57 protein-coding genes and 2 riboswitches (2 of these 59 running past the window's edge) are annotated in these 55,819 nt (G+C 61.6%); of the genes, 20 read left to right on the top strand and 37 right to left on the bottom strand.

All coding sequences use genetic code 11. The features are described 5' to 3' along the window. The 4 genes from cobI to ASE36_RS18455 form a co-directional block, all read right to left on the bottom strand. Window positions 1-438 carry the 5' portion of a precorrin-2 C(20)-methyltransferase gene (gene cobI, locus ASE36_RS18470; RefSeq protein ID WP_062283365.1) on the bottom strand. Its footprint begins 300 nt before the window's first position, so only the first 438 of its 738 coding nucleotides appear in the window; it begins with the start codon at window positions 436-438; the stop codon falls past the left edge of the window. 157 nt (window positions 439-595) lie between these two features. After that, window positions 596-1,837, bottom strand: a complete 1,242-nt coding sequence (locus tag ASE36_RS18465; protein ID WP_062283361.1) for a bifunctional cobalt-precorrin-7 (C(5))-methyltransferase/cobalt-precorrin-6B (C(15))-methyltransferase — start codon at window positions 1,835-1,837, stop codon at window positions 596-598. Then, window positions 1,830-2,474 carry a precorrin-8X methylmutase gene (locus tag ASE36_RS22885; RefSeq protein ID WP_062283870.1) on the bottom strand — a complete coding sequence of 215 codons (645 nt, stop codon included), beginning with the start codon at window positions 2,472-2,474 and terminating at the stop codon, window positions 1,830-1,832. The genes ASE36_RS18465 and ASE36_RS22885 overlap by 8 nt, the downstream gene beginning before the upstream one ends. 980 nt (window positions 2,475-3,454) lie before the next feature. Next, the gene (locus ASE36_RS18455) at window positions 3,455-4,813 is read right to left on the bottom strand and encodes a sirohydrochlorin chelatase (protein WP_062283358.1); all 1,359 of its coding nucleotides are present in this window, start codon (window positions 4,811-4,813) and stop codon (window positions 3,455-3,457) included. 345 nt (window positions 4,814-5,158) lie between these two features. On the opposite strand from ASE36_RS18455, the gene ASE36_RS18450 reads away from it, so the two are divergent. After that, window positions 5,159-5,944: a TSUP family transporter gene (locus ASE36_RS18450; protein WP_062283355.1), complete on the top strand. Its 786-nt coding sequence runs from the start codon at window positions 5,159-5,161 to the stop codon at window positions 5,942-5,944. A gap of 3 nt (window positions 5,945-5,947) precedes the next feature. Here ASE36_RS18450 and cobO read toward each other — a convergent pair whose 3' ends face one another. From cobO to ASE36_RS18395, 11 genes are all read right to left on the bottom strand, one after another. Then, on the bottom strand, window positions 5,948-6,580 hold the full coding sequence (cobO, locus tag ASE36_RS18445; RefSeq protein ID WP_062283351.1) for a cob(I)yrinic acid a,c-diamide adenosyltransferase: 633 nt from the start codon (window positions 6,578-6,580) through the stop codon (window positions 5,948-5,950). After that, window positions 6,577-7,023 carry a GNAT family N-acetyltransferase gene (locus ASE36_RS18440; protein WP_062283348.1) on the bottom strand — a complete coding sequence of 149 codons (447 nt, stop codon included), beginning with the start codon at window positions 7,021-7,023 and terminating at the stop codon, window positions 6,577-6,579. Before ASE36_RS18440 ends, cobO begins: the two co-directional genes overlap by 4 nt. Continuing rightward, window positions 7,020-7,439, bottom strand: coding sequence for a GFA family protein (locus tag ASE36_RS18435; RefSeq protein WP_082511211.1), 420 nt, complete (start codon window positions 7,437-7,439; stop codon window positions 7,020-7,022). Before ASE36_RS18435 ends, ASE36_RS18440 begins: the two co-directional genes overlap by 4 nt. After that, window positions 7,432-11,445, bottom strand: coding sequence for a cobaltochelatase subunit CobN (cobN, locus tag ASE36_RS18430; protein ID WP_062283341.1), 4,014 nt, complete (start codon window positions 11,443-11,445; stop codon window positions 7,432-7,434). Before cobN ends, ASE36_RS18435 begins: the two co-directional genes overlap by 8 nt. Window positions 11,446-11,448: 3 nt before the next feature. Beyond that, window positions 11,449-12,525 carry a cobalamin biosynthesis protein CobW gene (gene cobW, locus ASE36_RS18425; RefSeq protein ID WP_062283338.1) on the bottom strand — a complete coding sequence of 359 codons (1,077 nt, stop codon included), beginning with the start codon at window positions 12,523-12,525 and terminating at the stop codon, window positions 11,449-11,451. A gap of 3 nt (window positions 12,526-12,528) precedes the next feature. Beyond that, a complete protein-coding gene (cobU, locus tag ASE36_RS18420; protein ID WP_062283334.1) occupies window positions 12,529-13,059 on the bottom strand; it encodes a bifunctional adenosylcobinamide kinase/adenosylcobinamide-phosphate guanylyltransferase in 531 nt (176 codons plus the stop codon). Window positions 13,060-13,260: 201 nt separating this feature from the next. After that, window positions 13,261-13,629, bottom strand: a riboswitch (cobalamin riboswitch). A gap of 78 nt (window positions 13,630-13,707) precedes the next feature. After that, a complete protein-coding gene (locus ASE36_RS18415) occupies window positions 13,708-14,535 on the bottom strand; it encodes a hypothetical protein (protein ID WP_062283865.1) in 828 nt (275 codons plus the stop codon). A gap of 59 nt (window positions 14,536-14,594) precedes the next feature. Further along, a complete protein-coding gene (locus ASE36_RS18410) occupies window positions 14,595-15,401 on the bottom strand; it encodes an ATP12 family chaperone protein (RefSeq protein ID WP_062283330.1) in 807 nt (268 codons plus the stop codon). 112 nt (window positions 15,402-15,513) lie between these two features. Next, window positions 15,514-16,167 (bottom strand): HAD-IA family hydrolase, encoded by a 654-nt coding sequence (locus tag ASE36_RS18405; RefSeq protein WP_062283328.1) that lies wholly within the window; start codon window positions 16,165-16,167, stop codon window positions 15,514-15,516. Then, complete coding sequence (locus tag ASE36_RS18400) at window positions 16,164-17,153, bottom strand: RluA family pseudouridine synthase (protein WP_062283325.1); 990 nt, start codon at window positions 17,151-17,153, stop codon at window positions 16,164-16,166. Before ASE36_RS18400 ends, ASE36_RS18405 begins: the two co-directional genes overlap by 4 nt. Window positions 17,154-17,292: 139 nt before the next feature. Next, on the bottom strand, window positions 17,293-17,829 hold the full coding sequence (locus ASE36_RS18395) for a flavodoxin domain-containing protein (RefSeq protein WP_062283322.1): 537 nt from the start codon (window positions 17,827-17,829) through the stop codon (window positions 17,293-17,295). Window positions 17,830-18,034: 205 nt separating this feature from the next. Here ASE36_RS18395 and ASE36_RS18390 point away from each other — a divergent pair, with 205 nt between their 5' ends. After that, window positions 18,035-18,310 carry a hypothetical protein gene (locus ASE36_RS18390; RefSeq protein ID WP_062283319.1) on the top strand — a complete coding sequence of 92 codons (276 nt, stop codon included), beginning with the start codon at window positions 18,035-18,037 and terminating at the stop codon, window positions 18,308-18,310. Window positions 18,311-18,388: 78 nt separating this feature from the next. Here the strand turns inward: ASE36_RS18390 and ASE36_RS18385 are convergent, their stop codons facing one another. Together ASE36_RS18385 and ASE36_RS18380 are read right to left on the bottom strand one after the other, a co-directional pair. Next, complete coding sequence (locus ASE36_RS18385; protein WP_062283317.1) at window positions 18,389-19,423, bottom strand: copper chaperone PCu(A)C; 1,035 nt, start codon at window positions 19,421-19,423, stop codon at window positions 18,389-18,391. A 68-nt stretch (window positions 19,424-19,491) separates the two neighbouring features. After that, window positions 19,492-19,863 carry a hypothetical protein gene (locus ASE36_RS18380; RefSeq protein WP_156378712.1) on the bottom strand — a complete coding sequence of 124 codons (372 nt, stop codon included), beginning with the start codon at window positions 19,861-19,863 and terminating at the stop codon, window positions 19,492-19,494. Between the two features lie 184 nt (window positions 19,864-20,047). Beyond that, window positions 20,048-20,135: riboswitch (glycine riboswitch) on the top strand. Window positions 20,136-20,283: 148 nt separating this feature from the next. Between ASE36_RS18380 and gcvT the strand changes: the two genes are divergently transcribed. From gcvT to ASE36_RS18355, 5 genes are all read left to right on the top strand, one after another. Next, window positions 20,284-21,423, top strand: coding sequence for a glycine cleavage system aminomethyltransferase GcvT (gcvT, locus tag ASE36_RS18375; RefSeq protein ID WP_062283311.1), 1,140 nt, complete (start codon window positions 20,284-20,286; stop codon window positions 21,421-21,423). 19 nt (window positions 21,424-21,442) lie between these two features. Then, window positions 21,443-21,805 carry a glycine cleavage system protein GcvH gene (gene gcvH, locus ASE36_RS18370; protein WP_062283307.1) on the top strand — a complete coding sequence of 121 codons (363 nt, stop codon included), beginning with the start codon at window positions 21,443-21,445 and terminating at the stop codon, window positions 21,803-21,805. Beyond that, complete coding sequence (gene gcvP, locus ASE36_RS18365; RefSeq protein WP_062283303.1) at window positions 21,805-24,663, top strand: aminomethyl-transferring glycine dehydrogenase; 2,859 nt, start codon at window positions 21,805-21,807, stop codon at window positions 24,661-24,663. Before gcvH ends, gcvP begins: the two co-directional genes overlap by 1 nt. Window positions 24,664-24,797: 134 nt before the next feature. Then, complete coding sequence (locus ASE36_RS18360) at window positions 24,798-25,124, top strand: DUF1236 domain-containing protein (RefSeq protein ID WP_062283300.1); 327 nt, start codon at window positions 24,798-24,800, stop codon at window positions 25,122-25,124. 205 nt (window positions 25,125-25,329) lie between these two features. Further along, window positions 25,330-25,656 carry a flagellar basal body protein gene (locus ASE36_RS18355; protein WP_062283297.1) on the top strand — a complete coding sequence of 109 codons (327 nt, stop codon included), beginning with the start codon at window positions 25,330-25,332 and terminating at the stop codon, window positions 25,654-25,656. Between the two features lie 173 nt (window positions 25,657-25,829). Here ASE36_RS18355 and ASE36_RS18350 read toward each other — a convergent pair whose 3' ends face one another. Together ASE36_RS18350 and sufA are read right to left on the bottom strand one after the other, a co-directional pair. Then, on the bottom strand, window positions 25,830-26,516 hold the full coding sequence (locus ASE36_RS18350) for a hypothetical protein (RefSeq protein ID WP_062283295.1): 687 nt from the start codon (window positions 26,514-26,516) through the stop codon (window positions 25,830-25,832). A gap of 208 nt (window positions 26,517-26,724) precedes the next feature. Beyond that, complete coding sequence (sufA, locus tag ASE36_RS18345) at window positions 26,725-27,111, bottom strand: Fe-S cluster assembly scaffold SufA (RefSeq protein WP_062283292.1); 387 nt, start codon at window positions 27,109-27,111, stop codon at window positions 26,725-26,727. Window positions 27,112-27,556: 445 nt separating this feature from the next. On the opposite strand from sufA, the gene rutA reads away from it, so the two are divergent. The 5 genes from rutA (at window position 27,557) to ASE36_RS18320 (ending at window position 31,375) form a co-directional block, all read left to right on the top strand. After that, the gene (rutA, locus tag ASE36_RS18340; protein ID WP_062283289.1) at window positions 27,557-28,648 is read left to right on the top strand and encodes a pyrimidine utilization protein A; all 1,092 of its coding nucleotides are present in this window, start codon (window positions 27,557-27,559) and stop codon (window positions 28,646-28,648) included. Continuing rightward, window positions 28,645-29,391 carry a pyrimidine utilization protein B gene (rutB, locus tag ASE36_RS18335; protein ID WP_062283285.1) on the top strand — a complete coding sequence of 249 codons (747 nt, stop codon included), beginning with the start codon at window positions 28,645-28,647 and terminating at the stop codon, window positions 29,389-29,391. Before rutA ends, rutB begins: the two co-directional genes overlap by 4 nt. A gap of 31 nt (window positions 29,392-29,422) precedes the next feature. Next, a complete protein-coding gene (gene rutC / locus ASE36_RS18330; protein WP_062283282.1) occupies window positions 29,423-29,812 on the top strand; it encodes a pyrimidine utilization protein C in 390 nt (129 codons plus the stop codon). A gap of 238 nt (window positions 29,813-30,050) precedes the next feature. Beyond that, a complete protein-coding gene (rutD, locus tag ASE36_RS18325) occupies window positions 30,051-30,836 on the top strand; it encodes a pyrimidine utilization protein D (RefSeq protein ID WP_062283279.1) in 786 nt (261 codons plus the stop codon). A 14-nt stretch (window positions 30,837-30,850) separates the two neighbouring features. Further along, entirely contained in the window at window positions 30,851-31,375 is a 525-nt protein-coding gene (locus ASE36_RS18320; RefSeq protein ID WP_413813669.1) for a flavin reductase, read from the top strand. A 65-nt stretch (window positions 31,376-31,440) separates the two neighbouring features. Here ASE36_RS18320 and ASE36_RS18315 read toward each other — a convergent pair whose 3' ends face one another. The 7 genes from ASE36_RS18315 to ASE36_RS18285 all read right to left on the bottom strand — a co-directional run bounded on the left by ASE36_RS18315 (window position 31,441) and on the right by ASE36_RS18285 (window position 38,239). Then, the gene (locus ASE36_RS18315) at window positions 31,441-31,815 is read right to left on the bottom strand and encodes an SUF system Fe-S cluster assembly protein (RefSeq protein WP_054160022.1); all 375 of its coding nucleotides are present in this window, start codon (window positions 31,813-31,815) and stop codon (window positions 31,441-31,443) included. A gap of 12 nt (window positions 31,816-31,827) precedes the next feature. Continuing rightward, window positions 31,828-33,072, bottom strand: a complete 1,245-nt coding sequence (locus ASE36_RS18310) for a cysteine desulfurase (protein WP_062283273.1) — start codon at window positions 33,070-33,072, stop codon at window positions 31,828-31,830. Then, window positions 33,065-34,342, bottom strand: a complete 1,278-nt coding sequence (gene sufD / locus ASE36_RS18305; RefSeq protein ID WP_062283269.1) for a Fe-S cluster assembly protein SufD — start codon at window positions 34,340-34,342, stop codon at window positions 33,065-33,067. The genes ASE36_RS18310 and sufD overlap by 8 nt, the downstream gene beginning before the upstream one ends. Window positions 34,343-34,371: 29 nt before the next feature. Next, window positions 34,372-35,127: a Fe-S cluster assembly ATPase SufC gene (gene sufC / locus ASE36_RS18300; protein WP_062283266.1), complete on the bottom strand. Its 756-nt coding sequence runs from the start codon at window positions 35,125-35,127 to the stop codon at window positions 34,372-34,374. A gap of 53 nt (window positions 35,128-35,180) precedes the next feature. Beyond that, window positions 35,181-35,447 (bottom strand): hypothetical protein, encoded by a 267-nt coding sequence (locus ASE36_RS18295; protein WP_062283262.1) that lies wholly within the window; start codon window positions 35,445-35,447, stop codon window positions 35,181-35,183. A 15-nt stretch (window positions 35,448-35,462) separates the two neighbouring features. Beyond that, the gene (gene sufB, locus ASE36_RS18290; RefSeq protein ID WP_062283259.1) at window positions 35,463-36,932 is read right to left on the bottom strand and encodes a Fe-S cluster assembly protein SufB; all 1,470 of its coding nucleotides are present in this window, start codon (window positions 36,930-36,932) and stop codon (window positions 35,463-35,465) included. Between the two features lie 140 nt (window positions 36,933-37,072). Further along, window positions 37,073-38,239, bottom strand: coding sequence for a cysteine desulfurase family protein (locus ASE36_RS18285; RefSeq protein WP_062283256.1), 1,167 nt, complete (start codon window positions 38,237-38,239; stop codon window positions 37,073-37,075). Window positions 38,240-38,443: 204 nt separating this feature from the next. Between ASE36_RS18285 and ASE36_RS18280 the strand changes: the two genes are divergently transcribed. The 4 genes from ASE36_RS18280 to ASE36_RS18265 are packed head-to-tail and all read left to right on the top strand — an operon-like array spanning window position 38,444 to window position 40,655. Further along, complete coding sequence (locus ASE36_RS18280; protein ID WP_062283253.1) at window positions 38,444-39,121, top strand: alpha/beta hydrolase; 678 nt, start codon at window positions 38,444-38,446, stop codon at window positions 39,119-39,121. A gap of 1 nt (window position 39,122) precedes the next feature. Next, on the top strand, window positions 39,123-39,548 hold the full coding sequence (locus ASE36_RS18275) for a putative toxin-antitoxin system toxin component, PIN family (protein WP_062283249.1): 426 nt from the start codon (window positions 39,123-39,125) through the stop codon (window positions 39,546-39,548). After that, complete coding sequence (locus ASE36_RS18270) at window positions 39,545-39,754, top strand: hypothetical protein (protein WP_062283246.1); 210 nt, start codon at window positions 39,545-39,547, stop codon at window positions 39,752-39,754. The genes ASE36_RS18275 and ASE36_RS18270 overlap by 4 nt, the downstream gene beginning before the upstream one ends. 31 nt (window positions 39,755-39,785) lie before the next feature. After that, window positions 39,786-40,655, top strand: a complete 870-nt coding sequence (locus ASE36_RS18265) for a patatin-like phospholipase family protein (protein ID WP_062283243.1) — start codon at window positions 39,786-39,788, stop codon at window positions 40,653-40,655. Between the two features lie 3 nt (window positions 40,656-40,658). Here ASE36_RS18265 and ASE36_RS18260 read toward each other — a convergent pair whose 3' ends face one another. Next, complete coding sequence (locus tag ASE36_RS18260) at window positions 40,659-41,795, bottom strand: anhydro-N-acetylmuramic acid kinase (RefSeq protein WP_062283240.1); 1,137 nt, start codon at window positions 41,793-41,795, stop codon at window positions 40,659-40,661. A gap of 138 nt (window positions 41,796-41,933) precedes the next feature. On the opposite strand from ASE36_RS18260, the gene tyrS reads away from it, so the two are divergent. From tyrS to trmFO, 3 genes are all read left to right on the top strand, one after another. Next, window positions 41,934-43,190: a tyrosine--tRNA ligase gene (gene tyrS, locus ASE36_RS18255; RefSeq protein ID WP_062283238.1), complete on the top strand. Its 1,257-nt coding sequence runs from the start codon at window positions 41,934-41,936 to the stop codon at window positions 43,188-43,190. 261 nt (window positions 43,191-43,451) lie between these two features. Continuing rightward, window positions 43,452-43,595, top strand: a complete 144-nt coding sequence (locus ASE36_RS22295) for a DUF1127 domain-containing protein (protein WP_082511209.1) — start codon at window positions 43,452-43,454, stop codon at window positions 43,593-43,595. Between the two features lie 142 nt (window positions 43,596-43,737). Further along, a complete protein-coding gene (gene trmFO / locus ASE36_RS18250; protein WP_062283236.1) occupies window positions 43,738-45,147 on the top strand; it encodes a methylenetetrahydrofolate--tRNA-(uracil(54)-C(5))-methyltransferase (FADH(2)-oxidizing) TrmFO in 1,410 nt (469 codons plus the stop codon). Between the two features lie 21 nt (window positions 45,148-45,168). Here the strand turns inward: trmFO and ASE36_RS18245 are convergent, their stop codons facing one another. The 5 genes from ASE36_RS18245 to yajC form a co-directional block, all read right to left on the bottom strand. Beyond that, window positions 45,169-45,615, bottom strand: coding sequence for a hypothetical protein (locus ASE36_RS18245; RefSeq protein ID WP_062283234.1), 447 nt, complete (start codon window positions 45,613-45,615; stop codon window positions 45,169-45,171). A 105-nt stretch (window positions 45,616-45,720) separates the two neighbouring features. Further along, window positions 45,721-46,575, bottom strand: coding sequence for a phytoene/squalene synthase family protein (locus tag ASE36_RS18240; protein ID WP_062283231.1), 855 nt, complete (start codon window positions 46,573-46,575; stop codon window positions 45,721-45,723). Between the two features lie 23 nt (window positions 46,576-46,598). Next, window positions 46,599-46,997, bottom strand: coding sequence for an Mth938-like domain-containing protein (locus ASE36_RS18235; protein WP_062283227.1), 399 nt, complete (start codon window positions 46,995-46,997; stop codon window positions 46,599-46,601). 4 nt (window positions 46,998-47,001) lie between these two features. Next, window positions 47,002-49,557 (bottom strand): protein translocase subunit SecDF, encoded by a 2,556-nt coding sequence (gene secDF, locus ASE36_RS18230; protein WP_062283224.1) that lies wholly within the window; start codon window positions 49,555-49,557, stop codon window positions 47,002-47,004. A 68-nt stretch (window positions 49,558-49,625) separates the two neighbouring features. Next, a complete protein-coding gene (yajC, locus tag ASE36_RS18225; protein ID WP_062283219.1) occupies window positions 49,626-49,973 on the bottom strand; it encodes a preprotein translocase subunit YajC in 348 nt (115 codons plus the stop codon). A 207-nt stretch (window positions 49,974-50,180) separates the two neighbouring features. Here yajC and ASE36_RS18220 point away from each other — a divergent pair, with 207 nt between their 5' ends. Continuing rightward, window positions 50,181-51,053 carry an ATP-binding protein gene (locus tag ASE36_RS18220; protein WP_062283215.1) on the top strand — a complete coding sequence of 291 codons (873 nt, stop codon included), beginning with the start codon at window positions 50,181-50,183 and terminating at the stop codon, window positions 51,051-51,053. 59 nt (window positions 51,054-51,112) lie between these two features. Here the strand turns inward: ASE36_RS18220 and ASE36_RS18215 are convergent, their stop codons facing one another. The 5 genes from ASE36_RS18215 to tatC form a co-directional block, all read right to left on the bottom strand. Beyond that, window positions 51,113-52,657, bottom strand: a complete 1,545-nt coding sequence (locus tag ASE36_RS18215; protein ID WP_062283212.1) for a peptidoglycan DD-metalloendopeptidase family protein — start codon at window positions 52,655-52,657, stop codon at window positions 51,113-51,115. 184 nt (window positions 52,658-52,841) lie between these two features. Then, window positions 52,842-53,495 carry a protein-L-isoaspartate(D-aspartate) O-methyltransferase gene (locus ASE36_RS18210; RefSeq protein WP_062283209.1) on the bottom strand — a complete coding sequence of 218 codons (654 nt, stop codon included), beginning with the start codon at window positions 53,493-53,495 and terminating at the stop codon, window positions 52,842-52,844. Further along, complete coding sequence (surE, locus tag ASE36_RS18205; protein ID WP_062283206.1) at window positions 53,492-54,262, bottom strand: 5'/3'-nucleotidase SurE; 771 nt, start codon at window positions 54,260-54,262, stop codon at window positions 53,492-53,494. Before surE ends, ASE36_RS18210 begins: the two co-directional genes overlap by 4 nt. A 25-nt stretch (window positions 54,263-54,287) precedes the next feature. Further along, entirely contained in the window at window positions 54,288-55,571 is a 1,284-nt protein-coding gene (serS, locus tag ASE36_RS18200) for a serine--tRNA ligase (RefSeq protein ID WP_062283203.1), read from the bottom strand. Between the two features lie 109 nt (window positions 55,572-55,680). Continuing rightward, a protein-coding gene (gene tatC, locus ASE36_RS18195; RefSeq protein ID WP_062283199.1) for a twin-arginine translocase subunit TatC crosses the window boundary here: on the bottom strand, window positions 55,681-55,819 show its final stretch. The gene runs 671 nt beyond the window's last position; 139 of the gene's 810 nt are visible here — the last part of the coding sequence; its start codon lies beyond the right edge, outside the window; the stop codon is at window positions 55,681-55,683.

Genomic DNA, 55,819 nt, shown 5'->3' with positions numbered 1-55,819 from the left:
CACATCATTGCGGGCGGCAAGCGGGCGACCGAGACCGGCAGCGGCGGCCATCATCGAGGAAACGCCCGGCACGACCTCGGTCGGATACCGGTCGGCAAGCCGCTCGAAAAGATACATGAAGGAGCCATAGAAGAAGGGATCGCCCTCGCAGAGCACGGCCACATCGGAACCGGCGTCGAGATGGTGCGACAGCGTCTCGGCGGCCTGCGTATAGATATCCTGAGCCGGGAAGCGCTCGACGCGCATCGGCACGATGATCGGCACTTCGAGCTGGGCGGCGGTCAGATAGGGGGCCGCAATCTGCCGGGCGAAGCTCGGACCCGTATCGGGCGCCGGATAGGCGATGACGGGGCATTGCGTCAGAATGCGATGCGCTTTCAGGGTCAACAGTTCCGGATCGCCGGGGCCAAGGCCGAGGCCGTAGAGTTTACCGGTCATGTGTGGTGCTCCCTGCTTGGCACTTTGCCCCTCATCCCCCTACCGGGACCTTCTCCCCGTAAACGGGGAGAAGAGGGCAAGACGCCGACCACACCGGCCTTCTCCCCGCCTGCGGGGAGAAGGTGGCGGCAGCCGGACGAGGGGTAGCGGTTCAACCTCATGCGCCCTCTCCCTTTACCACCGTCCACATGGTCACCGTCATCAGCGACTTCCAGCCGCAGAAACGCCCGACCGGGGCCGCGCGCGATACCTGGATGCGCACGAGTTCGCCCCCATGCAGTCCGCGCAGTTGAGCCAGACGCGCCTCGCCCTCGATTGTTACGGCATTGGCAACCAGCAGGCCGCCGGTTCCAAGGGCATCCCAGCAGGCTTCAAAAAGCCCCTCGCCTGTGATTCCGCCGCCGATGAAGATCACATCGGGACGCTTGAGGCCGGCCAGAGCCGCCGGCGCGTCGCCCTCGACGATTTCAAGATCGGGTACACCCAGCGTTTCGGCATTCTCTCTGATCATTGCCACCCGCTCGGGCTTCGGCTCGATGGCAATCGCCCTCGTGCCCATGCCGGCGCGCATCCATTCGATCGCGATCGAGCCGCAGCCGGCACCAACATCCCAAAGCAGGGCGTTGGGGAACGGTGCCAATTGAGACAACGTTGCGGCCCGGATCTCGCGCTTGGTCAGTTGTCCATCGTGACGAAAGGCGTCGTCCGGCAGGCCGGGCACCGGCGCCAGCAGCGGTCCGTCGCGGGCACAGTCGATGGCGAGCGTGTTGAAGTCCGACATGGCGGGGCAGGTTTCCGCCATCTCCAGCGCCGTCAAACGCAGAATGCGTTCCTTGTGGCTCCCCATATGTTCGAGCACATGAAGAACCGAATCGCCATAGCCGCGCTCAGAGAGAATTACGGATGCGGCCTGGACTGTCTGCGCGTCCGACGTCAGCGCGAGAATGCGGGCGCGCGGCATGACGTGACGGTTGAGGAAGGCAAGCGGGCGACCATGCAGCGAGATCTGCGTCACTGATTGCAGCGGCCAGCCTAGACGGGCAGCGGCCAGAGAAAAGGCCGATGGGCTCGGCAGGACAAACATTTCGTTCGCCGCCACATAGCGCCTCAGGGTCGCCCCGATGCCGAAATGCATGGGGTCGCCAGTGGCAAGAACCGTCACCGGAGTGCCGCGAAGCTTCAGGATCTCGCTCAGCGTCTCGCGAAAGCCAGCACCCCAGGTGAGGATGCGCTTCAGGTCCGGCAGGCTTGAGCCATCGATGACGGCATCCAGCCGTTCACCAATGACAAGCGTTTCCGCCTGCCAGACGACCGCCTGCGCCTCGGGGGTGAGGCTTTCCAGCCCGTTGTCGCCAATGCCGATGATGGTGAGCCATGGGGTGAGCTGCGGATCAGACATTGGTGCCGAGCCCTCCTGCCAAGGCATTGACGGCAGCGGACGCCATGGCCGAGCCACCGCGGCGCCCGCGCACAGCGATATAAGGGATGCCGCGTGAATGCGCGATCAGTTCATCTTTGCTTTCGGCTGCGCCGACGAAGCCCACCGGAAAGCCGAGAATGATCGCCGGCTTCGGCGCGCCGGCATCGATGCGCTCCAGGAGGCGGAAGAGCGCTGTCGGCGCGTTGCCGACTGCGACAACGGCGCCGGCAAGATGTTCATCCCAGAGATCGACCTGGGCGGCGGAGCGTGTGTTGCCAATCTCTTCCGCCTTCGGGCGCACGCGTTCGTCGTTCAGCAGGCAGAGGACCTGGTTGTCGGTCGGCAGCAGGCGGCGGATGATGCCGTGGCGGACCATTTCGACGTCAACAAGAACGGGCGCGCCCTTTTCCAGTGCCGCGGCTCCTGCTTCGAAGGCGCCGTCGGACCAGCTAACATCATCGGCGAGATCGACCATGCCACAGGCATGGATGAGGCGGATTACGAGCGGCTGCAGAACGACCGGGAAGCGGTCCAGTGCAGCTTCCTCGCGGATGGTGGCGAAGGACTGGCGGTAGATTTCAGCGGGGTCGCGGATGTAGTCGAGGGGTGCGCTTATGACAGAGTCTGTCTCGACGCTAGCCGCAGTCCGCTCTCCCCCCTTGTGGGGGAGATGGCCGGCAGGCCAGAGGGGGGGGGCTTGGCCCGCGAACTCCAGCTCCCGATGCCCAATCCCGAGCACCCAGCCCTCTTCCGCAATCGAAACGGCAACCTCGTCATCCGTGAGCATCGCCGGACGATCCAGCAGTGTCACCAGCCGCCCATCCGCATCGAAGCGGGCGAAAGCCTCAACGACACTACGGACCTGCGCCTGGTCCTTCACCTCGTCTTGAGAAGTCACCGTGAAGAGCGAGGGGTAGATCTCGGCAAAGACGACTGGCTTTTCGAAGGTTGTCGAAAAGCCAGTCTCGTACGGCCAAAGGGCGATGTGCTCACCGTGGCCGCTTTCGTCGAGAAAACGCGAAAGCCTGCGAATGCCGAGCAAGGTCTGACTGCCGACGGAACCGTTGTAGGTCAGCTGCCAGACGGATTTCGCCCCCTTGGCGAAGTGCTCCGACCTGCGGAATGCAAGTGGTGCTTTGGTCGGCGCGGGGGGCTTCTTGTCGGAGAGATCGGCATACACATGCTGATGCGGCCGTCCCCAGAAGCGCGGTTCGCCGGCAAAATGCGTGGCATTCCAACGCGAGGCGAGGTCGAAGCGGTTGTTGCTGTTGTCGGCTCCATCCTCGATCTCCTCGGCGATCTTCCGCCAGAGTGCGCGCCAGTCTGCGCTGCCCGTCATTCGCTCGGCAGTCCCCGCCGGATAGCCGAAAGCGAAATCATATCCGCAAAGCAGGCGTTTGCCTTCCGCGATCGCAGCACCGACCACCGCGTCGAGCCGCTGCATGAAATCATGACGCGTCGGGAAATTCTCGATCCAGTCGATCTCACACCGATCGCCCTCACGCTGGGCGAGGCACGCCCAGAGCGAGTTCTTGCCCATTACCGGTTGCCCGGCCCCGGACCAGTCGACGATCAGATAGCGATCGAACAGCGGCATTATTTCTTCTTCTGCATCGACTTTGGCCCCAGCGGATGGTCGGCATGGGGATAAGGCGCGTGGTGATGGTGGTCGTGGCCATGCGAATGGCTGTGATCGTGGTCGTGGTTATGGCCGTGGTGACTGTGATCGTGATGGTGGCCATGATCATGGTGATGATTATGACCTACGTGATCGTGGTGGCCGCAGCCACAGTTCGATCCGTGCTCGTGATGGGCCGTCTTGCCGGAGGACGGCGCGTCCATGACGGCCTGTAGACCAGCATCCGGCGCCTTGTCCTTCAGACCTGCATATTTGCCGCCCAGCGTGAAGGACGGCGCATAGTCGAAGGCCGGATCGACGGGCACGGGCTTCAGCGGTGCCGGCTCGGCATGGCTGTGGACCGGTGTCCAGGGCAGACCATGCTCGCGACAGAAATCGGGATCGCGGCATGAGGCATCGCAATCGCCCTTGCACGGACAGTTCTCCAAACCGCCGCCAATGCCTTCGACATGGTGGTGGTGGCTCTCCTGACGCTGGCCGACATCCGCCTCGAAGCCCAGCACCTGTTCGCGGTATTTGCACATCTGGCAGTTCATCACCGCAGCACCCTCAAGGATTTCCTTCACCCGATCCTGGAAGGCTTCGAGCACCAGCGGATGATCATTGAGATAGCTTGCTTTGACGAACTGGATCTCCGGGAAACGCGCTGCAACTTCGTCGGTATAGCTGTAGATGCGCTTCACCAGAACGCCGGTGAAGAGGAAGTACGGAAAGACGACAATGCGCTTGTAGCCGAGCTTGGCGGCGTGGGTCAGGCCCGGCTCAACGAGTGGAAAGGTCACGCCCGAATAGCAGGTTTCGCCCCAGCCAAAGCCCATGCCCTCCCAGAGCATACGCATGACCTTGGTGGCGTTGGAATTGGCGTCGGGGTCGGAGGAGCCACGACCGACCACCATCAGCAGCGTGTCATGCTTCTCGACAAAACCCTGGGTTTTGTTTGCCTCGTCGACAGCTGCCTGGATGCGGTCGCCTGCGGCGCGGATCATCTTCAGGTCGATGCCAAGTTCACGACCGTAGTTGATCACCATGCGCGGATTCTGCGCCTGGTAGGTGTTCAGGACCGAGGGAATGTCGTTCTTGGCATGTCCTGCCGCAAACAGCATGCCCGGCACGGCCAGCACGCGGGTCACCCCCTGCTCGCGCAGGCTGTCGAGACCGGCGGAAATCACCGGGTTGCAGAATTCGAGATAGCCATATTCGACCGGCATGTCGGGGTTGCGAGCGCGCAGCGCCTCCGCGATAACGGCAAATTCCTTCGCCGCATTCTGATTGCGGCTGCCGTGGCCACAGACCATGATCCCGAGTTTTTCCGCCATAACAAAAGGCCTCCCTGCTTCGTTTTGTCTGCCTGTACGAAGCGCCGAACCGTTTCGCCTGCTCTGGCGTGGTTCATGGCCTTTGGGACAGCTCCGGAATTGGCCCCCTGTTTGGGTCGGCCGCACCGGACTATTTCCAGCCTGTCGAACAGGCGCCGTCGCACATTGCCATGAGCTTTATCGAAGCGTTACCCCACGGTCAAACCGGATTGCGGCGCTTTGTGTGACGGAAGCGGCAGTTCACAGAATGTCCCCTTTGCGACCTAGCGCCAAGCGCCGTGCTTGCGCGCCCGTGGTGATTGGTTCACAAGGTCGCACCCTTATCACCGTCACACGAGTCTCCCAGTGGTCGATCTCGCTTTCCAAGCCCTGCTGCTCCTGTTCGTCGCCGCCTTTGTCGCCGGCTTCATCGATTCGATTGCGGGCGGCGGCGGGCTGATCACCATCCCGGCCATGCTGATCGCCGGCATACCGCCCCTCGAAACGCTCGGCACCAATAAGCTGCAGTCGATGTTCGGGGCGGGATCGGCAACGCTTGCCTATGCGCGTCGCGGCCATGTCGATCTGAAGAAGCAGTTGCCCATGGCTGCGATGGCGGTGCTTGGCGGCGCGATCGGCGCACTTATCGCCACGGTGGTTCCAGGCGACGTGCTGCGAGTGCTCATGCCTTTCCTGCTGGTTGCGATCGCGCTCTATTTCGCGCTCAAACCCAATATCTCGGATGAAGACCGCCACCAGCGGATAACGCCCTTCATCTTCGGTATAACTCTCGTGCCGCTGATCGGGCTGTATGACGGTGTGTTTGGCCCCGGCACCGGCTCCTTCTATATGCTCGCCTTCGTCTCACTCGCCGGTTTCGGCATGCTGAAGGCGACCGCCCATACCAAGCTGCTCAATCTTGGCTCTAATGTCGGTGCTTTCCTGGTTTTCCTGGCAAGCGGCGTCGTCTTATGGAAGGTCGGTCTGCTGATGGGTGTCGGCCAATTCCTCGGCGCGCAGACCGGTTCCCGCTTTGCCATGCGACAGGGCGCCCGGATCATCAAGCCGCTGCTGGTGGTCACCTGCGTTGCCCTTGCCATCAAGCTTCTAGCTGACCCAACAAACCCGATCCGGGTGTGGATCGGGTTCTAAGGATCAATACTCCACGCCAATCTGGGCCTTGATGCCCGAGCGGAAGGGGTGCTTTACCAGCTCCATCTCTGTGACAAGATCGGCAAGTTCGATCAGTTCGTCCTTGGCGTTGCGGCCGGTCAGGACGACATGGGTCATCGGGGGCTTTTCGGTCGCCAGAAACTCCAGCACCTCGGCGAGATCGATATAGTCGTATCGGATGGCGATATTGACCTCATCGAGCAGCACCATGGAATTCGAGGGATCGCGGATAAGCTCCTTGGCCTTCTCCCAGGCGGCCTTGGCCATGGCGATATCGCGGGCCTTGTCCTGGGTCTCCCAGGTAAAACCTTCCCCCATGGTGTGGAACTCGCAGAGATCAGAGAAATGCTTGAGGATCAGGTCGCGCTCTCCTGTCGACATGGCGCCTTTGATGAACTGCACGACAGCGCATTTCTTGCCATGGGCGATATGGCGGAAGATCATGCCGAAGGCGGCCGAGGACTTGCCCTTGCCCTTGCCGGTATGGACGATGATCAGGCCTTTTTCACCGGTCTTGGTCGCCATGATCTTGTCGCGTGCGGCTTTTTTCTTCGCCATCTTTTCGGCATGCCTGGCAAGATCTGCCTCGGCGGTCTTCGTAGTTTCCTCGGTCATGTCGTACTCCCGGAATTATTGAATTCTTTTGCAAACCATATGCGCTGCTGCGCATTGCCGAGCTTCGGCAAGCGGCCAATCTCCCGGTAGCCTTGCCGCTGGTAAAAGCGTGGCGCCTGGAATTCGAAGGTGTCGAGATAAATCCCGACCAGCCCCTCCTCTCGCGCCATGTGTTCTGCTCGGGCGAGCAGGTTTGCGCCGATGCCTCCACCCCTCGCCTCGGGCGACACGGCGAGCAGCTTGACGAAGAACCAGCGCTGCAGATGGGCACCGATCAGTCCGCCGACGAGATTTCCTTCCGCATCGCGGGCGCTGAGCTGCACCTTCTTTCCCTCGAACGGATGGCCCAGCACGGCTGCCGCCTCATCGAGCATGGCATCGACTGCCTGAGCCACAGTCTCGTCGTCGCCATCAACGAGTAAGATCTCGATGGTGTCGCTCACGCCCCGCCCTCGCTTTTCGGCAGGTCGTCTTGGACATGAAGCCAGTCGACACGCTCATCCCAGTGCCAGTGCTCGCGGACGGGGACAGACAAGCCAGCATCGAGGCTTGCGACATAGAGATCGATTTCTTCCGGCCGCCGCTCGGTCTCGAAGGACATGGGCGAACCGCAGGTGCCGCAGAACCCACGCCGGACGTCGGGGGACGACGCAAAGAAGCGCAGGCTTTCGCCGCTCAATTCCGTGCCGTCCCGAGGCACGGTGAAGAAGGTGGTGATCGGCGACGAAGTCGCTCGGCGGCAGCTTTCGCAATGGCAATGGCCAGCGCTCCGCATCAGGCCTCGCGTGCTGAACCGCACCGCGCCGCACAGGCAGTGACCACTCAGCGCCATCGGTCTTCCATTTTGCGCATCAGACATGCTGCTCTCCTTCAGCCAGTTCAACGAGCGTGAACTTGGCGGAATTGCTCTTCGGCGTCCACAAGCCGCGCTCGATCGCTTCGATCAAACGTTCGGCAAGCTCCTTCTGTGCAGGGGCGTTTTTCTCCGCCATGAAATCGCGCACGCGTTCATCGAGGATAAAGGCCTGATACACCGCCTCGAAATGGTGATCGCGAACGGCTCCGGTGGTGGCGGCAAAGGCGAACATGTAGTCGACCGTCGCGGTGATCTCGAAAGCGCCCTTGTAGCCGTGGCGCATGACGCCTTCGATCCACTTGGGATTGACCACGCGGGCGCGCACAACACGGCCGATCTCTTCCTCCAGGCTGCGGATGACGGGCTTTTCCGGCCGCGAATGGTCGTTGTGATAGACCTTTGGCCTGATGCCCGCGACATGCTCGACCGCTGCCGTCATGCCGCCTTCGAACTGGTAGTAATCGTCACTGTCGAGCAGGTCGTGTTCGCGGTTGTCCTGGTTCTGCACCACCGCCTGAACCGAGCGCAGCCGCTCTTCGAACAGACCGCGCTCAGCCTTGCCCTCTTCGCCCGCACCATAGGCATAGCCGCCCCAGACGAGATAGCTTTCGGCCAGATCGGCCCGATCGCTCCAGCCCTTTTCGTCAATCAGTGCCTGCAGACCAGCCCCATAGGCACCAGGTTTCGAACCGAAAACGCGGTAACCGGCGCGGCGTGCGGCCTGCTTGTCGTCCAGCCCCTCGCCTTTCAGTTTTGCAGTCTCCATCCGCACGCGCGCCGCAATCGGGTTATCGCCTTCGTCTTCATCGAGCGCTGCAACAGTGCGAACGGCCTTGTCGAAGAGGCCAATCTGCTCGGGGAAGGCATCGCGAAAGAAGCCGGAGATGCGCAGTGTCACGTCGACACGCGGCCGGCCGAGGAGCGCCATCGGGATCACCTCGAAACCGGTGACGCGGCGCGAGGCCATGTCCCAGATCGGCTTGACGCCGATCAAGGCCAGCGCCTGAGCGATGTCATCGCCGCCAGTGCGCATGTTCGACGTTCCCCAAGCCGTCAGGCCAAAGGATGTCGGCCATTCGCCATGATCCTGAACATATCGCTGGATCAGCAACTCGGCCGATTTCTTGCCGAGCTCGTAGGCGGCTGGCGTGGGTACCGCGCGGCTGTCGACCGAGTAGAAGTTCCGCCCCGTCGGCAATACGTCGGGACGACCGCGTGTCGGTGCGCCGGAGGGGCCGGGGGGCACGAACTGGCCGGACAGGCCTTTCAGCAGGCCTTCGAGCTCGGCCGGGCCGGATGAGATGACAGCGGGCTTCAGCCGGGTGTCGATTTCGGCAAGCACGGCGCGGGTTTGCGGCCAGTCTTTGGGGCACGTGAGGTCACCTGCGACGAGTTTTGCTGCAAGGAGTTCGATGCGCTCAACCGTATCGCCCGCCGTGCGCCAAGGTGCGTCGGTGAGATCGGCGAGGATTTCGGGTTGCGGACCCGCCCAGGGGGCGGACATCACGCAGTCGAGGGGATCGAAGATCTGCCCCTCATTGGCCCTCCGGGCACCTTCTCCCCGCAAGCGGGGAGAAGCGGGCACGCCGCTGGCAGTGGGGTCGCTCTCCCCCGCAAGGGGAGAAAGCAAGTCGAGATCCCCAGCAATCGCCCGCTGCAGGCTCGCATCACCACCCTCGCCCTGACCACGAGGCACCCGCGCCAGCGCGACGACGAGATCGGTCAGCAATCTTCCCTCTGGTGCCTTCCCGAAGATATGCAGCCCATCGCGGATCTGCATTTCCTTCAAGTCGCAGAGATAAGCGTCGAGCTTCTCCAGCGCCTGATCTTCCGCCTCGCCCTTGGCGATGCCCGCATCCTGATCGAGGCCGATATCGGCGATCAGCTCGAGGATCTGCTTCTTGAGCAACACAAGCCGGCGTGGATCGCCGCCAGAGGCCTCGTAATATTCGTCGACCAGTGCCTCCAGGTCCTTGAGGGGGCCGTAGCTTTCGGCCCGTGTCAGGGGTGGCGTGAGGTGATCGATGATGACGGCGGAAGCCCGGCGCTTGGCCTGGGTGCCCTCGCCGGGATCGTTGATGATGAAGGGATAGAGATGCGGAAGCGGCCCAAAGACGGCTTCGGGGAAACAGGTTTCCGACAGCGCCAGTGCCTTGCCCGGCAGCCATTCGAGATTGCCATGCTTGCCCATGTGGATGATGGCCTGGGCGCCGAATTCCTGCCTCAGAAACGCGTAGAAGGCGAGATAGCCGTGCGGCGGCACGAGATCCGGTGAGTGGTAGGTTTCCTTGGGATCGATATTGTAGCCACGGGCCGGCTGGATGCCAATCATGAGCTTGCCGAAGCGCATCAGCGGCAGGGCAAAGGCACCATCGAGATGGAAGGGGTCGGCCTCCGGCGCGCCCCAGCGCGCAGTGACGCGCTGTTGAACGTCTTTGGGAAGACTTTGAAAGAAGCTTCTGTAACCGATCAGAGAAAATCGTTCCCGAATTACGCGTCCGTCACGGGCTGCATTCGTCGGACCCGCCATCAATGCCTGCATGAGCGCATCGCCATCCGCAGGCAGATCGCTCACGTCATATCCTGCGCCACACATCGCCCGCATCACTTCAATGGTGCCGGCCGGCGTATCCAAGCCAACGCCGTTGCCCAGACGTCCGTCCCGATTGGGATAGTTGGCCATGACCAGTGCGACAAGGCGATCAGCGGGCTCGGTCGCGCGGAGCTTTGCCCAGTTCGCCGCGAGTTCAGCCACAAAGCGCATGCGGCCGGGATCGGGCTCGTGGCTGACGAGGTTGGCTTCTACCCGTTCATCGAAGCGCGGTATTGATTTGAACGACACGGCGCGGCTCAGCACCCGGCCATCCACCTCCGGCAATGCGACGCTCATTGCGAGATCGCGGGCGCTGAGGCCCTGGCTGGAGGTTTCCCATGTGTCGCGCGGCGAAGATGAAAAGATCGCCTGCAGCACGACGGCACCCGTTTCATCGAGCACCGTCGAGGGTTTCTCGGCCCCCGGCGTCGAGACGGCAAAACCGGTCGTGTTGATGACCACTGCTGGCGGTGCAACCGCGAAGATGGCGCGCAGTGTATCGACCGAAACTTGGTCCTTGAGGCTCGAAACAAAGACCGGCAGAGGGATCAGACCCTGAGCTTTGAGGGCTTCGACCATCGCCTCGACGGGCGCCGTTTCGCCGCTTTGGACAAGGGCGCGGTAGAAGCAGATGGGGGTAACATTCCCTCTCCCCGCAGCCAAGGAGAGGGTCAGGCTGAGCGGCTGGTCTTGCTCGGAGCCTTGCCCCTCATCCGCCCTTCGGGCACCTTCTCTCCCTGAACGGGGAGAAGGAGGCACGCCGCCAGCCGCGATGCCGCTCTCCCCCCTCGTGGGGGAGATGGCCGGCAGGCCAGAGGGGGGTGCCAGGAACGCTAGCCTCTCCCACTCCTCGACCCCGACAACGCCCCTGCCCGGCCACCAGATGCCGGCCTTCAGCAGCGGGCGCGCCGGTTCCGGCTTCTCGTATCCTGCCAGAATGGCCTCGGCATAAGAGACGAAGGCCTCGGCATTGTCAGCTCCGCCTTCGGTCAGATAGGACCACAGCGCTTGGCGGTCACCGTCCGAACAGTCCTGGAAAGGAAGCAGTCCCTCGTCCGGCTTGTCGTCACCGGGCAGCACGACGATGGCCGCGCCGTTGCGGCGGGCTGAGGCATGCAGGGCCTCCAGCGCATAGTGAAAGTAGCTCGCCCCACCCAACGCCCTGACCACGATCAGCCGCGCGTGGCGTGCCGTGCGCTCGATATAGGTATCGACCGACATCGGATGTTTCAGCGTCATCAGGCTGGCGAGCCGCCAGTTTAGCCTATGCTCGCGCCTCGCCTCTACGGCTGCGGCAATTGCCGCAAGCTCCGTGTCGGCCGCCGAGAGGAACAGCACGTCCCCCGGCGTCTGGCCGAGATCAATCGCCTCGTCGCCGTCACTGATCGATCCCTTCTGGGCAAGAAGCAGATGCATGGATCAGCCAGCCGCCGCCTGCACGTCCTCGACGACAGCGCCGAAATTCCATTCATGCAAGCCGATGACGACGATGCGCGTCTCGCGCGTTTCGCCCGATGTCCAGGGACGGTCGAAATAGGTGTCGATGCGGGTGCCGACCGCTTGGATGACGAGGCGCATCGGCTTGCCGGGCACGTCGATGAACCCCTTGAGGCGCAGGATGTCGTGCTTCGTGATGACCGGCTTCAGCTGGTCAATGAAATGAGAGGGATCCTTGATGGCGCCGAGCTTCAGGACAAAGCTTTCGAATTCGTCGTGATCGTGATGGTGCTCGTGGTCTTCGCCTGAGGCATGCAGCGCCTCGTGCTCCAGTTCGTGATGAGACTTGCGGTTGTCGATATCATCTTCGGTGCTAGCGCCAATGCCGAGCAGGACGAGCGAGGGCACCTCGCCGTTCTTTGCCTCGATCATCGAGGGCTTGCGGCTGGTGCGTCCGGTGACTTCCGCACGCACGGCGGCGATGCCGGCAGCATCGAGCAGGTCAGTCTTGTTGAGAACAATGAGGTCGGCGCAGGTCAGCTGGTCCTCGAACAGCTCCTCGATCGGGCTCTCGTGGTCGACGCTGTCGTCCTCGGCGCGCTGGGCAGCGACCGCGTCATGGTCATCGGCGAAGCGACCTGCGGCAACAGCTGCGCTGTCGACCACGGTGACGACACCGTCGACCGTCACGCGGGTCCGGATGTCGGGCCAGTTGAAGGCCGCGACCAGAGGCTGCGGCAAAGCGAGCCCGGAAGTTTCGATGACGATGTGGTCCGGCTTCACGTCGCGGTCGAGCAGCTTCTGCATGGTCGGCACGAAGTCGTCAGCGACGGTGCAGCAAATGCAGCCGTTGGTGAGTTCGATGATGTCGTCCTCGGTGCAATTGTCGGCGCCGCAACCTTTCAGCACGTCGCCATCAACGCCAAGATCGCCGAATTCGTTGATGATCAGCGCGATCTTTTTGCCCCCCGCGTTCATCAGCATGTTGCGGATGATGGTGGTCTTGCCGGCACCAAGGAATCCGGTGATGACGGTGGCGGGGATCTTCTGCTGCAACATGGTTCAACCCTTCATTTTCAGCGGCAGTCCGGCCGCAACGAAATAGACTTCAGCCGCATGGGCGGCAATCAATTGGTGGAGGCGGCCGGCATGGTCGCGGAAGGCGCGGGCCATCTTATTTTCGGGCACGATGCCGAGGCCAACCTCATTGGAAACGAAGATGACGGCTGTCTGAAGGCGAGAGAGTGCCGCTGCGAGCGCTACGCCCTCAGCGTCGACGTCACGGCCCTCTTCCATCATCAGATTGGTGACCCAGAGCGTCAGGCAATCGACAAGAATGACCCGCCCTGGCTGGTCGAGCGTCTTCAGCGCACCGATCAGGTCCAGCGGCTCTTCATGGGTTAACCAGCCGTCCTCGGCGCGGTCCGCCTTATGCGTGGCGATGCGGGTCCGCATCTCGTCGTCCCAGGCGCGGCCGGTGGCGAGATAGAAACGCTGAAGACCGGTCTCGCGTGCCATGGCTTCGGCAAATCGCGATTTGCCCGAGCGTGCGCCACCGAGAACAAGAATGGATCTGGAATGGGGTGCCGTCATGGGTGACTGCCGCCAACAGCAAACGGCGTGACTACTCTGGACTGCGCAAGGCATGCACCACCCGCTGTCGCAAAAGGCGCGGTCATCCAGGCCACCGGCACAAACGGCCAAGCCCCTTTGCGGGACCTCAAAGGCCCGCATTTTTCAAACGTCGCCAAGACAACCTCCGTGTTGGCAACGGGGATTTCTCCCCAGGTGGGCACGATGCCCGTCACGGACGGCAGGTCTCCTGGCTCGCAGGTCGTGGCACGGATGCCAGCGGGTCTTCCTCGCCTTCCCGGGGTGTGGCGCGATACGAGAGGCGGACGATTCGTAGACGAAGAGGCGTCCTGCCCCGGCTATTCGTATCGCCACTCCAGTGGCTTTTTCCACCCTTAGCACTCCCCGGCCGACCGCACCACGCGATCCGTCGCCATCGATTACCTCGGGCGGAATGGAAGACCCTCTCTGCAATACAGTCGCGGGGTCGGCTGCGTTCGGCCTGCCCTGATTGGGTCCAGGCCTTCGCATTCCCTTTTGCTCTTCGGGCAGCCTGTCTGCTGACCGAAAACCATCCGCGAAAAGGATTAGGCGTCGCCATGCGCCAAGTCAATCGCGCTGACGACACCGATCGGTCGAGCAGCGTCGACCGATCGCATGGCCCGCCACTTACGGCTTTGGCGTGAGGCAATCGGTCGCCACGGTCGGATCGCAGCCGCCACCGAGGCGAACGGTGCCGCTGGCTCCCTGCTCAACCGTCGTGCCGGGTTTCGGCTCCGACACTGGAAGGGCGGGTTGGTCCGGATAAGCGGGCTTTTCCACCGTGGTAACCGGCAGAACCGGTGGCGCTGCCATCTCAACGGGCGCCGGTTTCGGGGCTGCGGGTGGCGTCGGCACGGCTGGGGCGGCGGCGACTGCCGGTTTGGCGGGAGCGGATCGCCCACTCACCAAGGGCGTGGCGCGAGGCGTCGGCGTGGAGGGCATTTCCGGATCCGTCTTCAACCGCGTGGAAAGCGTCTTCGGTGCGGGCACGCTGCGGACCAAGGGATGGGCGAGCGAAAAGTCGAACCGGATGCGGGCGGCGATTTCCTCGGCCAGTGCGCCAAGGGCAAAGCGGGGATCGTCGGTCGGGGCGTTGACGACATATTTCCCCTCGGCGACGGGCTCACCCGTATCGACGGAAGTGGCTGTCACGGTGAAATGGGCGCGCTCCATCCGGCGCCTTGCGCCTTCGCCATGGTCGAGACGGTCGATCTTGACCATCAGCACGACCCGTTCTGCCCCTTGCGGCGGCCTCGTCGCGGCGATGGCGGCAGAGACCCGTGCATCCACACCGGCAATCAAGTCCAGCGGCAGACGCGCATCGGCGATGACCATGACGTTGCGGACGTAATAGACCAGAGGTCTCGGAAACATGCGGGCCTGGATGCTCGCACAGGACGCCAGGCACAGGACGAGCCCAAACGCGATTGCGGTGCGCAGACTGCGAGCTGACATGACGACTCCGGCGGTGATTCTGTCCGCCAGAGCATCGGTCATTTATGGTTAGTGCCGAGTTAACTTGCCGGATCCAGCGCGGCGAACAGGGCAGCTGCGGCGGCGACTTCGGCGTAGCGAGACTCGCGGCGCGCCTCGGCCTCCTCGTCGCTGCCCCAATGCTCGCTGGTCCAGTCCTCGTCGACATGGGCAAGCGTCCAGACGGTATCGAGATCGAACGCGCCCTCTGCAAAGGCGAGCGCGAGCACGGCCGAACCGGTCAGCGTGGTGACGACGTTGAGACAAGAGATCCGAAACGCGTCACGATAGGCTTCGAGTGCTTTCGCATAGGCTGCAATCGCGGCCGCCGGCTGTTCCTGGTGCATCACGCCTTCAACGAGGATGAAGCGTGCCTGATGCGCCGTCGCTGCCCAGGCGAGCACCGGATCCCAGTTTTTCGCCTGGCGCTCGATCAGTTCTTTCGGGGCATCGGCCCGGTAGCAGAGGAGGTCACTGCCCGCAAAACGCACGATCTCGTCGAACACTTCGTCGAGGCTGTTGGCCACAGCGTCGATTGCCGTGTTGGCAAGCTTGGTGATCGGCATTGTGGCGGGGTTGATGTGCTCGCCCTGGGCTGCCCATTCGGCCACCACCAGTTCTGCTGCCTCGCGAGTCGGCAAGGTCAAGGTGTTCTTTGCCGGCGTTTTCACGGCCTTGCCATCGAGCAGGATTGAGAAACCCTCCTGCCCTTCCGCAATTGCGGCCTCCTGATAGAAGCGCTTCGGCAGCGGACGTTTCATCTGGATCTGGGCGCGGCGCACCGGATCCTCGTGGCTGTGCTCCGGGATAAAGGTGCCGAAAATGTCCTTGTCGAGCTCGTCGCGCATGAGGTGCTCCTAGAGCAATTCCAGCAAAAGCGCGAAGCCGTTTTGTGGCCGGAATTGCGTAAAAACAAAGAGGTAGAGCATTGATAGCGATTATGTTTTCGCCGAAAATGCTCTAGTGAATATAGGCCAGAAGATCGGCCGGCCGCTCAACCACAGCATCGGCCCCTGCCCTCCAGAGATCGTCGATGGCCGCATAACCCCAGGCGACACCGATGGCGGTCGCACCTGCGGCTTTCGCCATCTGCATGTCATAGACAGCGTCGCCGATAACGATGGTTTCGCTGGTTGCGATACCGGCTTCGTCGCAGCATTCGCTGACCATCGCCGGATGCGGCTTTGACGGGCAGTCGTCCGCTGTGCGGCAGAAGAGGAAATGGGGTTTTAGTCCATGCCCTTCAAGAATCATTTCCAGACCCCGGCGTGATTTGCCTGTGACGGCGCCAAGCCACACATCGTCGCGGGCGATCAGGGCGTCCAGCACTCCGCGAATGCCCTCGAACATGGTTTCACCGAAACCGGAGGTGCGGCGCACCTCTGCAAAGATCGCCTTATAATGTGCGGCCATGGCGACCGCCTCGTCATCGGCATGCGGCTTGCCGTCCATGCGGGCAATCGCGATGTCGAGGGTCAGGCCGATGATCGACTTGGTGGTGGCGAAGGCCGGTTCGGGCTTCTTGAAGTCGCGGAAGGTATGGCGCATGACCTCGTGGATCAGCCCCGCACTATCGACCAGCGTGCCGTCGCAATCGAAGAGGACAAGCTTCATTCGGCGTCCCTGTCACCATCCCGCTGATCGAAGCCGAGCAGGTTCCAGCTCTGCACCATGTGGGGCGAGAGAGGAGCAGTCACCTTCAGGCGACCACCATTGGGATGCGGCAGGTCGATGAAGCGCGCATGCAGATGCAGGCGCTTCTGGATGCCGCCGGGAAAATCCCAATTGTGGTCGTCGATGAAATATTTGGGGTCACCGATGATCGGATGGCCGATATGGAGTGCATGGACGCGCAACTGATGGGTGCGGCCCGTATAGGGCTCCATCTCAAGCCAGGCGAGGTTCTGGGCGGCGGTGTCGACGACACGGTAATAGGTCACCGCGTGGTCGGCGCCCTCCTCGCCATGCTTGCAGACCCGCATGCGGTCGCCCTCGTCGGTCTGGTCCTTGGTCAGCCAGGTTGAGATCTTGTCCTCGTGTTTGCGCGGGACGCCCTTCACCAGAGACCAGTAGATCTTCTTGGTGTCGCGCTCGCGGAAGGCGGCCGTCAGCTTCTGGGCGGCACCACGCGTGCGGGCAACGACGAGCACGCCCGATGTGTCACGGTCGAGGCGGTGGACCAGACGCGGCTTCTCGCCCTTCTTGCTGGTCCAGGCTTCGAGCATCTGATCGATATGGCGGTTGAGGCCGGAGCCCCCTTGGACGGCAAGGCCGGCCGGCTTGTTCAGAACGAAGACCTTTTCGTCCTCGTGCAGCAGCATGCGCGACAGAAGTTCATGGTCATCACCATGCTTCAGGTCGTGGCTGGACATCGGTCCGGTCTTCTTGGCGTCGACTTCCATCGGCGGAATACGCACGACCTGGCCGGGCTGCACGCGCGCGTCCGTCTTGACGCGGCCACCATCGACGCGAACCTGGCCGGAGCGCAGCAGTTTCTGCAGGGCGCCGAAGCCGAGACCCGGATAATGGATCTTGAACCAGCGGTCGAGGCGCATGCCGGCCTCGTCTGCCTCCACGGTAATATGTTCGATGCCAGCCATCTGGGTTCTTTCATTCTGCAAGCGGGCAGAGCCCTTTGTCCGGAGCCTTTAGTTGATTTCGGCGCGGAAGGGAAAGCAGAAATGAAACTGGCGCCTGAGAACCGGCTCCAGCCCGGTGGTAGCCGTGCAAAAGAAAGCCTCAGGTCTTTGCCGCTACACGGAAGTCCTCGACGAAAGCGGCGAGTGCTTCCCAGTCGGTGAATTCGTGGTCACGGCTGACGTCGGTCGGGGCGTTCTCCTGCCCGGCCAGTCGTTTCATCATCCAGCGCTTGAAGAAATCATATTCGCTGTAGCGCAGCGCGCCGGCTGCGTGGTGCACCAGACCGGGTGCCCAGCCGGTCTCGGACAGCAGGCCGCCTGGGAAGTGCCGTGCCTCTTCACGTTCCTCCTCCAGTTCACTGCGGATCAGCAACGTGACCGAGACGAAGGCAGACGGCACGCTGTTCAGCCACGATGCCTCCTGACGAACGAAAGCGACGAAGGAGGCTGGATATCGTGCCGCATGGATCGGCGCGCAGAGGATCGCGGCTTCGGGATGGCCGACGGCATATTCGCCGCCAAGGCCGATGTCGAACAGCAGAGCCCGGTCTCCGGCCGCCTCAATGTCCGCCGCTATCGTTTCGGCGATCCTGCGCGACTGGCCTTCCACGGTGGCATATCCGACAAGAATGATCATGGCTTGCTCCTTTGAGAGGGGACTAACCGGACATTACCAGCCCCTCCCGAGGACGCCTTGATCTGCCGCAAAGGTACCTGACTGGCACCTCTACCCATCAGAATCCCCTTCCCTAAAGCTTTATTCAAATTTTCTTATTCGACTTAAAGATGCATAGATACCCGTGGTTTATTCTAATGTCATTATGTAACTGCGGAACACGCCCATGACACAGGTTGTCACAGTCTCTGCCAATACAGCCGCTTATGCGATGGAGCCGATCAAGCCGCCGCAGCGGGTGTCGCGCTCGTCCTATGTCGAGGACCATACCCGGGTTCTGGCCGAAAAGGCGGCGCGAGGCGACGACCTGCGTCTGCGGGCCCTGGTGAGCGTCGTGCAACCCCCGGCTCTCGCGCTCTATTTCCTGACGTCAAGCCAACAGCGTCTGGAGCAGGCGACGCTCAAGGATACGATCGAGGCTTACAAGAACTCGGTCGCCTGACCCCATAACATCCTGAATGCAAAAAACCGCGACCGTTGCCGGCCGCGGTTTTTGTTATTTCAGACTGTATTCTTTGGATCACTTGGCCTTGGCCGGACCGACGGGCAGCACCACGTCAACCTTGCCGGCCTTCTCGAAGGTCAGCGTGACCTTCACCGTCTGGCCTTCTTGGAAGGGGCGCGCCACCTTGAAGAACATCATGTGCAGGCCGCCGGGCGTGAGTTCAACGGTTTGACCGGCCGGAACGGGAACGCCGTCCGGCAACTGGCGCATCTTCATGACGTCGCCCTGCATGACCATCTCATGCAGCTGCACCTCGCCGGCGCGGTCCGATGTCGCGGAAACGAGCCTGTCGTCTGCGCTGCCCTTGTTCGTGATGGTGACGAAGCCGCCACCGACAGGCTGTCCCGGCAGCATGGCCTTGGTGAAGCCCGCCGTCAATTCGAGATCGCCGACGGTTACAGCTTCGAAACCGCCCGGATCCATGGCTGCCATATGATCCCCATGCCCGGCATGGGCGTCGTGACCAGCATGGCCTGCATGCCCGGCAGCCACCTGATCTCCATGGGCTGAGTGCCCGGAATGGGCATCTGCTGCTGCTTCCACCAATTGCAGCACCGGCGCAGGCTCTTTCAGGTCATGGGGGTTCTGGCCAGCAGCCGGAATCTCTTCCCACGAGACCTTGCCGTCAGTACCGCAGAGCTGCACGGTCGGGAATGCAAGGCCTGTGGCCGGATCACCGGCGGCAATCTTTCCGTAGACGGTGAAGGTGTCGTAAAACTCGTCCGGCAGGTCGCCATTCTTGAAGCGGATTTCAACCGGGCCGGACTTCACGTCCTTGCCGTGATTGTCATAGCTCTTCTGGTAATCCCCCTGGATCACCTCGATCTCCCAGCCGGGCTTAACCATGGGCTTGGCGGCGATGAAGCCTTCGGGCAGCTTGATGCGGACTTCGTTGGTCGCCTTGCCATCGCAGCCATGCGGGACCTGCAAGGTGGCGGCAACATAGGAGCCGATCGCCACCGGTCCGTTGGCAAAGGTGGCATGGGCAAAGGCCGAGCCGGTCGAGGCAAGGGCGACGAGGCTGGTGGCAACAATCAATCGGGTGTTCATGGTCATTCTCCGTACCGCGGCGTTCACGACCTGCGGCGATGTCGATTCGTTTAAACTCGTTCGAACAATCAGGCGGAGAGTGGTGGCCCGCGCAGGCGCGGACGGTCGAGCGGGTAGGCGGAGCGGACGAGCGGTTCCGGCGGCGTGATCTTGCCGAGGCTGGCAAAGGTGCTAAGGAGCCCGGCCTGATCTGCCGGGGGCGGTAGAACAACAGCTCCCGCAAGGCGGCAGGCTTCACAGTCGCCGGAGGCGTTTGCGTGTTTCTGTCCCTGGTCGGCGATGCAGAGATCGGCGAATGTGCCGTCGGGCAGGCTGTAAGCGACCGAGAGCACATCCGTCGCAATGGCTGCCGGAGTGCGATGGGCAAAGCCGACCGACAGGAAGACCATGGCGCAGAAAATGCGCAGGATCATCATCCGTGTCGTGAGCGTCTGTCTCATCGTCTTCCCCGTTCGATCCCTGCTTTATCTCGATGCATGGTCCAAGCCAAGCGGCGAGATGACGCGGGAAACGATCTTCGCCTTGGGATTTGCGCCAGCGCAAACAGCTAGGCCATGCGACAAATATTTGCTCGCAAGCGACGCGGCCTCTTGCCAAGCCCCCATGTCGGCGGATAATGCCGACATGACCTTGTTGGGAGAAACCGGTTCAATCCGGAGCCGAAGGAGCAACCGCCCCGGAAACTCTCAGGCAAAAGGACCACAAGGCGTCGACTGCACTCTGGAGAGAGGCCCGTTTCCAAAGCGGACCAAGCCGAAGGGATAACAATCTCAGGCACAAGGACAGAGGGGGCTCATGAACCGGCACAACCGTGCCCAGACTTGAGCAAGCGCGCTAGCGCGAAACCCGGAGGCGACGTCTTGGACGATCAGACCCAACTGAAACGCACCCCCCTTTACGATTTTCATGTGTCGCTCGGCGCCAAGATGGTGCCCTTTGCCGGTTACGACATGCCGGTACAGTATCCGGCCGGCGTGTTGAAGGAGCATCTGCATACCCGTGCCGCCGCCGGCCTGTTCGACGTTTCCCACATGGGCCAAGTCGAGCTGGTTGCCACCTCCGGCGCGTATGAGGACGCCGCCAAGGCGCTGGAAACGCTGGTTCCCGTCGATATCCTCGGCCTGAAGGATGGGCGCCAGCGCTACGGTTTCTTCACCGACGACAATGGCGGCATCCTCGATGACCTGATGATTTCGCGGCTCGGCGAACGCCTGCTGGTCGTGGTCAATGCCGGCTGCAAGGATGCCGATATTGCGCATCTGCGGGCGAATCTTCCCGATGGTGTTGAGGTTCTCGTGCATGACGACCGGGCGCTTCTCGCGCTGCAGGGACCGAAAGCGGAAGCGGTCTTGTCGGCACTCAATGGTGACGTCGCATCGATGAAGTTCATGGATGTGCGCGAGTTTACCCTCAGCGACATCCATGCCCTCGTCTCCCGTACAGGTTATTCCGGCGAAGACGGCTATGAGATCTCGGTCCCCGCAGACCGTGCCACCGAACTCGCCAAGGCGCTGCTCGACCAACCCGACTGTCAACCGATCGGACTTGGCGCCCGCGATTCGCTGCGTCTTGAGGCGGGCCTTTGCCTCTACGGCAACGACATCGACACGACCACGTCTCCCGTCGAAGCCTCGATCGAATGGGGAATCCAGAAGGTCCGCCGCTCGGGCGGCGCTCGCGAAGGCGGATTTCCGGGTGCGGCTCGCATCCTCCGCGAACTTGACAATGGCACCTCCCGCCGCCGCGTCGGTTTGAAGCCCGAGGGTAAGGCCCCTGTGCGTCCGCCAGCCAAGCTGTTTGCCGATGCAGAAGGCAAGACCGAGATCGGTCACGTCTCCTCCGGCGGCTTTGGCCCGAGCGCCGAGGGCCCAATTGCCATGGGTTATGTGCCGACGGCCTTGGCCGAGCCCGGCACCCAAGTCTTTGCGGAGGTACGTGGCAAATATCTCCCCCTCACCGTCACCGCGCTTCCTTTCGTTACCCCCACCTACAAACGCTGAAAAATCTCCGGAGAGAACCATGCTGAAATTCACCGCTGAACACGAATGGCTGAAGATCGAAGGCGATGTCGCAACCGTCGGCATCACCACGCATGCCGCCGGCCAGCTCGGCGATCTCGTCTTCGTCGAACTGCCGGACGAAGGTTCAAGCTTCAAGAAGGATGGCACCGCCGCGACCGTCGAGAGCGTCAAGGCAGCCTCCGACGTCTACTGCCCGCTCGATGGTGAAGTGGTCGAGATCAACCAGGCGATCGTCGACGATCCGTCGCTGGTCAATTCCGATCCGGAAGGCGCTGCCTGGTTCTTCAAGCTGAAGCTCGCCAATCCCGCTGACGCCGACGCGCTGCTCGACGAGGCTGCCTACAAGGAGCTGATTGCGTAATGACAACGGAATTCCAGTTCACGGATTACGATCCTTACGACTTCGCCAATCGGCGTCATATCGGCCCCTCGCCGGCCGAAATGACCGAGATGCTGAAGGTGATCGGTTATCACTCGCTGGACGAGCTGATTGACGCCACCGTCCCCGGTTCGATCCGCCAGAAGGTGCCGCTCACATGGGGGGCCGCCATGACCGAGCGCGAGGCGCTCGACAAGCTGCGCGAGACGGCGAACAAGAACAAGGTGCTGACCTCGCTGATCGGCCAGGGCTATTACGGCACCATCACGCCGCCGGTCATCCAGCGCAACATCCTGGAAAACCCGGCCTGGTACACGGCCTACACACCCTACCAGCCGGAAATCAGCCAGGGCCGTCTCGAGGCGCTCCTCAACTTCCAGACCATGGTGACGGATCTCACCGGTCTCGACGTGGCGAATGCTTCGCTGCTCGATGAAGCCACTGCTGCCGCCGAAGCCATGGCGCTGTGCCAGCGCAGCGCCAAGACTAAGGCCACCGGCTTTTTCGTCGACAAGGACTGCCACCCACAGACCATCGCCGTCATCCAGACACGCGCGGAACCGCTCGGCTGGACCGTTACTGTCGGTGACCCCTTCACCGATCTCGATCCGACCGAAGTCTTCGGCGCCATCTTCCAGTATCCGGGCACACATGGGCATGTGCGCGATTTCTCCGGCCTGATTGCCCGGCTGCACCAGACCGGTGCGCTCGCCGCCGTCGCCGCCGACATCCTTGCTCTGCTACTGCTCAAATCACCCGGCGAAATGGGTGCAGATATCGCTATCGGCTCCACCCAGCGCTTTGGCGTGCCGATGGGGTATGGCGGCCCGCATGCGGCCTATATGGCGGTCAAGGACGCGATCAAGCGCTCCATGCCTGGCCGTCTGGTCGGCGTCTCCGTCGATGCCCGCGGCAACCGCGCCTATCGCCTCTCGCTGCAGACCCGCGAACAGCATATCCGCCGCGAAAAGGCGACGTCGAACATCTGCACCGCGCAGGTGCTGCTCGCCGTCATGGCCTCGATGTATGCCGTCTTCCATGGTCCTCAAGGGTTGAAGGCGATTGCCCAGCAGGTGCACCGCAAGACGGTGCTGCTGGCTAAAGGGCTGGAAAAGCTCGGCTATACGATCGAACCGGAAACCTTCTTCGACACGATCACTGTCGAGGTCGGCCACATGCAGGGCCTCGTCCTGCGGGCGGCTGTCGCGGAAGGTGTGAACCTGCGGAAGGTGGGCGAAACCAAGGTCGGCATCGCGCTGGACGAGCGCACCCGTCCGGCGACCCTTGAAGCCGTCTGGCGCGCTTTCGGCGGCAAGTTCACAGTTTCGGAGTTCGAGGCCGATTACCGTCTGCCCAAGGATCTCTTGCGCAGTAGTGATTACCTGACGCATCCGATCTTCCACATGAACCGCGCGGAAAGCGAGATGACCCGCTACATCCGCCGGCTTTCCGACCGCGACCTCGCGCTCGACCGGGCGATGATCCCGCTCGGCTCCTGCACGATGAAGCTGAACGCGACAGCGGAAATGCTGCCGATCACCTGGCCGGAATTCTCCGACATCCATCCCTTCGTGCCAGCCGATCAGGCGCTCGGCTACAAGGAGATGATCGACGATCTCTCGGAAAAGCTCTGCGCCGTCACCGGCTACGACGCGATCTCGATGCAGCCGAATTCGGGCGCTCAAGGGGAATATGCGGGGCTTCTGACGATCCGCGCCTATCACCTTGCACGGGGTGATGCCCATCGCACCGTCTGCCTGATCCCGACATCTGCGCATGGCACCAATCCGGCGTCTGCCCAGATGGTCGGCATGACGGTCGTGCCGGTCAGGTCGAAGGAAAACGGCGACGTCGACCTCGAGGACTTCCGCGCCAAGGCGGAACAGCATGCAGACAATCTCTCCTGCTGCATGATCACCTATCCTTCCACGCACGGCGTGTTCGAGGAGACGGTGCGCGAGATCTGCGAGATCACCCATCAGTTCAGTGGCCAGGTCTATCTCGACGGGGCCAACATGAACGCCATGGTCGGCGTCTCCCGTCCCGGCGACATCGGCTCTGACGTCTCCCACCTCAATCTGCACAAGACCTTCTGCATCCCGCATGGCGGCGGTGGTCCGGGCATGGGACCGATCGGCGTCAAGGCGCATCTCGCGCCCTACCTGCCGGGTCATGTCGTCACCGACGGTCGCCCGGGTGCAGTCTCGGCCGGTCCCTACGGTTCGCCGTCGATCCTGCCGATCAGCTGGTCCTATTGCCTGATGATGGGTGGCGAAGGTCTGACGCAGGCTACGAAGGTCGCGATCCTCAACGCCAACTACATCGCGGCGCGTCTAAAGGGCGCCTATGACGTCCTCTATACCTCAGCCTCGGGTCGCGTCGCGCATGAATGCATCATCGACACCCGGCCGCTGCAGGCGTCTGCCGGCGTGACCGTCGATGACGTCGCCAAGCGCCTGATCGACTGCGGTTTCCATGCGCCAACCATGAGCTGGCCGGTTGCTGGCACGCTGATGATCGAGCCGACGGAATCGGAAACCAAGGCGGAAATCGACCGCTTCTGCGAGGCCATGCTGGCGATCCGCGAGGAAGCCCGTGACATCGAGGAAGGTCGGATGGACAAGGCCGACAATCCGCTGAAGAACGCACCGCACACGGTGGAAGACCTCGTTGGAGAATGGACACGTCCCTATAGCCGCGAACAGGCCTGCTATCCGCCCGGCGCCTTCCGAGTGGACAAGTACTGGTCGTCGGTCAACCGTGTCGACAATGTCTATGGCGACCGGAATCTCGTCTGCACCTGCCCTCCGATGGAGGCTTATGCCGAGGCGGCAGAGTAAAAGCCTCAGTATTGCCACAGGAACGCCGCCCTTGAGGCGGCGTTCTTCATTTGTCGTGACAGATCGACAAGCGACGTGATGGAACGGAATGACCCGCCGACCGTTCTTCTGCTGCTCAACACAGGAGAACAGACATGCGCAATACTCTCATCCTCGCTGGTGCAGCGGCCCTGATGACGCTCGCGGCGTCGGCCAATGCGCAGGACACTGTCATCATTCAGCAGGCCCCGGTCGCAACGCAGTCGACCATCGTCGTTCCGGCACCGGTCGAAACCTATGTCATGCAGCGCGAAGTGCGCTCGGTGCCGTATGAAGGCGACGTCCTCATCGGTCGCGTGATCGACGATCCGGTCGAACTCTATCCGGTCGATGGTTACGAGAACTATTCCTATACGGTCGTCAATGATCGTCGCGTGATCGTCGACCCGCAGACGCGCCAGATCATCCAGATCATCGACTGATCTCGATCACCCCACTTATTTCAGAACCCGGCGCAATGCGCCGGGTTTTTTCGTGCCTTGGCAAAACCGGATCCAACACCTGTGTCGAAACAGGTCATTTGCGAATTTAACGACAAGACTTCGTGAACCAGGGCTCTTCAGGTTTTCCTAATGGGCACAGCGTACAGTCCGGCTCCTAGCTTGAGAAACGCAGGATATCCGGGCCATGAGTCTTTCCGCCGCCATGAACATATCGCTGTCAGGCATGCAGGCCCAGCAGACGCGGATGGCTGCCACAGCCAACAATGTCGCCAATGCCATGACACCGCGATACGACCGGCTTGAAACGCGGTTCTCTAGCGAAGAGAGCGGCGGCGTTTCGGCATCAGTCTCGCCTTCTGGCGCGGACACCTCAGACGAGGGATCGAATGTCGACCTTGCGCAGGAATCCTTGTCGCTGATCGAAAGCGAGATCGGTTTCAAAGCCAATGCCAGCGCGTGGGAAACCGGCGCCGACATGTGGGACGTTCTGATGAGCATCAAGCGCGACTGATCACACGATCCGTGCAAGCGGCGCGGCGATCGCCATCAACGCAACGCCTGCCGCCGCCAGCGGAAGCGGGAGGTTGGCAAGCCTATACTCGGAGCGGCCCGGCTGCTAAGTCGGTCAAAATGGCAGAAGCTGGTCGGAACGGACAGAAGCCGGACCCTGCCCTTACCCGTGTGTCAGCCTTCGTCGTCACCACCGTCATCAGAGCCGCCGTCATCGGCTCCACCATCGTCCGCTCCGCCGTCGTCCGCGCCATCGTCGCCTGCATCATCGGCGCCATCATCAGCGCCGTCATCGCCCTCGTCGACCTCATCGTTGTTGGAGTCGGCCATCTCGTCGCCTTCGGCGTCTTCAGCCGTTCCCTCATCGAGATCGGATTCAGCGGTATCCTCGACCTCTTCGTAGGTCACTTCCTCTGTCTCCTCATAGGAGACTTCAGAGTATTCCTCGGTGACGGACAGCTCTTCCGTGGTGATCTCGGTATAGCTCTCATAGACGCTCATCGCGATGACATAGCCATAGACATAGGTGAGATCGACGAAGTGTTTGCCCTTGGTGCCGGCGGCCGTGGCGGTCACGCCCGGCGCGAGCTTCACGATGGTGAGACCAATAATTTCGGCGCTGTAACCATCGACGGCCAGGATCGCCTCGTTGCCGGGCTCGTCCGAAACGTGGAGGAAATAGACCTGCGCCTTGCGCCGGCTGTCGAGGACCTTCAGGCCCTTCTTCTCCAGCGCGGTCACGATGAAATGTGCCGAGCGCATCTTGTGGGAGTGACCGGCCGCGTGGCCGTAGGTCGGAATTGCGAGATAGGCAAATGTCAACTGTGCGGCGATCATCGACGCCGAAAGTATCTTGCGCATGCGTGTGGTGGTCCCCAGGGGTCTTTCGACAGGCCAGCCGATCCCCTTCATCCGCTGGCCACGAGACCATGACCAAGGCACTAGGGCAAAGTCAAAGCCGGAGCTCTTGGTTCGTCGATACCACCAATTAAGGTTCAGTATCTCAAGCCCTTAGAGCGCTTCAGCACACGCACGGGCTGACCCTTGAACGCAGCCACAAGCACAGATATCAGGCGGAGGCTGTTTCGCGCTGACGGGCAAGCTCCGCCAGATCAGCCGCCTTCAGTTCCACCGATTCGCCGCAGCCGCAGGCCGAGGTCTGGTTCGGATTGTGGAAGGTGAAGCCAGAACGCAGGGTGGTCGTCTCGAAGCCCATTTCGGTACCGAGCAGATAGAGAACCGCCGCCGGATCGATCCAGACACTGGCGCCGTCGCGCTGGATGTGATCGTCTTTGGGATTGGGCTCGGTCACCAGATCGATGGTGTACTCCATCCCGGCACAGCCGCCCTTCTTGATGCCGACGCGGACGCCCTTGGCATCCGGGCCGGAATTTTCCACGATCGCCTTGACGCGCGCGGCAGCCGCATCACTCAGCGTCATCACCTGAAAGCCCATCGGCACTGTCTCCACAACGACCGGGTTCAAGGTCCGGCGTTTCTCGATGCAATGTAAGGGACGCGCCCCTTTGGTTCAATAGCTTAGGCGTGGCAGGACACGTGACGGATGGTCGAAACCGGCTTGATGACGCCTGACGATGATCAATCCGTGGGCAGCGTCACCCGCTCCTAAAACTTGATGTTTGTCAGACGGTTGAGAGGGATCTTCATCGCCTCTGCCGATTGAACAGGATCAAAAATGACGCAGGCTCGCTGCTGATCGGATGCAAACTGCGGCAGATCTCACAGATTTCGTTCCATTTTTTGACCATTCGGTAAATTAATTTTGGAGGCCTGGCACAACCCACTGTCTTCTCATCCTTTTTTCGATTGGCACGCCATTTGCTTCATATCCTGTGACACAAGAACGGTGCGTTCAGCACCTCCAGAAGCGGAGAACAGATATGGAAATCGGCGTCTTTATCCCGATCGGCAACAATGGCTGGCTGTTGTCGGAGAATGCCCCGCAATACAAACCGACCTTCGAGCTGAACAAGGCGATCGCGCTCAAGGCCGAAGAATACGGCTTCGATTTTGCGCTTTCGATGATCAAGCTGCGCGGTTTCGGCGGCAAGACGGAGTTCTGGGACTATAACCTGGAAAGCTTCACGCTAATGGCCGGCCTTGCCGCCGTCACCTCGAAGATCAAGCTCTTCGGCACGGCCGCTACCCTCATCATGCCGCCAGCCATCGTGGCGCGCATGGCCACCACGATCGATTCGATCTCCGGCGGGCGCTTCGGCGTCAACCTGGTCACCGGCTGGCAGCGCCCGGAATACAGCCAGATGGGTCTCTGGCCCGGTGACGACTATTTCTCCGACCGCTACGAATATCTCAGCGAATACACGACCGTCCTGAAAGACCTGCTGACGACGGGCCAGTCGGATCTCAAGGGCAAACATTTCCAGATGGATGATTGCCGGATGAAGCCGATCCCCGAGGGTGACGTCAAGCTGATCTGCGCAGGCTCGTCCAATGCCGGCATGGATTTCTCCGCGAAGTTCGCCGATTACAGCTTCTGCTTCGGCGTCGGCGTCAATACGCCCAAGGCATTCGCGCCGACCAATGAACGCCTGCTTGCGGCCACCGAGAAGACCGGCCGCGACGTCCGCTCCTTTGTACTGACCATGGTGATCGCCGAAGAAACCACCGAAGAAGCCTTTGCCAAGTGGGAGCACTACAAGGCAGGTGCTGACGAGGAAGCCATCAAGTGGCTCGGCCTGCAGAGTGCCGTTGATACGAAATCCGGCTCCGACACCAATGTGCGGCACATGGCGAACCCGGTCTCGGCCGTCAACATCAACATGGGCACGCTGATCGGCTCCTATGCGGAGGTCGCCGCCATGCTGGACGAGATGAGCGAAGTACCCGGCACCGGCGGCGTGATGCTGACCTTCGACGACTTCCTCGAAGGCATCGAGAAGTTCGGCAAGTTCGTCCAGCCGCTGATGAAGAGCCGCTCCCATGTCAACCAGATGCTGGAGGCCGCCGAATGAGCGAGGCCGTTGTTGCAGGCTATCAGCCACGCCCGGAACTGACGAAGAGTGTCACGCTGCCGGCCCGTCCCGAGCCGATCACGCTGAAGCCGTCGGAAACAGCCGTCGTCGTGGTCGACATGCAGAATGCCTATTCGACGGAAGGCGGTTACGTCGATCTCGCTGGCTTCGACATCTCGGGCGCCAAGGGTACGATATCGAACATCAAGAAGACGCTAGATGCGGCGCGCGAAGCGGGAGTTCTGGTCGTCTATTTCCAGAACGGCTGGGATCCTGACTATGTCGAGGCCGGCGGCCCCGGTTCGCCCAACTGGCACAAGTCGAATGCGCTGAAAACCATGCGCAAACGGCCCGAGCTTCAGGGCAAGCTGCTCGCCAAGGGCACCTGGGACTATGCGATCGTCGACGAATTGCAGCCGAAGCCCGGCGATATCCTGGTACCGAAGAGCCGCTATTCCGGCTTCTTCAACACCAATATGGACTCGGTGCTACGCGCCCGCGGCATCCGCAACCTCGTCTTCGTCGGCATTGCCACCAATGTCTGCGTCGAAAGCTCGCTGCGCGATGCCTTCCACCTCGAATATTTCGGCGTCATGCTCGAGGACGCGACCCATCACCTCGGCCCCGACTTCATCCAGCAGGCGACCGTCTACAATGTCGAAAAATTCTTCGGCTGGGTGGCGACCGTCAACGACTTCTGCGGTGCGATCGGACGGGCAGCGCCTGCCGACGCGGCCGAATGATCATCACCATCCAATCCAGGAGAGAGTAAGAATGCCAAAGACCATTGTCGTTCCGGAAGGCACCCAGAAGCCGATCGCCCCCTATTCGCCCGGCGCCCTTGCCGATGGCGTGCTCTATGTCTCAGGGACCCTTCCCTTCGACAAGAACAACGACGTCGTGCATGTCGGCGACGCAGTCGCCCAGACGCGCCATGTACTCGAAACCATCAAGTCGGTGATCGAGACCGCCGGCGGCACGATGGACGACGTCACCATGAACCACATCTTCGTCACCGACTGGGCCAACTATCAGGCCGTCAACAAGGTCTATGCCGAATATTTCCCCGGCGACAAGCCGGCACGCTACTGCGTGCAGTGCGGGCTGGTGAAGCCGGACGCGCTGGTCGAGATCGCGACGGTTGCACATATCGGGAAGAAGTGATGCTCAAGGGCCAGATCGTGGGTAACCCTCTGGCCTGCCGGCCATCTCCCCCACAAGGGGGAGAACGGCTGGGCGCTGATCTCGGCACTCCTCTTTAGGGCACCGTGCTCATCGCTTCCCCAACGCGACATCAGATGACGGCATTACGCTTATGCTCTTCGACCCCCCCCCTTGAGGGGGAGATGTCCGGCAGGACAGAGGGGGGTAGCAACGGCAAGAACGCGGAAAGCAAACACGCATGCATTACGACATCCACGGCCTCACCTCGCCCGATGCGCCGACCATCCTGCTCTCGTCAGGCCTCGGAGGTTCGGGCGGCTATTGGGCACCGCAGATACCTGCCCTGTCACAATGCTTCCGCGTCATCACTTATGACCATCGCGGCTGCGGCAAGACCGGCGGCGCAGTGCCCGAGGTTGGCGGCATTTCGGCCATGGCTGACGACGTGCTGGAGATCGTCGAAACGCTGAAGCTCAAGAAATTCCACTTCATGGGCCATGCGCTGGGCGGTCTGATCGGGCTGGATCTGGCGATCCGTCGGCCGAAACTGATCGAGAGCCTCGTGCTGATCAATGCCTGGAGCAAGGCCGATCCGCATTCCGGACGTTGCTTCGACGTGCGCATCGCGCTTCTGGAAAACGCCGGTGTCGAGGCCTTCGTCAAGGCACAGCCGCTCTTCCTCTATCCGGCTATCTACATGGCAGAAAACCCAGAAAAGATGGCTGCGGAAGAGGCCCATGCGCTCGCCCATTTCCAGGGGCGCGACAACATCCTGCGCCGGATTGCGGCACTGCGTGCCTTCGATGTCGACGACCGCCTCGGCGAGATCCAGACGCCAACGCTTGTCGTCGCCACCCGCGACGACCTGCTCGTCCCCTATTCCCGTTCCCTGCGCCTCGCCGAGGGCATGGCGAACGCAAATCTTGTGCTCACCGTCGCCGGTGGACATGCCGTCAACGTCACCTATCCGCAAACATTCAACAGCGCGGTCCTCGACTTCCTGTCGGGCATCGAACGCGCGTGAAAGGACCTGCCATGCTGGCCACGAAGACCATCGCCCCCGTTGCCTCTACACCGGACAGCGTCTCGCCGGAGAAGAGTGCGGCCTATCGCAATGGCATGGCTCGGCTTGCCGCAGCAGTCACCATCGTCACCACCGACGGCCCCGGCGGTCGTGCCGGCTTTGCGGCAACGGCCGTCACCAGCGTTTCGGACAATCCGCCGACCCTGCTGGTCTGCCTCAACAAAGGGTCTTCCGCCTATCCCGCCGTCAGAGCCAACGGCTTCGTTTCGGTCAACGCACTCTCGGCAGAGCACGAGCCTGTCAGCCGGCTTTTCGGCGGCAAGACGCCGGTCGAGGAACGCTTCGCCTCCGCCACTTGGGAGACAACAGATAGCGGCACGCCGCGCCTCGCAGACGCCCTCGTCTCCTTCGAATGCCGGATCACGGAAGTGCATGACGGCAGCACCCATGACGTGCTGTTCTGCGAGGTTCTCGACGTCACCACCCGCGAGGACGGCCAGGCGCTGGTCTATTTCGACCGAGGCTATCGCACCGTCTAAATGGCTGTGCCCGAACGCAAAACGGCCCGCGCGATGCGGGCCGTTTCGTTAATTGCCTAATTCTCTCAGTACCAGCCGACGGCGACCTGCGCCTCTTCGGACATCCGGTCCGGCGTCCACGGCGGATCAAAGCTCATCTCGACCTCGACGCCCGAGACGCCTTCCACCGAGCCAACGGCGTTCTCGACCCAGCCCGGCATTTCGCCGGCGACAGGGCAACCCGGGGCGGTCAGGGTCATGACGATCTTCACCGTCCGGTCGTCCTCAATGTCGATCTTGTAGATCAGCCCGAGTTCGAAGATGTCGGCCGGGATTTCCGGGTCATAGACGGTCTTCAGCGCCGCGACGATATCATCCGACAGGCGCGCCACTTCCTCCGGCGGGATCGCCGTGTTGATGATGCCTTCGCGGACGTCTGGCTTGGTTTCGGTATCACTCATGATGTTCATTCCTCAGGCGAAGAAGCTGCGGGCGTAATCCAGCGCGTCCGCCAGCGCGTCGACTTCTTCCCGTGTGTTATAGAGGCCAAACGACGCCCGGCAAGTAGAGGTCACGCCGAAACGGGCGAGCAGTGGCTGTGCGCAGTGGGTGCCGGCGCGAACGGCCACGCCGCGACGATCGATCATGGTGGAGACGTCATGGGCATGGATGCCGGCGAGTTCGAAGGAGAAAATCGCCCCCTTGCCCGGCGCATTGCCGATGATCCGCAGCGAATTGATCGCCGAAAGCCGCTCATGCGCATAGGCGCGCAGGCTCTCCTCATGGGCGGCAATCGCCTCGCGGCCGAGGCTTTCCATATAGTCGAGCGCGTAACCGAGACCGATGGCCTGGACGATCGGCGGCGTTCCGGCCTCGAAGCGATGCGGTGGCTCGTTATAAGTCACGCGATCCTCGGTGACCTCGATGATCATCTCACCGCCGCCCATGAAGGGGTCCATATCCCTCAGGCGATCCATCTTGCCCCAGAGCACGCCAATGCCCGAGGGGCCATAGAGCTTGTGGCCGGTCACCGCATACCAGTCGCAGCCGAGATCCTGTACGTCGACCGGCAGGTGGACCGCGCCCTGGCTCCCATCGACCATGACGGCGATGCCGCGCTCATGGGCGATGCGGCAGACTTCCTTGATCGGCACGACCGTGCCAAGGGCGTTCGACATATGGGTGATGGCGATCAGCTTGGTGCGTTCGGTCAGGCAAGCCTTGAAGGCCTCCATGTCGAAGGCACCGTCATCGGTGACCGGTGCCCAGACCAGCTTGGCGCCCCTGCGCTCTCGCAAAAAATGCCAGGGCACGATGTTGGAGTGGTGCTCCATGATAGAGAGCACGATCTCATCGCCCTCACCGATATGCTTCATGCCCCAGCCATAGGCGACCGTGTTGATCGCTTCGGTCGAGGATTTTGTGAAGATCACTTCGTCAATCGAGGGGGCGTTGAGAAAGCGGCGCACCTTTTCGCGCGCTGCTTCATAGGCGTCCGTCGCGGCATTGGAGAGGAAATGCAGGCCACGATGCACATTCGCATATTCGTTCGAATAAGCGTGGCCGATTGCGTCGATTACCTGCTTCGGCTTCTGCGCCGAGGCGGCATTGTCGAGATAGACCAGCGGTTTGCCATAGACCTCGCGCGACAGAATCGGGAAATCCCGGCGCACAGTCTCGACGTCGTAACCTGTCCGTGCCGCGATCGTGTCAGCCATGATGCTCCAGCCAGTCGGTGATGATCTCTTCCAGCGCTTCGACGAGGGCCTCGTCTTCCAGTTCCTCGACGATCTCGGCGACAAAGCCGTTGACCAGAAGCGCACGCGCCTTCTTTTCCGGAATGCCGCGCGACATCAGGTAGTAGAGATGGCTCTTGTGAATGTCAGCGACCGTCGCGCCGTGGGCGCATTGCACGTCGTCAGCGAAGATTTCCAACTCGGGCTTCACCGAGAACTCGGCATCGTCCGACATCAGCAGCGTGTTGCAAGCCATGCGCGCATCGGTCTTCTGGGCATCCGGGGCAACCCGGATCATGCCCTGGAAAACACCCTTGGCACGGTCGAAGACGACGTTGCGGATGACTTCCGTCGAGGTCGTGTTCGGCACATCATGGCCAAGCGTCATGGTGACGTCGGTGTGGGTGTCACCGCCGAGCAGATTGACGGCGCGGAGCGTGAAATCGGAGCCTTCGCCCACCGTCTTCACATGCACTTCCTGGCGCACCAGCTTGCCGCCGGCATTGATGACGAAGAGGCGGAACTTGGCGTCCGTGCCGAGTTCGGCGCGAATCTGGCCGAGATGGGTGTCAGCGTCGCCTTCACCCTGGAGAATGATCCAGGTAATTTCGGCGCCCTCGCCGAGCTTCAGGTCGGCAACCACTGTTGCCAGTGCTGCCGAACCGCTCTGCCCGATATGGCGCTCGATGACTGTTGCCTTCGCACCCTTGCCGAAGTTTGCGGGGAAACGCAGGTGAAGCTGGCCGGCCGCATGGACTGACTGCAGCTCGATCGGACGTTCGATCTCGGCGTCTGCGCCGACATCCAGCGTAAAGCCGTCGCGCACGAAGGCGCCATTCAGACGACCGATCGTGTCGTCGTTGTTGAATGCCGTCAGGCCGTCGGCAGCTGCGCCATCGGAGAGTGCGTCGCGATACAGCGAAACAGTCAGGCCTTCCGGCAGCGCTGACGGCGCCTGGGCTACGCCCTGAAGCACTTTCAACATGGTCGCGCCTGCCACCAGCGGATTGACCGCCTGGGCCACCGCCTGCGGCTCATCGGCCGGCAGTGCGCGCAGAAGCGCCTTCAGATCCGTGTAGTGGAAGGTCTCGACACGGCGCGTCGGCAGGCCCTGGCGCTTCAGCACGTCGAACAGGCCGTCGCGCTTCTGCAGCACGGCGCCATCGCCGGGCAGGCTGCCGATCTGGTGGGTATAGGCGTCGATGATCTGGGTCTCGGCTTCGGTCAGCCGGTTCGCCGCTTGCAATGTCATCGGTGCAACTCCTTTAAACTTGAGAGCCCTCAGGCGGCCTGACCGGTGATGTCGGCATAACCGTTGGCTTCGAGTTCCAGTGCCAGGCTCTTGTCACCCGACTTGATGATCTGGCCCTTGTAGAGAACGTGCACGCTGTCCGGCACGATGTAGTCGAGCAGGCGCTGGTAATGGGTGATGACCACGGTGGCGCGGTCCGGACGCTTGAGCGCGTTGACGCCATCAGCGACGATCTTCAGCGCGTCGATGTCGAGGCCGGAATCGGTTTCGTCAAGAATGCAGAGCTTCGGCTCAAGCAGTGCCATCTGCAGGATCTCGGCGCGCTTCTTCTCGCCGCCGGAGAAGCCAACATTCAGCGGACGCTTCAGCATGTCAGGGTTGATCTTCAGCTCAGCCGAGGCTTCCTTGACGCGGCGGATGAAGTCGGGCGTCGTCAGTTCGGCTTCGCCGCGCGCCTTACGCTGCGAGTTCATTGCGACCTTCAAGAACTGCATGGTGGCAACACCGGGAATTTCGACCGGATACTGAAAGGCGAGGAAGATGCCCTTCGCCGCGCGCTCGGCCGGGTCGAGTTCGAGAATGCTCTCGCCGTTGTAGAGGATGTCACCTTCGGTGACTTCATAGTCTTCGCGGCCCGACAGGATGTAGGACAGCGTCGACTTGCCGGAACCATTCGGACCCATGATGGCAGCCACTTCGCCGGCCCTCACGGTCAGGTTCAGACCCTTGATGATTTCAGTGCCGTCTTCGGCGATGCGGGCATGGAGGTTTCTGATTTCAAGCATGACAATCTCAATCTCTGTTTGCCTCAAACATCAGAGGCTCTGTTCGTCGTTTTCTATTTCTCGTCTTCCGACGAGCCATTTAGTTTTCTGGTATTCGAAGGGTTGCCTGGCGTAATAAGCGTTCCGATGTCGCCAATGCCGGAGACCAAGATGAAGACCACGGACAAGGTTCCAATCGCAATCATACTTGCGCCGGTGTCCCTTATCGCCCCTGCGCCCGTTATTCCTCCGGCAAGAGCCAACAGAATGCCACCAATGATCATCAGTCCAAGAACCACACCTGCCGCCGCAAAAACGAAGGTGAAGAACTTCTGAATCATCGTGCGACCTCTCTGCTAGCCAACGCTTCCCTCCAACGAGATGTTGATCAGCTTCTGCGCTTCAACCGCAAATTCCATCGGCAGCTGCTGGATGACGTCGCGGACGAAGCCGTTGACGATCAGCGCGATCGCCTCTTCTTCCGGGATGCCACGCTGCATGGCGTAGAACTTCTGGTCTTCGGAGATCTTCGAGGTCGTCGCCTCGTGTTCCACCTTGGCCGTCGAGTTCTTCACCTCGATGTAAGGCACCGTATGCGCGCCGCAGGTGTCGCCGATCAGGAGCGAATCGCAATTGGTAAAGTTGCGGGCATTTTCCGCCTTGCGATGCATTGAGACCTGGCCGCGATAGGTGTTCTGCGACACACCGGCCGAAATGCCCTTGGAGATGATCCGGCTCTTGGTGTTCTTGCCGAGATGGATCATCTTGGTGCCGCTGTCGACCTGCTGATGGCCGTTGGAGACGGCGATCGAGTAGAACTCGCCCTGGCTGTCGTCACCGCGCAGGATGCAGGACGGGTATTTCCAGGTGATCGCCGAACCGGTTTCGACCTGGGTCCAGGAGATCTTGGAGCGGTCGCCACGGCAATCGCCACGCTTGGTGACGAAGTTGTAAATGCCGCCCTTGCCGTCCTTGTCGCCGGGATACCAGTTCTGGACGGTGGAATACTTGATTTCGGCGTCATCGAGCGCCACGAGTTCGACCACCGCTGCATGCAGCTGGTTCTCGTCGCGCTGCGGTGCCGTGCAGCCTTCGAGATAGGAGACGTAGGCGCCTTCTTCAGCGACGATCAGCGTGCGCTCGAACTGGCCGGTGTTCTTCTCGTTGATGCGGAAATAGGTGCTGAGCTCCATCGGGCAGCGAACGCCCTTCGGGATGTAGACGAAAGAGCCGTCGGTGAAGACCGCGCAATTCAGCGTCGCATAATAGTTGTCGGTAACGGGCACGACCGAGCCGAGATATTTCTTCACGAGGTCCGGATATTCGCGGATCGCTTCCGAGATCGACATGAAGATCACACCGGCCTTCATCAGCTCAGCCTTGAAGGTCGTGACGACCGAGACCGAATCGAAGACGGCATCGACGGCGATCTTCGAGGACTGCACGCCCGCCAGCATTTCCTGCTCTTTCAAAGGAATGCCGAGCTTTTCATAGACCTTTAGCAGCTCGGGATCGACTTCATCCAGCGACTTCGGTCCGGCAGCCGTTTTCGGTGCCGAATAATAATAGATGTCGTTGAAGTCGATCTTCGGATAGTCGACGCGAGCCCAGGTGGGCTCCTCCATCGTCAGCCAGCGCTTGTAGGCGTCAAGGCGCCATTCCAGCATCCATTCCGGCTCGTTCTTCTTTGCCGAAATGAAGCGAACGATGTCTTCGGACAGGCCCTTGGGGGCCTTATCGACTTCGATGGTGGTTTCAAAACCATACTTGTACTGATCCACATCGATCTGGCGGACCTGATCGATCGTTTCCTGCACAGCAGCCATGGTCGTTCTCCAATCTTGCCGGGCCAAATTCCGGCAGCTTGTTAACGTTGGGCGGTGACCCGCCATACTTAAGGTTTCCGAGCCAGCATTTCACCCCTCTTGGCAAGGGAAAAAAGCATCCTCGTCGAGTTTTCCTGCGCTTAGGCTGCCTGTCCGGCGACCTTGCGGCGTGATGCAATCTTGTCGAAGACCGCGATGAAACGGTCTATATCGGCCTCGGTCGTCGCGGGCCCGAGCGACAGCCTCAGCGCGCCATGTGCCGCATCCTCGCCCATGGCGGTCAACACATGGCTAGCACCTACCTTGCCCGATGAACAGGCAGCCCCCGCAGAGAGCGCGACACCTTCGAGATCGAAGGCGATCTGACCCGTTTCCGCCTTCAGGCCCGGAAGGCGGAAGAAGCTCGTATTGCTGACACGGTCGAGACCGCGTCCGTAGATGACCGTTTCCGGCGCGATCCTGAGCATGGCCGCTTCCGCGCGGTCCCGCAGTCCAGCGATGGCAGCGTTTCGGCTCTCCACCTCTTCGCTCATGACACGTGCCGCAGCCCCGAAGCCTGCAATGGCCGCGAGGTTTTCAGTACCTGCCCGATGCCCCTTTTCCTGACCGCCGCCGCGGATGAGCGGCTCCGGCATCAGCGTTTCGCCGCGCGAGACGAGCGCGCCGACGCCTTTCGGACCGCCCAGCTTGTGCGCCGACACGATCAGGAAGTCCGCACCGAGATCAGCGATCGACGCCGGAATGCGGCCGGCCGCCTGAACCGCATCCACGACCAGCAGACCACCATGCTTCTTTACGATGGCTGCAGCGTCCCGGATCGGCTGGATCAGGCCGGTTTCGTTGTTGACCAGCATGATGGCGACAAGCGGCATGCCGGAAGCGGCATCGTGGGCAGCGAGCAGATCAGCCAGCGCCTCAAGATCGAGGAGCCCCTGACGCGTCACCGGGATTTCCGTTATCTGCTCTGGCGCAAAACGACCGCCATTGCGAACCGCCGGATGCTCGATCGCCGAGACATAGAGATGGCCGACGGCGATCTTCGCCTTGCCCATGCGATAGGCCGGAGACAAGACATGGTTCGCCGCTTCCGTGGCGCTGCCGGTGAAGGTCACATGGGCCGGTTCGGCGCCGAGCAGGCCCGCCACCTCCCGCCGTGCCTTTTCGCCGAGGACGCGCGCCGCACGTCCTTCAGCATGAACGGAAGACGGGTTGCCGGGAAGAGAAAGTGCATCCAGGACGGCATCGCGCGCAGCACCGAGAAGCGGCGCCGTGGCGTTCCAGTCGAGATAGATGCGTCCCATCGCCATCCCTGCGGCAGACCTCTCGTTCCCCCCGGCGCATTTTCCTTGAAATTTCCGCCGGGCTTGCCTTATGACACCTTCACCCCGGATGCAGTGTCATCCAGTTTCGAACGGTTCTAAACTTCGTTCTAGAAAAGCTGACTGACTTCGTCAAGTCAGCTTTCTAATTTGGTGTTGACGAACCGCAAAAATGTCAGGGACCGAAACCTAATGCCCGAAGTGATTTTCAACGGCCCCGCAGGTCGTCTCGAAGGCCGTTATCAGCCCTCCAAGGAAAAGAGCGCACCCATCGCGATCATTCTTCATCCGCATCCGCAGTTCGGCGGCACGATGAACAACCAGATCGTCTACCAGCTGTTCTACATGTTCCAGAAGCGCGGCTTCACGACGCTGCGCTTCAACTTCCGCGGCATCGGCCGCAGCCAGGGCGAATTCGACCATGGTGCCGGCGAGCTGTCGGATGCCGCATCGGCGCTCGACTGGGTACAGAGCCTGCATCCGGATTCGAAGAGCTGCTGGGTCGCCGGCTATTCCTTCGGTGCCTGGATCGGCATGCAGCTTCTGATGCGCCGCCCGGAGATCGAAGGCTTCATGTCGATCGCGCCGCAGCCGAACATCTACGACTTCTCCTTCCTCGCGCCCTGCCCGTCCTCCGGCCTGATCATTCATGGCGACGGCGACAAGGTGGCTCCAGAGAAGGATGTCCAGGGTCTGGTAGACAAGCTGAAGACGCAGAAGGGCATCCTGATCACCCACAAGACCGTGCCCGGCGCCAACCACTTCTTCAACGGCCAGGTGGAAACACTGATGGGCGAATGCGAAGACTATCTCGACCGTCGCCTCGAAGGCGAACTGGTTCCCGAACCGGCCGCCAAGCGGATCCGGTAAGATGATCCGGATCGTGGCCGATACAAACGTTCTCGTCAGCGCTTGTATCGGTCAGGGTCCAGCCTCGAAGGTGATTGAGGCGTGCCTGACAGACATGCTCGCACCCATGCTGAGTTTGGCGCATTATCTGGAATACGAAGACGTCATCAACCGCACGACGCCCTTCCAGCGTGCGCGGTTTGATCTCCATCAGCGCAATGATCTGCTGGATGCATTTTTCTCCCGCTGTACTCTTGTCGACATTCACTACCGCTGGCGTCCGAATCTCCGCCACGAGGGCGACAATCACCTCATCGAACTGGCGATTGCCGCAAATGCGCGCTATCTTGTGACCAGCAACACCAGGGATTTTTCTGGTAGCGATTTGAGATTTGATCGTGTCGAGGTCATCGAGCCGGCACGACTGGTCAGGGAACTCACGCTGTGAAATCAATCACCATCACGCTGCCAGAGCCGCTGGATACACAAATCAAAAGTGTTGCTCAGGAAAATGGTCTGACGCTCAACGATTTCTTCGTCGAGGTGACCAAGAACATTGTTGAACAGGACGAAGTGCGTAAAAAGTTCATGCAGCGCGCCGAAATCGGCAAAGACAAAGTCGATGCAGTTTTAGCGATGCTTCGACGAGAATAGCTCGCGCTATGTTTTCAATGCGTGATTTTCAATGACCTCAAACTCTTCATTCGACGCCGTGGGTCTCGCAGGCGGTGGTAACCGCTGCTACTGGCAGAGCGGGTTCCTCAAGGCTTACAGCGAGCATCACCCGCTCAATCCGCGCTTCTACGTGTCCGTCTCGGCGGGTGCCTATCATGGGGCCATGTTTCTCGCTGGCGTTGGCGATCGGGTGCGGACCTCCGCCTTCGCCTTTGCTGAGAAGGGACAGCGGGGTGTCGATTGGCGGGCGCTTAAGCGGCGGGAATCGCCGCTGGTGGTGGGCGCGCTGTTCCGACAACTGCTTGCGAGCGAATTCGGCGAGGCCGAGCTTGCCGCGCTGAAGGCCGCCCCACCCATGCTGATCCAGCTCTCTGGCCTGCCCGATTGGATGCCCGGCGCGCTCGGCGCACTCGGCTCGATCGGCGCCTATCAGATCGAGAAGCTACTGACCGATGGTACCCATTCCAAGGCGGGCCTGCGAATGAAGTTGCGGCCCACCTGGTTGTCGACACACAATTGCGACTATCCCGGAGAACTGGTCGATGCGCTGATGGCCACGTCCTCGGTGCCGCCTTTCATGCCCGTCGGCCGCGTCAGAGGCCGCGCCTATCTGGACGGCGGGCTCGTCGACAATCCGCCGCTGATGAAGCTCACGGAAGTCGAGACCAAGGGCTGGAAGACGCTGCTGCTGACCACCCGATTTGGCCGCAAGCCGCCCTCCGCCGAAAATCGCGTCGTGGTCGGCCCGAGCGAAGACATCCCGGTCAGCAAATTCGCCGTCGGTGATGCGGCAGGTATCCGGCATGCCTACGAGGTCGGATTGCGAGATGGGCTGGCCTTTGCGAAGCAGGATGTTGCCAAAGGCGAACCCGTCCGTTGAAGATCAACCTTTGAGCCGCGTCCCTGCCCTCACCAAGACGCCGCCCAGCACCGGCTCCCGAACGCCCGTCGTTCCCGGGAATGTCAAAGGTAGCCCACGGAGCGAACGTACGGCGAGATAGGCCCAGGCTTCCGCTTCCATAGCATCGCCATCAAAGCCGGCCTGCTCGGCGGTCAACACTGTTGCGCCCTTTTCGCCCGCGAGGCGCACCAGATCCGCCATGATCGCCCGGTTCAACCGGCCACCGCCGCAAATCACGTAGGTTTTTGGCACGCTCGGCAAATGGCCGGCAGATTTGAGGATCGCGGCTGCGGAGACGTAAGCGAGGGTACGCGCGCCGTCCGACAGTTCGGCCCCATTGCCTTCCGGTGGACGGAAATCGTTGCGATCGAGCGACCGGCGTGTCTTCCCTGTGAAGAAGGGACTGTCGAGATAACGCTCGGCCAGCGGCATGATGACCGAGCCCTCCGAAGCGATGCGGCCGCCGTCGTCATAGGGAATACCGGCGTGCGTTTCGACCCATTGGTCGATCAGCGTATTGCCCGGTCCGCTGTCGAAACCGATGATGGTGCCATCGCGATCGAGAAAGGTCAGGTTGGAGATGCCGCCGATATTGACGAAGCAGACAGGCCATCGCTCCGCCGGGATCTGATGCGCCAGCGCATGATGATAGACGGGCACCAGCGGTGCACCCTGCCCGCCCTGCACCATGTCATTCGCGCGCATGTCGTAGACGGTGTCGATGCCGGTTTCGGTCGCAAGAAGAGGCCCGTCGCCGAGTTGTACGGTCAGCGCTGCATCCGGCCGATGCAAGACGGTCTGACCGTGGAAACCCACGAGATCGACGTCGTCGGCTTTCAGCCCTTGCCGCTCAAGGAAGAGGCGAACTGCTTCCGCATGCCGTAACGTAAGCTCCCTCTCCATACGGGAGAGATCGCCCGGCCGCTCGCGACGTTCGCGGATCGATCTTGCCTCTTCCAGTGCCTGCTTCAGGCGGTCGCGAAAGCCGGGCTCGTAAGGCACAGACAGAAAGGCGCCGCGCTCCACCACCGCTTCGCCGTCGGTCCGGACCAGCGCCACATCGATCCCGTCCATCGAGGTGCCGCTCATCAGGCCGATCGCCGTCTTCATTTCCGCCATGTTTCACCCGATTCGACCTGTTTTCTCGGGGCACATTCATGACCGAGACGGGTGCACAATTCAAAAAACAATGCTAAAGCCCGCGCGGATTTCCAAGAATACCACCGAAAGACCAGAGAAACCGAAAGCAACAGCGTCATGACGAAGTTCAAGTCCGATTTCCTCCGCACCATGCATGAACGCGGCTTCATTCATCAGATCTCCGATGAAACGGGCCTCGACGACCTGCTCGCCAAGGAAAGCGTGACGGCCTATATCGGCTATGATCCGACGGCGCCTTCGCTGCATGCCGGAAGCCTCATCCAGATCATGATGCTGCACTGGTTCCAGGCAACCGGCCATCAGCCGATTTCGCTGATGGGCGGCGGCACGGGCATGGTCGGCGACCCCTCCTTCAAGGAGGAAGCGCGCCAGCTGATGACGATCGACAAGATCGAAGAGAATATCGCCTCGATCAAGCGCTGCTTTGCCCATTACCTGAACTACGACGCCGGCCCGAAGGGCGGCGCCATGATGATCAACAATGCCGAATGGCTGCGCGGCTTGAACTACCTCGAATTCCTGCGGGATGTCGGTCGCCATTTCTCGGTCAACCGCATGCTGTCCTTCGACAGCGTCAAGACCCGCCTCGACCGCGAGCAGTCGCTGTCCTTCCTCGAATTCAACTACATGATCCTGCAGGCCTATGACTTCGTCGAGCTCAACAAGCGCTACGACTGCCGTCTGCAGATGGGTGGCTCGGACCAGTGGGGCAACATCATCAACGGCATCGACCTTGGCCACCGCATGGGCACGCCGCAGCTCTATGCACTGACCTCGCCGCTTCTCACCACCTCGTCCGGCGCCAAAATGGGCAAGTCGGCGACGGGCGCCGTCTGGCTGAACGCCGACATGCTCTCGGCCTATGACTTCTGGCAGTACTGGCGCAACACTGAAGATGCAGACGTTGAACGCTTCCTGAAGCTCTACACGACCATGCCGATGGACGAGGTGAAGAAACTGGCAGCACTTGGCGGCTCGGAGATCAACGAGGCGAAGAAGATCCTGGCGACGGAGATCACCGCGATCCTGCACGGCCGTGCCGCCGCAGAAGAGGCTGCCGAAACGGCCCGCAAGACCTTCGAGGAAGGTGCCTTGTCGGAAAACCTGCCGACCGTTGAAATCGCTACCGGCGAACTCGAGGCCGGCGTCGGCCTGCTGGCGCTGATCGTCAAGGCAGGACTTGCCGCCTCGAACGGGGAAGCCCGTCGTCACGTCCAGGGCGGCGCTGTGAAAATCAACGATGCCGGCGTCTCCGATGAGCGCATGTCTGTCGGCAATGCACAGCTCTCCAGCGATGGTGTCATCAAGCTGTCGCTGGGCAAAAAGAAGCACATTCTCATCAAGCCTGTCTGATGGCCAAAAACCTCATAACCGACCTCCGAAAATCCCGCATTTGCGGGCTTTTTTGCGTTCGTAAACAGGTATTAACCTATGGCGCGTTTTTGACCAGCCTTCCGCCCGTGCCACTTATCGCGCCAACCCCCTGCACAAATGCATGGCAGTCGCATATTATTTGCACTGCACAATCTTGTTTTACGGGCGTATAAGAAGGCCAATCGCTGATGCGGGAAACACCGCAGGATCAGCCAAGAGATAGAACCCGAGGAAACGACCATGAACCCGATCCGCATTGCCAAGAACTGGATGAGCTACCGCCGTACGATGGCTGAACTGGGCAACCTTTCCAGCCAGACCCTGAACGACATCGGCATCACCCGCTACGAAATCCGCAACATCGCTTCGCGCTCGTTCCGTTGATCGGACCTGCATTGAAGTCGGTTTGAAACGGCACCGCATGGTGCCGTTTTTGATTCCGGGCGCTCCCTGCAGCGATCGGGACAGTCGATGACCCGTCGCAGCCGGTGGACCTTTCCCGCCCGCCCGTGATAGGAAGCCGGCCATGACAAATAGCACCTTCTCCCCCATTCACATCATCGGCGGCGGCCTTGCAGGCTCCGAAGCCGCCTGGCAGATTGCTAAGGCTGGCGTTCCGGTTATCCTGCACGAGATGCGCGGCGTGCGCGGCACCGATGCGCACAAGACCGACGGCTTAGCCGAACTGGTCTGCTCGAACTCCTTCCGTTCGGACGACGCCACCTCCAACGCCGTCGGCGTCATCCATGCAGAAATGCGCATGGCGAACTCGCTGATCATGGCCTGCGCCGACCGCCATCAGGTTCCAGCCGGCGGGGCGCTTGCTGTCGATCGCGATGGATTTTCCGATGCGGTGACGGCCGAGATCGCGGCTCACCCGCTGATCACGGTCGTGCGCGAGGAAGTGACCGGTCTTCCGCCCGAAGACTGGGATCTTGCGATCATCGCCTCCGGCCCCCTCACCTCGCCTTCTCTGGCCGAAGCGATCCGCCAAAAGACCGGCGAAGACGCACTTGCCTTCTTCGACGCCATCGCCCCGATCGTGCATCGCGACAGCATCAACATGGATATCTGCTGGTACCAGTCGCGTTACGACAAGGTCGGTCCTGGCGGCACGGGCAAGGACTATATCAACTGCCCCCTCGACGAGGCGCAGTATAATGCCTTCATCGACGCCCTGATCGAGGGTGACGCTGTCGGCTTCAAGGAATGGGAAGGCACGCCCTATTTCGACGGCTGTCTGCCGATCGAGGTCATGGCCGAGCGCGGCCGAGAGACGCTGCGCCACGGGCCGATGAAGCCGATGGGGCTGACCAATGCCCACAACCCCACCGTCAAGGCCTATGCCGTCGTACAACTGCGCCAGGACAATGCGCTCGGCACGCTCTACAACATGGTCGGCTTCCAGACGAAGCTGAAATACGGTGCCCAGGCCGAGATCTTTCGCATGATTCCAGGCTTGGAGAATGCCGAATTCGCCCGGCTCGGCGGCTTGCACCGCAACACCTATATTCACTCGCCGACGCTTCTCGATCCGACGCTGCAGCTGAAGGCCCGACCGGGCCTCAGATTTGCCGGCCAGATCACCGGCTGCGAGGGTTACGTCGAAAGCGCCTCGATCGGACTACTGGCAGGCCGGTTCGCGGCCGCTCAGCGCAAGGGAGAAGAGATAAGCCTGCCCCCGGCGACAACAGCCCTCGGTTCGCTGCTCAACCACATTACTGGCGGCCACATCGTCTCGGATGACGAGCCGGGCAAGCGCTCGTTCCAGCCGATGAACATCAATTTCGGGCTATTCCCCGAGCTGGAGCCGGGCTCGATCGTCAAGCCCGAAGGCGTCAAGCGTTTTCGCGGCAAGGACAAGACGATCATGAAGCGGCAGCTTGTGGCCGCACGGGCGCTGGAAGACTGCAAGGCCTGGCTTGGCAGGAACTGATCGCGTTTGGTGCTGCCGGGTTTACGTGCTCGGCAGCGCTTCGGCTTCGCGATCGGCGGGACCGACGTAATTGCCGAGCAGCCAAAGCGAAACCTCGGCGGCCTCGGCTGCATTGGCAAAGCGGAACTCGCCATTGTGGAACGGCGCGTCGAGGAACTCGACCGCAAAGCTCTTACCATTGCCGAGATCGCGCACCCGCACAGTACCAGGCTCGATCAAGTGGCAGGCATAGTGGCTGCGCATGTTGCGCATGAACCCGGCCTTGTTGTCGTGCAGGCGCACAAAAACCGCCTTGCCGTCGACCGTTGCATGCAGGCTGCGGATCGCTTCCTGCGGAAAGGCCCGGCCGAATTCCATGATCGCCAGCCCCATATCCTGCAGGCCTTCGGCATCCTGCTGGCGGGCCATGCGGGATGAAAAATAGGCAAGGACGCCGACAAGCGCCAATACGATACCCCAGGTCAGCATGATCGGCTCGCGGCTCCACAGTCGCAGTTCATATCAAACTCCGCATAAAGACCGAGCCTTGCGCGAGCGTGACCTCGGGAGCCCCGCAACGATCGACTGTATCAGTTACAGACGACCGGTGACCAGAAGCCGCATCATCGCCAGCTGGCGGCGCCATTGCGGCGGGCGGATGGTGCCGGCGATCGCTGCAGTCCCGTCTTGAGCGGCGCGCTTGAGGACGCCGGAGGCGAGCGAAACCGGCAGGAAGGCAGGCAGCAGGCTCTTGGGGATTTTCCCGCCTGCACGCGCCTGGCGCAAGTGATCCAGACCGTAACCGGCAAAGGCTTCGATCGCGGCCTTCAGCCGCGCCGGCTCATCGTCTTTCAGAAAACTGTCCCGATCGAGGCCTGCTGCTGAGACGATCTGCAATGGCACATAGACCTGACCGCGACTGCGGTGGATCGGCATCAGCAGGAGGCTGCCGGCAACGCAGAGTGCCACCCCCGCATGGCCGACGATCTCGAATGCGCCTTCTGCAGCCTTCGGGTCCAGCACCAGCGCGGCAAGCTGTATCAGTGCAGCAGACGTCTCGCCGGCATAGCCTTCAAACATGACGGTCGTTTCGATCGGATCGTCGTAGAGATCGAAGATACGGGCATCGGCCATCGAGACCAACGGCGCAATCGGCAGGCTGCGTTCTTTGACGGCCCTCAGCAGTTCCGCCGCGACGGGATTCGCAGCCGTCTCGCCATGGGCCGAACCTTCCAGCAGATCACGCCAATATTGCAGACGAACTTCCCCAGGCAGAGGCTCGCGAACGAGGTCGCGCACGCGCGCCAGTTCGGCATTGTAAGCATAGAGGGCAACGACTGCGGCGCGGCGTTCGGCAGGTGTCAAAAGGCTCGCCAGATAGCGGTCGCGATCGTATTCGCGCAACGCTGCGAGGCACAGCGCCTCATTATCCGGCTTCAGCTCGCTCACGGGGCACCTTTCAGGGGCTTGTCTCACACCGCGATTAGAGCGGCGGCCACGGGCCGCTGCTCGGCCAGCATAATGTTATACGTGCGCAGGGCCGCACCGGTTCCCATGGGATCGCTGGCGATCCCCTTCTCCTTCAAGGCCGCCCTGACAACCGGATCGATCAACCGCAACTGACGACCGGTTCCGATGATCAGAAACTCGATACCCGTCTCGGCAAGCACCCGTTCGAAGGAGCTAAGCGTCAGCGGCTCGTCTTCTGTCTGCTCCCAGCCGTAGACGCCTGATGGCAGAAAGAGCAGCGAGCCACGATGGGACATGTCGGCAAAACGGAAGCCGCCATTGCCGTAGGAATCGATCACCGGCTGGCCGGGGAAATGGGCATCGCGGATGACGATGCCCTTGTCACCGAAGCCGAAGACCATTCGCTCAGGCCCTCGCCTTGGCGGCCGCCTTGTCGGCGTCCGATTCGTCCCTCTTTTCGAAGGTCTCAGGCCGCAGCTTGAAGGCAATCAGCACCGGACCGGCGATGTAGATCGACGAGAAGGTTCCGATGACAACACCCGCCAACATGGCGAAGGTGAAGGAACGGATGACTTCGCCGCCAAAGACATAGAGAGCGAGCAGTGCCAGGAAGGTCGAACCCGCCGTCAGAACCGTACGCGACAGCGTCTGGTTGATCGATTCGTCGATTAGGACGTCGAGCGGCATCTTCTTGTAGCGCCGCAGATTTTCGCGCATGCGGTCATAGACGACAACGGTGTCGTTCAGCGAATAACCGATGATCGTCAGAATGGCCGCGATACTGGTCAGGTTGAATTCGAACCCTGTCAGCACGAAGAGACCGAGCGTGAAGATCACGTCGTGCAGGGTTGCGATGATCGCACCCAGCGCGAACTGCCATTCGAAGCGGAACCAGATGTAGATCAGGATCCCGAGCAGAGCCACGGCAACGCCGAGCGTCGCCGAATAGGTCAGGTCGTTGGAAACCGACGGGCCGACGACTTCGACGCGGCGGAAGTCATATTCCGCTTCCAGTTCGCCGCGCACCTTGGCCAGTGCCGACTGCTCTGCATTTTCGCCGCCGTCCTGCGCCTGCAGGCGGATCAGCGCACTCGACGCATCGCCAAAGCCCTGGGCCTGGACTTCGCCGAGGTTGAGCTGGCTCAGACGCTCGCGGATGTCCGAGAGATCGGCATCACCCTGACGCGCCTTGACCTCGATGATCGAGCCGCCCTTGAAGTCGATGCCAAGGTTCATGCCAACGGTGAAGAAGCCGATAACCGAAGCAACCGAAATGACCATAGCGGCTGCAAAGTTGATCTTGCGCATCCCCATGAAGCGGATGTTGCGGTTGTCGAAGAAGCCGGTGCGGATGCTCTTCGGAATGATCTTCGGACGTTTCCAGCGATACCACTGCGCCATCAGCCAGAAAGTCATGGTGAACGCGGTAAAGACCGTGGTGACGATACCGATCGAGAGCGTCACGGCAAACCCGCGGACAGGACCCGAGCCGAGGAAGAACAGAACGACGGCAGCGATGAGCGTCGTCAGGTTGGCGTCGACGATGGTGGCAAAGGCCTTCTTGAAGCCGATGTCGATCGACTGGATCAAGGACCGGCCATTGCGCGCCTCTTCTCGTATGCGTTCGTAAATCAGAACGTTGGAGTCGACGGCCATACCCATTGTCAAAACGATACCGGCGATACCCGGCAGCGTCAGTGTGGAGCCAATCAGCGTCAGCGCCGCCATGATCATGATGATGTTGGCGGTCAGCGCTATATTGGCCATCAGGCCGAAGGTGCCGTAGAACACCATCATATAGGCGACGACGGCGAGAGCGCCGAGAATGCTGGCGGTGACGCCGGCATTGATCGAGTCCTGGCCGAGGCCCGGACCGACGGTACGTTCTTCGACGACAGTCAGCGTTGCCGGCAGCGCACCTGCGCGCAGCAGCACGGCGAGGTCGTTTGCGCCTTCAACCGAGAAATTGCCCGAAATCTGACCCGAACCACCGAGGATCGGCTCGCGGATAACAGGCGCAGAGATAACCTGATCGTCGAGAATGATGGCGAAAGGCTTGCCGACATTCTGCTGTGTCGCCTGGGCAAAACGCTGGGCGCCACGGCTGTCGAAACGGAAGCTGACGACCGGCTCGTTCGAGCGCTGGTCGAAGGAGGCCTGAGCGTCGACCAAGTTTTCGCCCGAGATCAGCGCGCGCTTCTCAACCAGATAAGGCACGGCCGGATCGTCGGTCGAATAAAGCACTTCCGACTGGGCAGGCGGACGCGTGTTGATCGCCTCTGTCACCGGCATGGTCGTGTCGACCATGCGGAAGGACAGCTTGGCGGTCTGGTTGAGCAGGCTCTTCAGACGCTGGGGATCGGTAAGACCCGGCACCTGAACGATGATGCGATCCTCGCCCTGGCGCTGGATCAAGGGTTCGGTGGTGCCCAGTTCGTCGACGCGACGGCGCACAACTTCCATTGACTGGGTGAGTGCCGAGGAGACACGGTAGTCGATGCCGGGATCGGTAAGCGTCAGGCGCAGAACACCGTCTTCGCCCTGTTCCATTGTCACTTCCGTGACAGAGCCGCCTGTCAGTCCACCAACGCTCACCGGCGTGGTCAGCGAGCGCAAGGCTTCCTGGGCTGCCGCGACCTTGTCCGCATCGGTGATCTTGACCTGGATCTGCTGGCCAACGCCGGATAGGCCCGTATAGCGTATATTGGCGTCACGCAGCTGCGTGCGCACGTCGCCGACAATGGTCTCAAGCCGCTCCTTGACGATGTCGGCCCGTTCCAGCTTCAGCATGATATGCGAGCCGCCCTGCAGGTCGAGGCCAAGCGTAACCTTGTTGGTCGGCAGCCAGGACGGGAAGGATTTCAGCGTCTCATCCGAAAAGACATTCGGTATGGCGACCAGAATGCTGACCAGAACGGTCAACCAGATGAACGCAGTCTTCCAGCGGGATGTATGAAGCATGGAACTCTCGGAAAGGTAGCGGAAAAATGGCTAAGGCCGGCAGTTTGCCGGCCCCGCAGGGGGAGAGATCAGGCGGCTGTCTCGGTCTTGACCGGTTCGCCCTTGACGCGGACTTCCGCCACGTACTGGCGAAGAACGCGGACCTTGACGCCATCGGCGATCTCGACTTCGAGTTCCTTGTCGTCGATCACCTTGGTGACCTTGGCAACGATGCCACCGCCCATGATGACCTGGTCGCCGCGGCGAATGGTCGAGAGCGTTTCCTCGCGCTTCTTCATCTGCGCGCGCTGCGGACGGATCAGGAAGAAGTACCAGACCACCATCAGCGGCGCGAAAAGCAGAAGCATCTCGAAACCGGAACCCATAGCGCCCGTAGCACCGGTCGCGTCCTGGGCAAAGGCTGGCGTGATAAACATGTAGAACTCCTATGAAGCCAAGTGCTGGCGCCTTTCGGGCACCCCCCGTTCAGGTCGCCGGAATATAGTGACCGGGCCTATGAATGCAACAGAAACAGCGTGGAGCCGTACCATTTTCCCGGCCGTTACACTTTCTGTGCGCAAATGCGCGTGATACCGCGTGATCGAACAGGCAAAACGCCGCATTCGCGGGGCTTGGAGGACATGATGGCTGATCAGACGATGGCGGCACTGCTTGCCGAAGTAACACGACTTGCCGACGCAGTGGAGCGTCTGGCGGGGCCTGCCCCGGTGGCGAACGACTGGGAGGCGGCCGACTGCTTCGTCTGGAACGCCACACGGCAACATCTGCAGCCAGTCAAGCGGCCGAACCGGGTGGCACTCGGGCTCATCCGTGGTGTCGATCACGTGCGCGACATCCTGCATGACAATACGCTCCGCTTTGCCGAGGGTTTTCCCGCCAACAACGTGCTGCTCTGGGGCGCACGCGGCATGGGCAAATCCTCGCTGGTCAAGGCCGTGCATGCCGATATCCGCGCATCGACGGGTGCCGGCCTGAAGCTGGTCGAGGTCCACCGGGAGGACATTGCGTCCCTGCCGGGCCTGCTGGAGATCCTCAAGGCGGCGCCCCATCGGATCCTCGTCTTCTGTGACGACCTCTCCTTCGACCATGACGACACCGCCTACAAGTCGCTCAAGGCAGCGCTCGACGGCGGCATCGAAGGCCGGCCGGACAATGTTCTGTTCTATGCGACGTCGAACCGCCGGCACCTTCTGCCGCGCCACATGATGGAAAACGAGCAGTCGACGGCGATCAACCCGTCGGAGGCGGTCGAAGAAAAAGTCTCCCTGTCGGATCGCTTCGGCCTCTGGCTCGGCTTCCACAAATGCAGCCAGGACGACTATCTGACGATGATCGACGGCTATGCCGCCCATTTCAAACTTCCCCTGCCCCAGGCGCAACTACATCACGAGGCGCTTGAATGGGCGACCACGCGCGGCGGCCGTTCGGGCCGCGTCGCCTGGCAGTATATCCAGGATCTCGCCGGCCGCTTGCGCATCTCCACCGACAACGCCTGACAGTAACGAGAAAAGGCCCGGATAAACCGGGCCTTTTGCCATTATCTGGTACGCAAAACCTATTCCAGATAAGTGATCGGATTGACCGGAGCCGCATCCTTGCGGACCTCGAAATGCAGCATCGGGCGCGATACATTGCCGCTCATGCCGGAGGTAGCGATGGTCTGACCGCGCTGAACCTTCTGGCCGCGCTGGACCGAGAGGCTGTCGGCATGGCCGTAGACCGTGACCTTGCCGTCGTCGTGGCGGATGAGAACGGTGTTGCCGAGTTCCTTCAAGCCATTGCCAGCATAGATGACCACGCCGTTTTCTGCGGCCTTGATCGGCGTTCCGGTCGGAACAGAGATGGCGATCCCGTCGGAACGCTTGCCGTCGATGTTCGAGCCGAAATTGGCAATAATGGCACCGCGGGCCGGCCAGCGATACTTGCCGATGCCGGTTGCCTGCGGGGCGGACGATTCCGGATCGACCGACGCGACTTCCGAGACCGACTTGGTAGCGGTCGGCGCCTTGTATTCGCCAGGCTGCGTTGCGGACGGAACAGATGCCGTCTTCATCGGATCGGCGGCGACAGGCGTTACGGCGGCCTGATTAGACTTCTGCGGCAGGGTCAGAACCTGGCCGATCCGGATTGCGCCGGTCGTCAGTCCGTTGACCTTCTTCAGTTCGGCGGTGCTCACCCCGTTCTGCTGGGCGATGCGAGCAATGGAATCACCCGGCTTGACGACATAGGTGCCAGCGCCAGCGCCCGCGGGCGTCTTGCCGGTTGCCGCAAGCGTCGAGGCCTGCTGCTTGTCGCGAGCGCCCGGTACCGTCGGCAGGACCGCGACGTTCTGCTGCTGACCATCCGGCAGGCCGGGCTTGCCACCATCCGGGATACCGCTTGCATCGGCAGCCGCACGTGCCGCATTGCCACCGGCCAGGCTCGGAATAACCACCAGCTGACCGGTCGCCGCATCGGACGAATGCGTCAGGCCGTTAGCCTTCAGGATTTCGCGCTCCGGCACGCCATAGCGACTGGCAAGCGTAGCGATCGTTTCACCCGGGCGCAGGGTGACGCGGGCGGCATTGGCGGTCGACCACTGGCCCTTCGTCGGCGTCGAACCGGTGACACTGGGCTCGGCCAGGTTCTGCGGCGGAGCGCCGAGCGCGACCGTGCCGTTGCCGTTCTTGGCAGGCATCGAGGGGAAGGGCTGCGCTAGAGCCTGAGCGCGTTCGGAATTGTTGCTTGCGGCCGGAGCGCCCATGCCCGACGGGGCGGAGAGCTCGGCCCGTTGGACGGCAGCAGGCGTGCTTGCAGCACGTGCTGCGGCCGGCTGATAGGTGTTCTGCTGATACGTGTTCTGCTGATAGGTGGGAGCCGGCTGCGCCATCGCCTGGCTCTGGCCGTAGCTGCCGCCAATGTTTTCGGCGGGAACCGGTGGCTGCTCACGCAGAGGAGACTGGCCGCGCGGGATCGAAGCGGTGGTCAGATTGTCCGTCGAGAAGACCGAGGTGAAGCGCGAGGCATCCGAACTGCAACCCGCAACGGTGCCTGCCAGGAGAATGGCGCCGCAGATGCGGACGACCGGCAGTCCAGCTTTTGGCGATACACTATTACGCATGACTCGACCCACAAATGACACACATTGATATGGGTTCATTAAAGCGCGTTAGTATTACTGGTCAGTTAACCCCGGGGAATCGACGTGAACTAATTCGACAAGGCGCAGATATGCAGATACCGCAGAAAGCCGGGCTCATTGGCCATTTCGCCGCGACCTAGGGCAGAACCGACTGTGACGAAACTCACAACTGCTGGGCGATCTTCGGCTGCAGCGGCAGGAAAGGAACCTCGAAAAGATCCTCGCGCTCAAAGCGGCTGCCGGTCTTGGTCAGGCGCACCATGATGCACCTCATCTCGTCGACCATCAGCGGCACGAGCAGCATGCCGCCGGATACCAGTTGTTCGGCATAAAAACGCGGCATGGACGGATAGGCGGCGGTCGCGAATATGCGATCGAAGGTCCCCTCGCCCGGCAAGCCATTCGTGCCATCGGCCTGGCGCAGGATGACATTGCGCAGGCCCAGCGTTTCCAGCCGCCGCTGCGCGCCGGCGATGAGGGTCTTGTACCGCTCCAGCGAGATGACGCGTTCGGAAAGCCTTGCAAGCACTGCCGTGATGAAGCCACTGCCGGTGCCGACTTCGAGCACACGATGGCCGGGCTTCACCTGCAACTGGCCAAGCAGCTTGACCGCCAGATCGGCGCCTTCCATGAACTGCCCGCATTCGATCGGGATTGAGCGGCTGGAATAGGCACTCGCGGCATATTCCGGCGGCACGAAAGTCGAACGCGGGGTCTGTTCGACCGCCGTCAGCAGATCGAGATTGGTCACCCCCTCGGCCCGCAGGCGCAGCACGAGGGCTGCGAAACCTTCTCGTTCGAGAAGTGCCGATCTCATCCGAGATCTCCTTGACCCAAGGCTTCCGCCACCAGATCCTGCACCGCATAATCGGTCATATCGAGCTTGAGCGGCGTCACCGACACCTTCTTTGCTCTCAGTGCATGGATGTCGGCGCCGGCGCGGTAGTTGCCCTTGCGGTCGCCGAATCGCAGCCAGTAATAGGGCAGTCCACGACCATCATGGCGTTCCTCGACCGAGAGGCCGAACTCCAGCTTCCCCTGGGCCGTCACCTCGACGCCCTGGGCTTCTTCCGGTTCGCAATGGGGGAAGTTGAGGTTGAGGAAGGTGCCGGGCGGCAGATCCACCGTCATCAGCTTGCGCAACAGGTCCGGCGCCAGCGTCTCGGCCACATGCCACGGGATCGGCGCACCCGCCTCATAACTATAGGCCTGGCTGAGCGCAAAGGAGCGCACGCCATGCACCGTGCCTTCGATCGCGCCTGCGACCGTGCCGGAATAGGTGACGTCATCGGCGAGATTGGCGCCGGCATTGACGCCCGACAGCACCAGATCGGGCTTGCGGTCGAGCACCTTGCGGATCGCCATGATGACGCAATCGGTCGGCGTGCCGCGGAGCGCAAAGCGCTTCTCGCCGAGTTCACGCAGCCGCAAAGGCTCCGAGAGTGTGAGCGAATGGGCAAGACCGCTCTGATCGGTTTCCGGAGCGACTACCCAGACATCGTCGGAGAGACTGCGGGCGATCTTCTCCAGGGCAACAAGGCCCGGCGCATGGATGCCGTCGTCATTGGTCAGCAGGATGCGCATGGCCACTCCGCGTGAGGTCTGAGGTTCAGGCTGCCTTTTCGATCCGCGTCAGGCCGCCCATGTAGGGCAGCAACACGTCCGGCACGGTGATCGAGCCATCTTCGTTCAGATAGTTTTCCATCACCGCGATCAGGCAGCGGCCGACCGCCGTGCCCGAACCGTTCAGCGTGTGCACGAAGGTCGTGCCCTTCTCTTCCTTGTTGCGATAGCGGGCATTCATGCGACGGCCCTGGAAATCGCCGCAGACCGAGCAGGACGAGATTTCGCGATAGGTGTTCTGACCCGGCAGCCAGACCTCGAGGTCGTAAGTCTTGCGCGAGCCGAAGCCCATGTCGCCGGTGCAGAGCGTCATGGTGCGGAAATGCAGGCCGAGACGCTTCAGCACTTCTTCGGCGCAGGCCGTCATCCGCTCATGCTCGGCAATCGAGCTTTCGGCATCGGTGATCGAGACGAGTTCGCATTTCCAGAACTGGTGCTGGCGCAGCATGCCGCGCGTGTCGCGACCGGCAGAACCGGCTTCCGAACGGAAGGACGGGGTCAAGGCCGTGAAGCGCAACGGCAGCTTTTCCTGGTCGAGAATTTCGCCCGCGACGAGATTGGTCAGCGTCACCTCGGCTGTCGGGATCAACCAGCGCCCGTCCGTGGTCTTGAACAGGTCCTCGGCAAACTTCGGCAGCTGCCCGGTGCCATACATGGCATCATCGCGCACCATCAGCGGCGACGACACTTCCGTATAGCCATGCTCCGAGCTGTGCAGGTCGATCATGAACTGGCCGATGGCGCGTTCCAGCCGGGCGAGCGGACCGGTCAGCACGGTAAAGCGGGCGCCCGACAGTTTCGCGGCACGCTCGAAGTCCATGTAGCCCAGACCTTCGCCGATCTCGTAGTGTTCGAGCGGCTTGTGGTTCCAGGTCGGCTTTTCACCAACCACACGAGCAACGACGTTGTCGTGCTCGTCCTTGCCAACCGGCACGTCGTCATGCGGGATGTTGGGGATGCGCGACAGGGCATCATTCAGTTCGGCGGTGAGCTGCCGCTCTTCCTCTTCGGCGGCCGGCAGCGTGTCCTTGAGCGAGGCAACTTCCGCCTTCAGCTTCTCGGCCAGTTCCATATTCTTCTGCGCCATGGCGGCGCCGATCTCCTTGGAGGCCGAATTGCGGCGAGACTGCATGTCCTGCATCGCCTGGGCGACGGCCCGGCGCTTCTGGTCAAGCGCAATCAGGGAGGCCGAAAGCGGGTCCGCGCCACGCTTGGCGAGCGCTGCGTCCAGGGCCTCGGGATTGTCACGGATCCACTTGATATCGAGCATCGTCGTTCCAGGTCTTGTGTTTCGACCGGGATCGGATCTGGCCGGCGGCCACGTCCGGCCCCATGTCGGCATGGGTTGAAGCAGCGCTCGCGGTGGCCGTTCTGGCCGCCTAGTCCGTCGTTGTCGGCAGTGCCTCAGCCATCTCGGCCTTGGCCCGATTGCGCTCGACGAGTCGCGCCGCGTAGATAGCCACCTCGTAGAGAAGGATTGTCGGCAGTGCAAGACCGATCTGGGAGAGCGGATCGGGC

Origin of the sequence: Rhizobium sp. Root274 (assembly GCF_001429245.1) — a bacterium.
Classification (GTDB): domain Bacteria; phylum Pseudomonadota; class Alphaproteobacteria; order Rhizobiales; family Rhizobiaceae; genus Allorhizobium.
The sequence above is the reverse complement of the archived record's forward strand: the minus strand, read 5'-3'. Positions and strand labels throughout refer to the sequence as shown.

Excerpts from the sequence above, each read along its gene's own strand:
- ASE36_RS18315 (WP_054160022.1), bottom strand. The coding sequence starts at position 31,815 with ATGAGTGATACCGAAACCAAGCCAGACGTCCGCGAAGGCATCATCAAC.
- ASE36_RS18310 (WP_062283273.1), bottom strand. The coding sequence starts at position 33,072 with ATGGCTGACACGATCGCGGCACGGACAGGTTACGACGTCGAGACTGTG.
- ASE36_RS18285 (WP_062283256.1), bottom strand. The coding sequence starts at position 38,239 with ATGGCGATGGGACGCATCTATCTCGACTGGAACGCCACGGCGCCGCTT.
- ASE36_RS18355 (WP_062283297.1), top strand. The coding sequence starts at position 25,330 with ATGAGTCTTTCCGCCGCCATGAACATATCGCTGTCAGGCATGCAGGCC.
- ASE36_RS18235 (WP_062283227.1), bottom strand. The coding sequence starts at position 46,997 with ATGGTCTTCGGCTTCGGTGACAAGGGCATCGTCATCCGCGATGCCCAT.
- ASE36_RS18245 (WP_062283234.1), bottom strand. The coding sequence starts at position 45,615 with ATGCTGACCTGGGGTATCGTATTGGCGCTTGTCGGCGTCCTTGCCTAT.
- cobN (WP_062283341.1), bottom strand. The coding sequence starts at position 11,445 with ATGCATCTGCTTCTTGCCCAGAAGGGATCGATCAGTGACGGCGACGAG.
- serS (WP_062283203.1), bottom strand. The coding sequence starts at position 55,571 with ATGCTCGATATCAAGTGGATCCGTGACAATCCCGAGGCCCTGGACGCA.
- tyrS (WP_062283238.1), top strand. The coding sequence starts at position 41,934 with ATGACGAAGTTCAAGTCCGATTTCCTCCGCACCATGCATGAACGCGGC.
- ASE36_RS18280 (WP_062283253.1), top strand. The coding sequence starts at position 38,444 with ATGCCCGAAGTGATTTTCAACGGCCCCGCAGGTCGTCTCGAAGGCCGT.
- ASE36_RS18410 (WP_062283330.1), bottom strand. The coding sequence starts at position 15,401 with ATGCGCGACGAGCTCGACAAGGACATTTTCGGCACCTTTATCCCGGAG.
- ASE36_RS18465 (WP_062283361.1), bottom strand. The coding sequence starts at position 1,837 with ATGTCTGATCCGCAGCTCACCCCATGGCTCACCATCATCGGCATTGGC.
- ASE36_RS18265 (WP_062283243.1), top strand. The coding sequence starts at position 39,786 with ATGACCTCAAACTCTTCATTCGACGCCGTGGGTCTCGCAGGCGGTGGT.
- surE (WP_062283206.1), bottom strand. The coding sequence starts at position 54,262 with ATGCGCATCCTGCTGACCAATGACGACGGCATCCATGCGCCGGGCCTT.
- ASE36_RS18210 (WP_062283209.1), bottom strand. The coding sequence starts at position 53,495 with ATGAGATCGGCACTTCTCGAACGAGAAGGTTTCGCAGCCCTCGTGCTG.
- ASE36_RS18260 (WP_062283240.1), bottom strand. The coding sequence starts at position 41,795 with ATGGCGGAAATGAAGACGGCGATCGGCCTGATGAGCGGCACCTCGATG.
- gcvH (WP_062283307.1), top strand. The coding sequence starts at position 21,443 with ATGCTGAAATTCACCGCTGAACACGAATGGCTGAAGATCGAAGGCGAT.
- trmFO (WP_062283236.1), top strand. The coding sequence starts at position 43,738 with ATGACAAATAGCACCTTCTCCCCCATTCACATCATCGGCGGCGGCCTT.
- ASE36_RS22295 (WP_082511209.1), top strand. The coding sequence starts at position 43,452 with ATGAACCCGATCCGCATTGCCAAGAACTGGATGAGCTACCGCCGTACG.
- secDF (WP_062283224.1), bottom strand. The coding sequence starts at position 49,557 with ATGCTTCATACATCCCGCTGGAAGACTGCGTTCATCTGGTTGACCGTT.
- cobO (WP_062283351.1), bottom strand. The coding sequence starts at position 6,580 with ATGACCGAGGAAACTACGAAGACCGCCGAGGCAGATCTTGCCAGGCAT.
- ASE36_RS18215 (WP_062283212.1), bottom strand. The coding sequence starts at position 52,657 with ATGCGTAATAGTGTATCGCCAAAAGCTGGACTGCCGGTCGTCCGCATC.
- gcvP (WP_062283303.1), top strand. The coding sequence starts at position 21,805 with ATGACAACGGAATTCCAGTTCACGGATTACGATCCTTACGACTTCGCC.
- rutD (WP_062283279.1), top strand. The coding sequence starts at position 30,051 with ATGCATTACGACATCCACGGCCTCACCTCGCCCGATGCGCCGACCATC.
- sufD (WP_062283269.1), bottom strand. The coding sequence starts at position 34,342 with ATGACATTGCAAGCGGCGAACCGGCTGACCGAAGCCGAGACCCAGATC.
- ASE36_RS18415 (WP_062283865.1), bottom strand. The coding sequence starts at position 14,535 with ATGTCAGCTCGCAGTCTGCGCACCGCAATCGCGTTTGGGCTCGTCCTG.
- rutA (WP_062283289.1), top strand. The coding sequence starts at position 27,557 with ATGGAAATCGGCGTCTTTATCCCGATCGGCAACAATGGCTGGCTGTTG.
- ASE36_RS18360 (WP_062283300.1), top strand. The coding sequence starts at position 24,798 with ATGCGCAATACTCTCATCCTCGCTGGTGCAGCGGCCCTGATGACGCTC.
- ASE36_RS18295 (WP_062283262.1), bottom strand. The coding sequence starts at position 35,447 with ATGATTCAGAAGTTCTTCACCTTCGTTTTTGCGGCGGCAGGTGTGGTT.
- ASE36_RS18405 (WP_062283328.1), bottom strand. The coding sequence starts at position 16,167 with ATGAAGCTTGTCCTCTTCGATTGCGACGGCACGCTGGTCGATAGTGCG.
- ASE36_RS18395 (WP_062283322.1), bottom strand. The coding sequence starts at position 17,829 with ATGATCATTCTTGTCGGATATGCCACCGTGGAAGGCCAGTCGCGCAGG.
- sufB (WP_062283259.1), bottom strand. The coding sequence starts at position 36,932 with ATGGCTGCTGTGCAGGAAACGATCGATCAGGTCCGCCAGATCGATGTG.
- cobU (WP_062283334.1), bottom strand. The coding sequence starts at position 13,059 with ATGACGGCACCCCATTCCAGATCCATTCTTGTTCTCGGTGGCGCACGC.
- rutC (WP_062283282.1), top strand. The coding sequence starts at position 29,423 with ATGCCAAAGACCATTGTCGTTCCGGAAGGCACCCAGAAGCCGATCGCC.
- sufA (WP_062283292.1), bottom strand. The coding sequence starts at position 27,111 with ATGGGCTTTCAGGTGATGACGCTGAGTGATGCGGCTGCCGCGCGCGTC.
- yajC (WP_062283219.1), bottom strand. The coding sequence starts at position 49,973 with ATGTTTATCACGCCAGCCTTTGCCCAGGACGCGACCGGTGCTACGGGC.
- rutB (WP_062283285.1), top strand. The coding sequence starts at position 28,645 with ATGAGCGAGGCCGTTGTTGCAGGCTATCAGCCACGCCCGGAACTGACG.
- sufC (WP_062283266.1), bottom strand. The coding sequence starts at position 35,127 with ATGCTTGAAATCAGAAACCTCCATGCCCGCATCGCCGAAGACGGCACT.
- ASE36_RS18390 (WP_062283319.1), top strand. The coding sequence starts at position 18,035 with ATGACACAGGTTGTCACAGTCTCTGCCAATACAGCCGCTTATGCGATG.
- ASE36_RS18380 (WP_156378712.1), bottom strand. The coding sequence starts at position 19,863 with ATGAGACAGACGCTCACGACACGGATGATGATCCTGCGCATTTTCTGC.
- ASE36_RS18275 (WP_062283249.1), top strand. The coding sequence starts at position 39,123 with ATGATCCGGATCGTGGCCGATACAAACGTTCTCGTCAGCGCTTGTATC.
- ASE36_RS18455 (WP_062283358.1), bottom strand. The coding sequence starts at position 4,813 with ATGGCGGAAAAACTCGGGATCATGGTCTGTGGCCACGGCAGCCGCAAT.
- ASE36_RS18220 (WP_062283215.1), top strand. The coding sequence starts at position 50,181 with ATGGCTGATCAGACGATGGCGGCACTGCTTGCCGAAGTAACACGACTT.
- ASE36_RS18400 (WP_062283325.1), bottom strand. The coding sequence starts at position 17,153 with ATGGCTGGCATCGAACATATTACCGTGGAGGCAGACGAGGCCGGCATG.
- ASE36_RS18350 (WP_062283295.1), bottom strand. The coding sequence starts at position 26,516 with ATGCGCAAGATACTTTCGGCGTCGATGATCGCCGCACAGTTGACATTT.
- ASE36_RS18435 (WP_082511211.1), bottom strand. The coding sequence starts at position 7,439 with ATGTCTGATGCGCAAAATGGAAGACCGATGGCGCTGAGTGGTCACTGC.
- cobW (WP_062283338.1), bottom strand. The coding sequence starts at position 12,525 with ATGTTGCAGCAGAAGATCCCCGCCACCGTCATCACCGGATTCCTTGGT.
- ASE36_RS18385 (WP_062283317.1), bottom strand. The coding sequence starts at position 19,423 with ATGAACACCCGATTGATTGTTGCCACCAGCCTCGTCGCCCTTGCCTCG.